General features: G+C 47.8%; 40 protein-coding genes (2 of these 40 cut by a window edge). 36 read left to right on the forward strand and 4 right to left on the reverse strand.

All coding sequences use genetic code 11. The features are described from left to right. Positions 1-252 carry the 3' end of a sialidase family protein gene (locus OB236_RS19525; RefSeq protein WP_262685498.1) on the forward strand. It extends 765 nt beyond the left edge of the window, so 252 of the gene's 1,017 nt are visible here — the last part of the coding sequence; the start codon falls outside the window, past its left edge; it ends in the stop codon at positions 250-252. A gap of 115 nt (positions 253-367) precedes the next feature. Here the strand turns inward: OB236_RS19525 and OB236_RS19530 are convergent, their stop codons facing one another. Then, on the reverse strand, positions 368-2,050 hold the full coding sequence (locus tag OB236_RS19530; RefSeq protein ID WP_262685499.1) for a PhoX family protein: 1,683 nt from the start codon (positions 2,048-2,050) through the stop codon (positions 368-370). A gap of 328 nt (positions 2,051-2,378) precedes the next feature. Here OB236_RS19530 and OB236_RS19535 point away from each other — a divergent pair, with 328 nt between their 5' ends. From OB236_RS19535 to OB236_RS19555, 5 genes are all read left to right on the forward strand, one after another. Next, positions 2,379-2,846, forward strand: a complete 468-nt coding sequence (locus OB236_RS19535; protein ID WP_262685500.1) for a GNAT family N-acetyltransferase — start codon at positions 2,379-2,381, stop codon at positions 2,844-2,846. Between the two features lie 52 nt (positions 2,847-2,898). Then, positions 2,899-3,402 carry a phage tail protein gene (locus tag OB236_RS19540; RefSeq protein ID WP_262685501.1) on the forward strand — a complete coding sequence of 168 codons (504 nt, stop codon included), beginning with the start codon at positions 2,899-2,901 and terminating at the stop codon, positions 3,400-3,402. A 36-nt stretch (positions 3,403-3,438) separates the two neighbouring features. Beyond that, the gene (locus OB236_RS19545) at positions 3,439-3,936 is read left to right on the forward strand and encodes a phage tail protein (protein WP_262685502.1); all 498 of its coding nucleotides are present in this window, start codon (positions 3,439-3,441) and stop codon (positions 3,934-3,936) included. A gap of 15 nt (positions 3,937-3,951) precedes the next feature. Beyond that, the gene (locus tag OB236_RS19550) at positions 3,952-4,491 is read left to right on the forward strand and encodes a phage tail protein (protein WP_262685503.1); all 540 of its coding nucleotides are present in this window, start codon (positions 3,952-3,954) and stop codon (positions 4,489-4,491) included. 62 nt (positions 4,492-4,553) lie between these two features. Continuing rightward, positions 4,554-7,700, forward strand: coding sequence for a cadherin-like beta sandwich domain-containing protein (locus tag OB236_RS19555; protein WP_262685504.1), 3,147 nt, complete (start codon positions 4,554-4,556; stop codon positions 7,698-7,700). Positions 7,701-7,799: 99 nt separating this feature from the next. Here the strand turns inward: OB236_RS19555 and OB236_RS19560 are convergent, their stop codons facing one another. Then, positions 7,800-8,858 (reverse strand): bifunctional 3-deoxy-7-phosphoheptulonate synthase/chorismate mutase, encoded by a 1,059-nt coding sequence (locus OB236_RS19560; protein WP_262685505.1) that lies wholly within the window; start codon positions 8,856-8,858, stop codon positions 7,800-7,802. Between the two features lie 685 nt (positions 8,859-9,543). On the opposite strand from OB236_RS19560, the gene OB236_RS19565 reads away from it, so the two are divergent. The 20 genes from OB236_RS19565 (at position 9,544) to OB236_RS19660 (ending at position 40,046) form a co-directional block, all read left to right on the forward strand. Next, entirely contained in the window at positions 9,544-10,920 is a 1,377-nt protein-coding gene (locus OB236_RS19565; protein ID WP_262685506.1) for an LLM class flavin-dependent oxidoreductase, read from the forward strand. Positions 10,921-10,972: 52 nt separating this feature from the next. Further along, positions 10,973-12,331: an LLM class flavin-dependent oxidoreductase gene (locus OB236_RS19570; protein ID WP_262685507.1), complete on the forward strand. Its 1,359-nt coding sequence runs from the start codon at positions 10,973-10,975 to the stop codon at positions 12,329-12,331. A 120-nt stretch (positions 12,332-12,451) separates the two neighbouring features. After that, positions 12,452-13,783 carry an ABC transporter substrate-binding protein gene (locus tag OB236_RS19575; protein WP_262685508.1) on the forward strand — a complete coding sequence of 444 codons (1,332 nt, stop codon included), beginning with the start codon at positions 12,452-12,454 and terminating at the stop codon, positions 13,781-13,783. 28 nt (positions 13,784-13,811) lie between these two features. Then, a complete protein-coding gene (locus OB236_RS19580; RefSeq protein WP_262685509.1) occupies positions 13,812-15,143 on the forward strand; it encodes an LLM class flavin-dependent oxidoreductase in 1,332 nt (443 codons plus the stop codon). A gap of 105 nt (positions 15,144-15,248) precedes the next feature. After that, positions 15,249-16,316 (forward strand): isocitrate/isopropylmalate dehydrogenase family protein, encoded by a 1,068-nt coding sequence (locus OB236_RS19585; RefSeq protein ID WP_262685510.1) that lies wholly within the window; start codon positions 15,249-15,251, stop codon positions 16,314-16,316. Positions 16,317-16,552: 236 nt separating this feature from the next. Beyond that, positions 16,553-17,875, forward strand: coding sequence for an LLM class flavin-dependent oxidoreductase (locus tag OB236_RS19590; RefSeq protein WP_262685511.1), 1,323 nt, complete (start codon positions 16,553-16,555; stop codon positions 17,873-17,875). Between the two features lie 179 nt (positions 17,876-18,054). Beyond that, a complete protein-coding gene (locus OB236_RS19595) occupies positions 18,055-19,257 on the forward strand; it encodes an LLM class flavin-dependent oxidoreductase (protein WP_262685512.1) in 1,203 nt (400 codons plus the stop codon). Between the two features lie 51 nt (positions 19,258-19,308). Beyond that, positions 19,309-20,334 (forward strand): aldo/keto reductase, encoded by a 1,026-nt coding sequence (locus tag OB236_RS19600; RefSeq protein ID WP_262685513.1) that lies wholly within the window; start codon positions 19,309-19,311, stop codon positions 20,332-20,334. Between the two features lie 325 nt (positions 20,335-20,659). Next, on the forward strand, positions 20,660-21,766 hold the full coding sequence (locus OB236_RS19605; protein WP_262685514.1) for an ABC transporter ATP-binding protein: 1,107 nt from the start codon (positions 20,660-20,662) through the stop codon (positions 21,764-21,766). Positions 21,767-21,799: 33 nt separating this feature from the next. Then, positions 21,800-24,805, forward strand: coding sequence for an extracellular solute-binding protein (locus OB236_RS19610; protein WP_262685515.1), 3,006 nt, complete (start codon positions 21,800-21,802; stop codon positions 24,803-24,805). Further along, positions 24,795-25,784 carry a carbohydrate ABC transporter permease gene (locus OB236_RS19615; RefSeq protein ID WP_262685516.1) on the forward strand — a complete coding sequence of 330 codons (990 nt, stop codon included), beginning with the start codon at positions 24,795-24,797 and terminating at the stop codon, positions 25,782-25,784. The genes OB236_RS19610 and OB236_RS19615 overlap by 11 nt, the downstream gene beginning before the upstream one ends. A 305-nt stretch (positions 25,785-26,089) precedes the next feature. Beyond that, positions 26,090-26,992 (forward strand): carbohydrate ABC transporter permease, encoded by a 903-nt coding sequence (locus OB236_RS19620; protein WP_262685517.1) that lies wholly within the window; start codon positions 26,090-26,092, stop codon positions 26,990-26,992. Positions 26,993-27,039: 47 nt separating this feature from the next. Continuing rightward, entirely contained in the window at positions 27,040-29,151 is a 2,112-nt protein-coding gene (locus tag OB236_RS19625) for an SMP-30/gluconolactonase/LRE family protein (RefSeq protein ID WP_408638503.1), read from the forward strand. Then, on the forward strand, positions 29,148-31,553 hold the full coding sequence (locus OB236_RS19630) for a DUF5696 domain-containing protein (protein WP_262685519.1): 2,406 nt from the start codon (positions 29,148-29,150) through the stop codon (positions 31,551-31,553). Before OB236_RS19625 ends, OB236_RS19630 begins: the two co-directional genes overlap by 4 nt. Further along, positions 31,550-32,416, forward strand: coding sequence for a carbohydrate ABC transporter permease (locus OB236_RS19635; RefSeq protein WP_262685520.1), 867 nt, complete (start codon positions 31,550-31,552; stop codon positions 32,414-32,416). The genes OB236_RS19630 and OB236_RS19635 overlap by 4 nt, the downstream gene beginning before the upstream one ends. A 71-nt stretch (positions 32,417-32,487) precedes the next feature. Then, positions 32,488-33,456 (forward strand): carbohydrate ABC transporter permease, encoded by a 969-nt coding sequence (locus OB236_RS19640; RefSeq protein ID WP_262685521.1) that lies wholly within the window; start codon positions 32,488-32,490, stop codon positions 33,454-33,456. After that, complete coding sequence (locus OB236_RS19645; RefSeq protein ID WP_262685522.1) at positions 33,453-35,207, forward strand: ABC transporter ATP-binding protein; 1,755 nt, start codon at positions 33,453-33,455, stop codon at positions 35,205-35,207. Before OB236_RS19640 ends, OB236_RS19645 begins: the two co-directional genes overlap by 4 nt. After that, entirely contained in the window at positions 35,191-37,014 is a 1,824-nt protein-coding gene (locus tag OB236_RS19650) for an ABC transporter ATP-binding protein (RefSeq protein WP_262685523.1), read from the forward strand. The genes OB236_RS19645 and OB236_RS19650 overlap by 17 nt, the downstream gene beginning before the upstream one ends. Positions 37,015-37,296: 282 nt before the next feature. Next, positions 37,297-38,646, forward strand: coding sequence for an ABC transporter substrate-binding protein (locus OB236_RS19655; RefSeq protein ID WP_262685524.1), 1,350 nt, complete (start codon positions 37,297-37,299; stop codon positions 38,644-38,646). Between the two features lie 80 nt (positions 38,647-38,726). Next, positions 38,727-40,046 (forward strand): LLM class flavin-dependent oxidoreductase, encoded by a 1,320-nt coding sequence (locus tag OB236_RS19660; RefSeq protein ID WP_262685525.1) that lies wholly within the window; start codon positions 38,727-38,729, stop codon positions 40,044-40,046. A 93-nt stretch (positions 40,047-40,139) separates the two neighbouring features. Here the strand turns inward: OB236_RS19660 and OB236_RS19665 are convergent, their stop codons facing one another. Next, the gene (locus tag OB236_RS19665) at positions 40,140-41,273 is read right to left on the reverse strand and encodes an NAD(P)-binding domain-containing protein (RefSeq protein ID WP_262685526.1); all 1,134 of its coding nucleotides are present in this window, start codon (positions 41,271-41,273) and stop codon (positions 40,140-40,142) included. 99 nt (positions 41,274-41,372) lie between these two features. Beyond that, complete coding sequence (gene nfsA / locus OB236_RS19670; RefSeq protein WP_262685527.1) at positions 41,373-42,110, reverse strand: oxygen-insensitive NADPH nitroreductase; 738 nt, start codon at positions 42,108-42,110, stop codon at positions 41,373-41,375. Positions 42,111-42,464: 354 nt separating this feature from the next. On the opposite strand from nfsA, the gene OB236_RS19675 reads away from it, so the two are divergent. The 10 genes from OB236_RS19675 to OB236_RS19720 all read left to right on the forward strand — a co-directional run. Further along, on the forward strand, positions 42,465-43,601 hold the full coding sequence (locus OB236_RS19675; protein WP_262685528.1) for an ROK family protein: 1,137 nt from the start codon (positions 42,465-42,467) through the stop codon (positions 43,599-43,601). An 86-nt stretch (positions 43,602-43,687) separates the two neighbouring features. Continuing rightward, on the forward strand, positions 43,688-44,680 hold the full coding sequence (locus OB236_RS19680; protein WP_262685529.1) for an aldose 1-epimerase family protein: 993 nt from the start codon (positions 43,688-43,690) through the stop codon (positions 44,678-44,680). Positions 44,681-44,757: 77 nt separating this feature from the next. Further along, on the forward strand, positions 44,758-46,785 hold the full coding sequence (locus OB236_RS19685) for a hypothetical protein (protein WP_262685530.1): 2,028 nt from the start codon (positions 44,758-44,760) through the stop codon (positions 46,783-46,785). Between the two features lie 81 nt (positions 46,786-46,866). Continuing rightward, positions 46,867-47,673, forward strand: coding sequence for an HAD family hydrolase (locus tag OB236_RS19690; protein WP_262685531.1), 807 nt, complete (start codon positions 46,867-46,869; stop codon positions 47,671-47,673). Between the two features lie 102 nt (positions 47,674-47,775). Beyond that, on the forward strand, positions 47,776-51,117 hold the full coding sequence (locus tag OB236_RS19695; protein WP_262685532.1) for an alpha-mannosidase: 3,342 nt from the start codon (positions 47,776-47,778) through the stop codon (positions 51,115-51,117). Continuing rightward, positions 51,107-52,174 carry a bifunctional heptose 7-phosphate kinase/heptose 1-phosphate adenyltransferase gene (locus OB236_RS19700; protein WP_262685533.1) on the forward strand — a complete coding sequence of 356 codons (1,068 nt, stop codon included), beginning with the start codon at positions 51,107-51,109 and terminating at the stop codon, positions 52,172-52,174. The genes OB236_RS19695 and OB236_RS19700 overlap by 11 nt, the downstream gene beginning before the upstream one ends. Positions 52,175-52,302: 128 nt before the next feature. Then, positions 52,303-54,639, forward strand: coding sequence for a helix-turn-helix domain-containing protein (locus OB236_RS19705; protein WP_262685534.1), 2,337 nt, complete (start codon positions 52,303-52,305; stop codon positions 54,637-54,639). A gap of 159 nt (positions 54,640-54,798) precedes the next feature. Then, entirely contained in the window at positions 54,799-56,397 is a 1,599-nt protein-coding gene (locus tag OB236_RS19710) for an extracellular solute-binding protein (protein WP_262685535.1), read from the forward strand. Positions 56,398-56,475: 78 nt separating this feature from the next. Next, positions 56,476-57,441 carry an ABC transporter permease gene (locus OB236_RS19715; protein ID WP_076233669.1) on the forward strand — a complete coding sequence of 322 codons (966 nt, stop codon included), beginning with the start codon at positions 56,476-56,478 and terminating at the stop codon, positions 57,439-57,441. 27 nt (positions 57,442-57,468) lie between these two features. Then, positions 57,469-57,671, forward strand: the start of a protein-coding gene (locus OB236_RS19720; RefSeq protein ID WP_262685536.1) for a carbohydrate ABC transporter permease. Its footprint extends 670 nt past the window's final position; 203 of the gene's 873 nt are visible here — the first part of the coding sequence; it begins with the start codon at positions 57,469-57,471; the stop codon falls past the right edge of the window.

Here is a 57,671-nt window from a genome sequence, read left to right on the forward strand (position 1 = left end):
ATTGACGTAGCGAGAATGGACAACGGCGTGTTGATCCTGGCATTTAATCCGGTTGGGGTCAATTGGGGGCCACGTACGCCTCTGGTGCTAAGAGCGTCCTATGATAATGGACATACTTGGGACGATGAATTCGTTCTGGAGGATCAGGAGGGAGAATACTCTTACCCTGCCATTATTGCCGACGGAAAACGTATATTCGTCACTTATACCTGGAAAAGAGAAAATATCGCATTCTGGCAAGTTACCTTATAAAAGAGGATTTTTTACCATTTTATGTAAATCAAAAAGGCCCATGAGAACGGAGAAAGATTTGCTCTCTAATCTCATGGGTCTTTGGGTTCATCCGATTTACGCTTGGCAGATGCATCTAGAATGCGGAACCGCTAATGGCGACCAATGCCGATCTCGGTATATTGTCACCGAAGCGGTGCGGCCATGTACTGGTCAGTTTAACCCGCTCCTCAGTGGTCTCTCCGGGATGCTTAACTGTCACAAATAAGGTCTGCTCATCAGGGGTAAAGCTTACTCCGTCAAACTCGGCATCGAATGGAGCGGATGCAAATTGCCGCGTCTCTTTGGTTGAGCCGGAAGCAGGTATCACGTACAATCCGTTATTTTTAAATTCAGCCCATGCGCCACTATTCAAGTGACTCGAAGCAATATTCGTCGCAACCCAGATATTGCCTTTGGTATCGAACGCAAGGCTGCCTGGTGAGCTGAACCCGCTTTGAGGTCCGCCAACTGCAAAAATCTCATAGGAAAATTCAGTGGCTCCAAGATTGTTGTTTTTCTCAAAGAAACGAATAATTTGTCCATGCAGGTTTCCGCGTCGACCGTTGTTCGTATAAGCAATATACAAAGTATGATCCTGCGGATTTATAGTAACGGTTGCAGGACGGTCGGATAGCGTAGCGCCTACAATAATTGCAGCTTCCCGCGCATATACAAATACGTCTGCCTGCTCCTTAAATATCTCAACCAGTGATTCCCGGGTTTGATTCAATATACTCGGTATTGTATAGCGAGGATTCTTAATGGATTGAATCACAGCCTCTATCGTTAATTCAACCCATTGTCCAGTTGCTTTATTCGCCGCATACAGCTTTCCGTCGTTTAAAAGCTCGGAGTTGGCCTTGCCTCGCGCCGGATCAAATTTGTTCGAGCTGATAAACTTATAGACGCAAGCGTCCTCGGCATCCTCGCCCATGTAGACGATAACCTTGCCGTCGGTGCTTAACCCCATCGTTACGTTACCGTGATTAAATCGTCCCAATGCTGTGTGCTTCCTCAGCGTGGCGTTAGCATCGTAAGGATCAGCCTCTACGACCCATCCATAATGTATCGGGTCAAGGCCTGTGCTCCTGCATGTAGACTCGAATTGATTCTCGCAGGTAAGCACGGTACCCCATAAGGTTGTACCGCCACCGCGGTTGGCTAATGTACCTTGGACCCGGGTTGCATGGTGTACCGCCTTGGTTCCACGCACCGGCCCCGTCAGCTCAACAGCATCAAGTCCTGTGATACGTCGGGCATATTCAGACTTGGTATCCATTTTCCAAAGGCCCTTTTCATTACGAAACACCTTCAAGATGGAAGCCCCTTGATTATATAACAAGGACCGCTGCTGAGCAGAAGTCAAATGTCGCTGCTGATTGCCGTCCTCAAGAAACAATTCGTTCGTAGATTCGTGACCTACCCAGAGCAGTCCTTCAACATGGGAACCGTCCTGAGGAAAAAAAACGGTATAGCTGTTGTTATCCCCGAACGTGTCACCCTTCGTATTAATAGTGTCTCCATAAGCTGCGATGACCTCGTATTTAAAACCGGATGACAGTACCAAATCATCACTCGCTACTGCTGTATCCCGGGTTGGGTTAAAGGAATCCGAAACCTTGATCGTTGAAAAATCGAATAGGGACCTGCTCGCTTCCGATGCATTCGCTCGTTTACCGAAGGAACCAAGACCCATAGAGGATACTGCAAGATATGCTGTGCTGGTTCCCAGATAACCGAGAAATTTCCGGCGAGATAATTGCTTATTGTCGTCCATACCTAACCTCCAAAAATGAAATATATATGTAAGTCTAGCATTATCATCATTACAGACTCTTTTAAGATAACATAAAATGAGAGAAAAACGGCAAAAAAACAAATAATTTATAATCAATTTGCGATAATTATTTACGATAATTTACGAAATTTAACCTTGATGTCATGTATAGAAGTAGAAGCGAAAAAAGCAATCAATATCGACCTGAAAAAAGGAGTTTTTAAGTGGTTATAGAATATATAATTAATAGCGTTAAGTTGATGATATCATGTTATTGGATAAAGAGGAATGTCCATATTGTGAGTATTTCTTACATAGAAAGGGAATTATGCTGAATACGATTCAGGTTACTTCTGATGATGAATCCTTTTTATATGATCTGTATGCAAGCACTCGAGAAGCTGAAATAGTGGCGTGGGGCTGGGATGCTGCAGCAACGAATGCTTTTCTCCATATGCAATGGACTGCGCAAAGACGTTCTTATGAGGCTCAATTTCCTGATGCGAACCACTATATCCTTTTATATAATGATCTTCGTGTGGGTCGTGTGATGTACGGTATTACAGCAAAAGAAATCCAACTTATCGATATTGCATTATTACCGGAATTTCGCAATCAAGGAATAGGTACGTTAATGATTCGTTCCTTACAATCTGGAGAAGGACTGCCAACGACAAAATCGATTCGTCTCAGCGTTCTGCAGCACAATCCTGCAAAACGGTTATACGAGCGACTTGGGTTTACAAGTGTCGGAAGCAATGGATTATATGAAAATATGATATGGTTCAACGAATAAGAAGAGCTTTACTGGCGTGTTCTTACCAATAATATAATGAGGTGAAAGATAGATGACTACTCCCTATGTAGGTGAAATTCGTATGTTTGCAGGAAACTACGCTCCTGAGGGGTGGGCGTTGTGTAATGGCCAAGTGATGAGTATATCTCAGAACGAGGTTCTGTACACTTTGATTGGAACGACGTTTGGAGGCGATGGGGTAAGCACTTTTGCGCTGCCTGATCTTCAAGGGAGAATCCCCATCCATTCAACTACTGCCTACCCTTTAGGGGCTAAGGGTGGTACCGAGACCGTTACACTTATTGCCAATGAGCTTCCTCAACATACCCATGTGCCTCAAGCTTCTACCCAAACGGGAATTCAAGCCTCTCCAAGCAATGCCATTTGGGCGACCAACGTAGCTAAAACGTATACTGAGGCGAATGGCAATCCTGTCACGATGAACCAGCAAACCGTCTCACTGGAAGGTGGGAATCAGCCGCACGACAACATGATGCCCTCACTGACAATTACCTTTATTATTGCACTGGTAGGAATTTACCCTTCTTTTGACTAGCCGTTTTATTTACTAAATCTAATTGGAGGTGCTTAGATGTCAGACCCTTTTTTAGCTGAAATTCGGTTATTTCCCTATGCTCGTGCCCCTAGAGGATGGGCATTGTGTAATGGTCAAACCCTGTCGATTTCCACCAATTCAGCACTTTACTCGCTGCTTGGAACCACATATGGAGGAAATGGTACAACGACGTTTGCCTTACCTGACTTGCGAGGACGTGTTCCTGTTCATGTGGGTACAAACCTTACGCTTGGGCAACAAGGGGGAGAAGCAGGTCATACTTTAAATATAAATGAAATGCCAACTCATTCACACTTGGCCCAGGGTTCATCAGATCCTTCAACAAGCGTTTCCCCTCAAAACCAAGTATGGGGAATGCAAAATAACCTATATGGCCCTGCAACTGCTCTTACACCAATGAATGGAACAGCAATTGCCAATACTGGCGGTAGCCAGCCGCATTCCAATATGCAGCCTTATTTGGCGTTGAATTATTGTATTGCAACGCAAGGGATCTTTCCAGCAAGGAGTTAAAGGGAGGCTAATCATATGGCAGAGGCTTATATTGGAGAAATACGCATATTCTCAGGTAATTTCGCGCCCATTGGATGGGCCTTATGTAATGGACAGCTACTATCAATCTCTCAGAATACGGCACTTTTTTCCATTTTGGGTGTTCAGTATGGCGGGAATGGCACCTCAACTTTTGCTTTACCCAATCTGAATGGAGCTGCTCCGATGCATCAAGGTCAGGGGGCAGGCTTAACGCCTCGCACTGTAGGTGAACAAGTCGGTGTCAATTCGTTAGCGCTTAGCGCATCTGAAATGCCAAGACACACTCATGCGGCACAGGCTTATGAGATACCGGGCTCTTCAACCGAGCCTGCCAATCGTTATTGGGCAGAGGCACCCGCTCAGGGCAGACCTCATCCGCAGCAAGCTCCGATATACAGCGCAAATGCCAATGTAACGATGCATCCAAATTCACTTTCTGCAGCTGGAGGGGGTCAACCGCACAACAACATGCAGCCTTTTCTTGTGATGAACTTTATCATTTGTCTGAGCGGAATTTTTCCAATTCGGTCATAGTATGAAAAATCAATATTGTTAAGGATGCAGCATCAGGTAAGTGATGACAGGGGGATCTAATGATGATCAGAATACGAATAGCTAAGCAGCTTCGGCAATCACCCAAATTGTTGCTAACCATATTAGCGATTTCCTTGCTTAGCGTATTCTATGGCTTTCACAATATGGTTATGGCTTCAGGTATTTGGACAAGCCAAACCTCCAACGCTACGATCACAGGGCAGCTTCAAAATGTTGCTTTTGGCGGAGGAAAATGGCTCGCTGTTGATCCTGTAAGCAGTGAGATTGTTTCATCAGCAGATGGGATTACGTGGGTTAAACAGGCTGTTCCGTTTATTCCTAATGATGCTGTGTATACAGGGACTCAATGGGTTGCGGTTGGCTCCAATGCTGCCAATATTATGACTTCTCCTACCGGTAATAGCGGGACCTGGATTCAACAAGCTTCGGGGACGGTTAACGACCTATATGCTGTTGCTTATAGTGGGTCCCGCATAGTAGCCGTTGGGAAAGGTGGGGTAATAACCACCTCCACAGATGGGATAAGCTGGAGTTCACAAACTAAGGGATCACAGGATCTCAATAGAGTCCTATACGGTGGGGGAAAGTTTATCGCGGCAGGATCTGCGGGTACTATCTATAGCTCATCTGACGGAATTACATGGACACTGCAAACCTCAGGCACAACTAATGATCTGTGGGGAGGAGCTTATGGCAGCAGTTTGTTTATAGCAGTGGGGTCATCGGGAACCCTGCTCACATCACCAGATGGTGCCACTTGGACATCGCGGGCTGTTCCGAACGGTTCAGCAGGAATAAACGGTGCCGCTTATGGAACTGGAAAATTTGTCGCCGCAGGTGATAACGGGAAAATTATTTCCTCATCTGACGGCGTTACCTGGACGAATGAAACCTCGAATACTACAAAATTTTTCAATGCTGTTGCTTATGGTCAAAGCCAGTTTGTTGCTGTAGGCCAAGAAGGCTGGATGGAATCGCAAGCATTAAGTACGAATGCCAACCTGAGTAATTTGACGCTTAGCCAAGGCTCACTATCGCCTCCGTTCGCAGCGGGAACAATAAGCTATACTTCTGCAGTGGCTCATGCAGTGAGTAGTATAGAGGTAACCGCTATTATAGCAGACAGTAATGCAACGGTTAAGCTCAATGGAAGCGCCGCTGCAAGTGGTAGTGCCGTAACAATCCCATTGAATATAGGGTCTAACACCATCACGATATTGGTTACAGCCCAGGACGGCACGACACAAAAGACTTATACAGTTACCGTCAATCGTGCTGCCAGCAGCAATGCCGACTTGAGTAATTTGATTGTTGACCAAGGAACACTAACACCTGTGTTTGAATCAGGAACCATCAGCTACACGAATGATGTAGCTCACCCTGTAAGCAGCTTGAATGTGACTCCGATTATAGCGGACAGTACGGCAACGCTCAAAGTGAACGGAACTGCAGCAACAAGCGGTAGTCCGGTAAACTTGCCTATCACAGTAGGCTCCAATACAATTACGATCGTAGTTACAGCTCAAGATGGCACGACACAAAAGATCTATACGGTACTCGTCAACCGTGCTGCCAGCAGTAATGCCGACTTAAGTAATTTGATTGTGGATCAAGGAACACTAACACCTGCGTTTGCATCAGGAATCATCAGCTACACAAATGATGTAGGTTACCTTGTAAGTAGCCTGAATGTAACTCCGACAATAGCGGATAACACGGCAGCGCTTAAGGTGAATGGGAACACGGTAACCAGCGGCAGTGGGGTAACCATCCCATTGAATGTAGGAGCTAATACCATCACGGTAGAAGTGACAGCACAGGATAATTCGACGAAGACTTATACAGTAACAGTTAACCGAGCGGCCCCGAGTAATAATGCCGATTTGAGCAATCTGATACTGGATCAAGGCTCGCTATCACCAGTATTTGCATCAGGAATCATCAGCTACACAAATGATGTAGGTTACCTTGTAAGCAGCTTGAATGTAACTCCGACAATAGCGGATAACAAGGCGACACTTAAGGTAAATGGGAACGCAGCAACCAGTGGCAATGCGGTAACCGTTCCATTGAATGTAGGAGCTAATACCGTCATCGTAGTGGTGACAGCACAGGATAATTCGACGAGGACTTATACAGTAACAGTTAACCGAGCAGCCCCGAGTAATAATGCTGATTTGAGCAATCTGATGCTGGATCAAGGCTCGCTATCACCAGTATTTGCATCAGGAATCATCAGCTACACAAATGATGTAGGTTACCTTGTAAGCAGCTTGAATGTAACTCCGACAATAGCGGATAACAAGGCGACACTTAAGGTAAATGGGAACGCAGCAACCAGTGGCAATGCGGTAACCGTTCCATTGAATGTAGGAGCTAATACCGTCACAGTAGTGGTGACGGCACAGGATAACTCAACGAAGACTTATACGGTAACGGTCAGCCGAGCAGCGAGCAATAACGCGGATTTAAGTAGTTTATCGCTGAGTACAGGCACGTTGAATCCAGCGTTTTCCTCAGGTACGACGAGCTACGCAGCAAGTGTAATGAATAGTGTTTACAGTGTTCAGGTATTTGCTGTTCCTGTTGATTCTCAAGCCAGATATGAAATTATAGCTGACGGCACAACGGTAACTGGCGCTGTATATCTGAATCATATCGGGTCTAACACCGTTTCTGTCAAAGTGACAGCACCTGATCATGTATCCAGCAAGACTTACACCATAGATGTGAATAAGCAAGGTTTGGGCGTAGCTGATATCAGTACGATCACTTATATGAACAAGATTTTGCAGCGTACCTCCAACAGTTATCATCTGGATGTAGGGTATGAGATCAAATCAGTGGACCTGAGTGTAGTTCTTTCCGATCCCAATGCTTCATTCAGCGTAACCGGGGCCACGTACACGGCGAACTCCATCCTGGTATCGAATTTAGCAACGGGGACCCGCTCTTTAACAATCGTTGTAACTACGCATGACGGCCAGCAAAAATCCTTTGAAGTGACGATCAACCGTTCGGCCCAGCCTTCCTTGGGTTACGTTGATTTGAATGGTGATGGTAAAATAACCGTAGAAGACGTGTCACACTTCTCTACTCATATGTTCGATATCAATCAAGATGGAAAGATTGATAGTGATGATATGCGCTTTATGCTGCTACAGATTTTACCTATAATAATCAAATAGATTCATTGCGAATCGGCTTATCCTTCGGGATTTGCCGATTTTTTTGAGTCTATTTGTACGTGATTATGCTTATACATGGTGATAGCGAATGCGAATAAACTATATTTGGAGCTCCGTGTGGAAACGATGGAACTCTTCGATATTGAGCTGCTGGGCTGCATCGGACAAGGCAGTGGCGGGGTCGGGATGTACCTCCACCATGATGCCATCTGCACCCGCGGCCAATGCGGCTTTGGCGCAAGGAGCGAATATATCTTTGCGGCCAGTTGAATGGGTGACATCCACCAGAACCGGCAGATGGCTCTCCTGCTTCAGAATCGGAACTGCCGATATATCCAGAGTATTGCGTGTTGCCTTCTCATACGTCCGAATTCCGCGTTCGATCAACATCACTTGCGTGTTGCCACCAGCTAAGATATATTCTGCTGCATGAAGAAATTCCTCAATAGTAGCGGCAAGGCCACGCTTCAACAGGATGGGTGTGCGTACTTGGCCTGCGGCCTTTAGAAGCTCGAAGTTCTGCATGTTACGCGCACCAATTTGAATGACGTCAATATATTCGCTTGCCAATTCGATATGGGCAGGATCGACGATTTCGCTAATGGTCTTAAGCCCGAATTCGCTTGCTACCTCCTTCAAAATTTTCAACCCCTCTATCCCTAACCCTTGAAAATCATACGGGGACGTTCTTGGTTTGAATGCGCCGCCGCGCATGACGGTAACCCCCGCTTGCTTCAATGCGGCAGCTACTTGACGCACCTGCTCATAGCTTTCGACAGAACAAGGGCCGGCGATCAGAACCGGCTTTCCGCCTCCAACGGTTATATCTCCAAGGGTCACAATAGTATCTGCCTTCTGGTTTTTTCGGCTGACCAGTAATGGTTTTTTATGACCCGTTCGTTGAGATTCCATAGTGGCCTGGAAAATTTGCTTGAACAGCTGGCTAATGGTTTCGTGATCCAAAGGCCCGGTGTTACGGGCGACGAGCTCCTCCAGCATTTGCTTCTCCCTTACAGGATCGAACCCAGGAATGCCGTGCTTCTCTTTCAGATGCCCAATCTCCTGAGCAATCTGTGCCCGTTCCGACAACAAATCCAGCAGTTGTTGATTGATTCCTGTTAATTTTCCCCTTAATTGCTCTAAATAAATTTGATCCATTCTCATTCGCTCCCTTTAAATATGATTTTTGACAAACAAAAAGACTCCTCATCGCAAGGGACGAGAAGCCGTGGTACCACCCTAATTAGAACGACAGTTCCTGTACTAACAGGAATGTTATTCTCACTTTAGTCCCTTAACGTAGGGAGTTACGGGTATCCTTAAGAGATGCCAGTATGCAGGCAGCCGTTCAGGAACCAGCTCGGGAGTGAACTTCGACGGGTCGTTCGATCGGGTGCTTTCAGTCGGTGGCACTCCGTCCCTGTAATGAATCGATTACCGTGTACTCTTTCCGTCATCGCTTGTTTTGCAATGAAGTTGTACTTGATTATTATGCATTCTAAATCATTTTTGGAATATTGCAAGCATGTGGTTTAACGCTGATTCGCGTTATCGTTGTGACGTGTACAAGGGGCTGCATGTAAGCCTACAGACCGATTTGTATATTTCTTAGCGGAACACATCTTGACAAAATTGTAATTTCGATGGTAAGTTTATAACCAAGTATTCGCATACGAATTTTATAAATTGATAGGAAAACCGGACCACCGGAAACCAGCCTCGGCTTGTTTCTGGTTTTTTTGCATTCTGGGAAAATGTGTACTAGAAGTAGAAGTAGGAATGAAGGTTATTGGACAGCGTGTTGGTGCGGTGACTTTAATTTGCAGAGCGGAGTGTGAGAGATATGAGTGAAACGGAACGAAAGATACGTCTTAATGTGTTTGTTCGCATTGCAGGGCACCATGCGGGGGGATGGAAACATCCTGATGCGGAGCCTGAGCGGGATTTGGACATTGACAAGTATGTGGAGCTGGCTCAATTGGCAGAACGAGGGCTAATCGATTCACTATTCATGGCGGACAATTATTCGGGGACGGGCAGAAGGCTGGAGCCATTCACGCTGCTCTCGGCGCTGGCGGCAGTAACGACCCATATTGGTTTGATCGGAACGGTAAGCACGACCTATAATGATCCGTTTCATGTTGCGAGAAAGTTGGCATCGTTAGATCACTTGAGTAAAGGGCGTGCTGCCTGGAATATCGTAACAGGGCATTCACCAGAGGACGGCAACAATATTACGAGATGGGGAGGTTACCCAGAGCCCAGCAAACGCTATGAAATTGGCGATGAGTTCGTTGAGGTCACCAAGCAGCTGTGGGATAGCTGGGATGAAGATGATGTAACGAGCAGCAGCGCGCGGAATCTGCAGGTCAATCATACTAATATTCATGAGATTGATTTTAAAGGCACTTATTTTAATGTAAAGGGACCGCTGAATATACCTCGACCTCCGCAAGGCTATCCGGTTCTGGTGCAGGCAGGTTCCTCGGAAGCTGGCAAGGAATTGGCGGCCAAGCATGCCGAGGTGATCTTTACTGCACAGCAGACGCTCGGAGCCGCGCAAGAGTTTTATACCGATGTCAAATCCAGATTGGCGAAGTATGGAAGAAATCCGGATCAATTGCTCATTATGCCTGGACTGGGATCGATTGTTGGCGAGACCGAAGCAGAGGCCAAGGATCTGGAGGATGATTTATTTTCTTTGTTGAATCTGGAAAGCTCCTTAAAGCAGGCCTCACGTTTTTTCTCGGTCGATCTGTCCGAGTATGCGTTGGATGACCGGGTACCACTCGACAAGGTTAAGCCTGAGGATGGCAGCCGGAACGGAGGCATTACAAGCCGGCGTGAGGTTGTGCTCGACGCCGTGCGCAGAGATAATTTGACGATCCGACAATTTTTAAATCGCAGTGCTGGTGGCCATGGTCACGTTACTTATCGGGGGTCCTATTTGCAGGTAGCCGATTTTATTGAAACGTGGCTGCGGGAGCGTGGAGCTGACGGTTTCAATTTATTGCCGCAGGTTGTGCCGCACAGTCTGGAAACCTTCATCAATAAGGTAATACCCGAGCTGCAAAATCGCGGTATTTTTCGGACTGCATATGAGGGTGCCACATTACGTGAAAATTTTGGACTGACGCGCCCTGTGAACAAAAATCGGGAAATATGGACAGCCAGACACCACCCAGCAGTGAAGGATACCGCTTACGAGCCAGCTCAATAGGTTGGAGAGAAATCTGCTTTACGCACGACTATGATGATATGAGGTGAATGAATTGACTGATTCTTCCAGAAAGGCCCATTTTAATGTATTTATCCGTGGTACCGGACATCATGCGGCTTCTTCCAAGCACCCGTTAGTCAATCCGAACGCTGGCCTTGATCTGGCGCATTTTGCCAATCAGGCGCGAACTGCCGAACGGGGACTGCTGGATTCTCTGTTTGTCGCGGACGGTTATGCCGGTTTATCCCGAGGGTTCGAGCCGTTCACGCTGTTCTCTGCGCTTGCCGCGCTTACGAAGCATATTGGTTTCATTGCTACCGTCGGAACGACCTATAACGACCCTTATCATGTTGCCCGTCAGTTTGCCTCGTTGGACCACATCAGCAAAGGACGTGCTGCCTGGAATATTGTAACAGGAGCTCAATCTGCCGCACACAATTTTGGTCGGGATGAGCACCCGGATGTGGAACAGCGCTATAAGGTGGGTGAGGAATTTGTAGATGTCGTCAAGCAGTTGTGGGATAGCTGGGAAGAAGATGCGCTCGTGTATAACAAAGAAAAGGATATTCGCCTTGATTCGAGTAAGGTCTATAACATCAACTTTCAGGGAGAATATTACAAAGTAAAAGGTCCGCTCAATATTCCGCGTCCGCCGCAGGGATATCCTGTGCTTGTTCAGGCTGGATCTTCGGAAGGCGGCAAGGAGCTGGCGGCAAGGACGGCAGAAGCGATCTTCACCGCTCAGCAAACGCTTGGCGCTGCGCAGGAGTTTTATAAAGATGTGAAGGGTAGGCTGGGCAAATTCGGAAGAAAGACGGATCAATTGCTGATTTTACCCGGGCTTTGCCCGATTATTGGCGATACGGAAGCGGAGGCCAGGGACCTCGAAGAGGAGCTGTTCACGCTGCTGGACACACAGAACGCGCTGCGTAACCTGTCACGCTTCTTTACGGTGGATTTATCTGAATATCCATTGGATGCACCCGTGCCGATAGACAAGCTGAGGCCAGCAGAGGAGTTCAGAGTAGGGATCACTTCAAGGCGTGACGTGATTATCGATGCTGCGATTAGAGATAAATTTACAATCAAACAATTCATTAGTCGGAGTGCCGGAGGCCATGGGCATATTACCCACACAGGTTCTGTTCTGCAAATAGCTGACTTTATTGAGAAGTGGTTCCGCGAAGGCGGAGCTGACGGCTTTAATATTTTGCCGCCAATTTTCCCGACCGGTCTGGATGCCTTCGTGGACAAGGTAATACCGGAGCTGCAAAATCGCGGAATTTTTCGCACGGCCTATGAAGGCAGGACGCTGCGGGAGAATCTTGGTTTGGCAAGACCGGATAACCAGCACAATAAAATCTGGGCAGCCAACAACCAAACAATCGAAGCACAAGAGGCAGCGAGATAGCTGTTGTAATAGGATCATGAATCATACACTTCCAGACAACTGGGGACATGCTTAATACCATGTTTCCGGTTATTTTTCATGTCAATGAACAAACGACTGAACCAAAGGAGCCTGTTGAGGATGAATACAACCAAATCGGCACTTGCTATTATTGTAGCTTTATCTGTTCTAATCACGGCCTGCTCCAAAGATGGGAAGAGGACTGACGAGCAGAATCAGCAGTCGTTATCAGACAAGCCTGTGGAAATTACCGAGCCGGTTAATCTGATTTTTTATGTGAGTGGGGCGACCTTTACGGCTACTGAATTCAAAAACCAGATCAAGGACCCGGTTGAAAAGAAATTTAAACATATAACGATTGACCGGCTGGAGCCACCTTCTACGGTGACGGTCCCGGAATTATTTTCATCAGGTACCGTTCCAGATCTTGTTTTTGGAGACAATTATCATACGTTAAAAAAGCTTAAGGTAGTCGAGGATTTGCGTCCGTGGTTTAAAAAATATAATTTTGACGAAAGTCGGATCAAGCCCTATTTGACTGGCTATATTCATTCGTTCGGCGACAACGGCGAGATTTATGGCGTTCCTTACAATTCCAATCAGCACATTTTGTATTACAATAAGGACGTTTTTGATAAATTCGGTGTTCCGTATCCGTCAGACGAGCAGATGACCTGGGAGCAGGCTCTGGACCTGGCCCGCCAGCTGACACGGACAGAAAATGGGGTACAGTATATCGGTCTGGACGCCGAAGGCCTCACCTATTATTCACGAAGCTTGGCGCTGGCGACGATTGATCCGATAACGGGCAAATCCTTGCTTGGCAGCCCGGAATGGCTGCGGGTATTCAATATCACGAAGGCTAACTTTGAAATTCCCGGCTTCCTCCCTAAGGACAACACCAAATATTTGTGGGGCAGGGATGTCTTTATGAAGGATCGGACGATGGCGATGCGGCCGGCCTGGTTAGCTAATATGGTTGGGCCGATGGAGGAGCTGCGACAGCAGGGAATTGATGTGAACTGGGATATTGCGCCGATTCCTACCTTTGCCGATCAGCTCGGCAAAACACGGGAGACCCAGGTTCATTCCATCACAATGACCAGTCTCAGTAAGAAAAAAGACGCCGCCTTCCAGGTTATTCAATACCTGCTGTCAGATGAAGCGCAGCGAATTATTTCGCGCAACGGCAGGGTGCCTGCGATTATTAACCCTGAGCTGGAGAAGGAATATGGGGCAGAGGTAGGCACTTTGAAGGGGAAGAAAATTCAAAATATTTTTGTGGGGACGCCACTGCAAACACATAAATCCAATCCATTCGAAACGGATATTGCCAAATATATGACCGAAGCGAATCTGGATTTGGCCCATGGTCTCGATGTCAATTCGACGATTCGCAAAGCGTCTGAAAACATCGATAAAGAGGTTGAAAGGCTGCAAAAAAATCAATAATAATGATCCAAAAGGAGAGGTGGATTAGATGAGTACATCCGAACGTAAGCTGCATTTGAACGCTTTTATCCGTGGAGCCGGGCATCATGAGGCGGCATGGAGGCACCCGGACACACATCCGGAGCTATCGCTTGATATTCAACATTTCATTCAACTGGCTCAGACCGCAGAGCGCGGCCTGCTCGACTCGCTCTTTCTGGCTGATGGTTATGTGGGCAAGACGAACAAGCTGGAGCCGTTCACGTTTTTGTCTGCGCTTGCAGCCGTTACCCGGCATATCGGACTGATTGCCACAGTCAATACGACGTACAATGAGCCCTTCCATATTGCGCGCAAATTCGCTTCCCTCGATCATATCAGCCATGGACGTGCTGGCTGGAACATCGTAACCGGATCAGGCTCCGCAGAGGCGAATTTCGGCAGGGACGAACACCCGGAGCACTCTCTTCGCTATGAAACCGCAGAAGAATTCGTTGAGGTGACAAAGCAGTTGTGGGATAGCTGGGAGGACGATGCGCTGGTTTATGATAAACAGTCAGGTACCCAGTTTGCCCATGGTAAAGTCCACGAAATCAACTTCAAGGGAAAGTATTATTCTGTAAAGGGTCCCCTGAACATACCGCGTCCACCTCAAGGCTATCCAGTGCTTGTGCAAGCAGGCTCCTCTGAAAGCGGAAAGGAATTGGCGGCCAGGACAGCCGAGGTTATATTCACAGCGCAGCAGACGTTTGCGGACGGCAAAGCCTTTTATACAGATGTTAAATCGCGGTTAGCCAAGTATGGACGAACACCGGAGCAGCTGCATATATTACCGGGAATCAGTCCGATTCTGGCGGATACGGAAGCCGAAGCGAGAGAGATTGAGCGGGAGCTGGACAATCTGATAGATACAACGGATGCTGTGAAAAGGTTATCCTCTCGCTTTGGTGTTGATTTATCGGAGTATCCGATAGATGGCCCGGTTCCCCTGCATGAAGCGAAGGAGCTTGAAGAGGTCAATGGCAATAAAAGTCGTCATCAGCTTGTAATCGATCTGGTCCGCAATGAGAATTTGACGATCCGTCAACTGGTACAGCGTCTTGCTGGTGCAAGGGGTCATCTTACCTTTACAGGGACTCCCTTGCAAATGGCTGATGTGATGGAGCATTGGTTCAAAAATGGGGCTGCTGATGGTTTTAACGTGATGCCGCAGCTATATCCGAGCGGATTGGATGTATTTGTGGAACAAGTTATCCCTGAACTGCAAAACCGCGGCTTATTCCGAACCGCCTATGAGGGTCAAACACTGCGTGAAAATCTGGGTCTGGTTCGACCGGCAAATTTGCACCAAATTCCTAATCTTGCCGTGAAGCAGAGCTGATACGATAGCATAAGAGCTCGTCTATTTATTGCCAACCCTCTGGTAGAAATGGCTGCGGGGTGTTATGATTGGCAGCATTCATGTCAATGACAAGGAGGAGTTCCAATGACTGCGTATACAATTGGCGTTTTGCCGGGGGATGGGATTGGACCGGAAATCGTTCAGGCTACGGTCGAAGTGTTGACGGCTGCATCGAAAGTCGTGCCGAATGTTGAGCTTAACTGGCTGGAGCTACCAATGGGCTGGTCTGCGATCAGGGAGTACGGCGATGCACTGCCTCTTCTCACGAAGGAGGCACTCGGAAGCTGCGATGGCTGGATAATTGGACCTCACGATTCCTCATCCTACCCACCGGAGCATCAGGAAAAGCGCAATCCAAGCGGCGAGCTGCGTCACCATTTTGATTTGTATGCCAATATCCGTCCGAACAAAACGATTCCGGGAATCGAGAGTGTAGTGGGTGTTGCGGACCTGGTTATTTACCGTGAAAACACGGAGGGCTTTTATCCGGATCGTAATCTGTATGCAGGCACAGGAGAGTGGCTGGTTACCCCTGATGTAGCTATATCGGTGGGTGTATTTACGCGGAAGGCTGCCGAACGTATCGCCCATGCTGCTTTCCAGATGGCGATGAAGCGGAGCAAGCACGTGACCATTGTCCACAAGGCTAATGTGATCAAACTCGGTTATGGTTTGTTCTTAAGCACCTGCCGTGAGGTGGGGGCTCAATACCCGGAAGTCAGGGTGGACGACTATCATATTGATGCGATGGCTGCACATCTGGTGCGGCGTGCAAAGGATTTTGACGTCATTTTGACAACAAATATGTTTGGCGATATTCTCTCCGACTTGGCAGGTGAGCTGGTGGGGAGCCTTGGACTAGCCCCTTCGATTAATGCAAGCGATGATAGAGCGATGGCGCAGGCGGCCCACGGATCGGCACCGGACATTGCAGGACGCAATATCGCTAATCCGATCGGAGAGCTGCTCTCCGCTGTGATGCTGCTGGACTGGCTTAGCAATCGGCATAACGATCCTGCGCTTTATCAATTGGGACGACTTATTGAACAGGCAATATTAAGTGCGATTGCGGACGGTGTACGGACACAGGATCTGGGCGGCTCGGCTTCAACGATTGCATTTACACAAGCAGTTATCAGAAAGCTGGTTTGACGTTAACTGGGATTGGTTCTTATAAATTATTCCAAATAAATGTTGCGAAACCTTATTGACACAGAACATAAGGGGTGCTATATTTCAAACTACAGTAACAGCATAGGAATAATAAACATTGTATGACCAACTACCGGACAACCGGAGATCTGGCTTTTATAAGCTATGTCTTCGGTTTTTTCATGTGGACCTATGATGGACAGAGATCAATAACATGAAAGAAAGGGGCGGGGATGATGAGTACAACCAAACGTCAAGTACACCTGAATGTTTTTTTGCGGGGAGCCGGTCATCACGCAGCGGCATGGCGGCACCCAGACACTCACCCGGAACTGGGATTTGATTTTCGCTATTATTTAAAGCTGGCACAGATCGCAGAGCGGGGTTTGCTGGATTCATTATTTATGGCAGACGGCTATGTAGGAACCGGCAGAAGGCTGGAACCTTTCACGCTGCTCTCGGCATTGGCTTCTGTGACCGAGCATATCGGATTGATCGGCACTGTGGGGACAACGTACAACGAGCCCTATCATGTGGCGCGTAAATTTGCATCGCTCGATCATATCAGCGGGGGGCGGGCCGGATGGAATATTGTTACCGGACATACGGATGCGACTGCATACAACTTCGGCCGTGAGGAGCATCTGGAGCATTCCAAGCGTTATGAGGCTGCTGAGGAATTTGTCGAAATAACGAAGCAGCTCTGGGATAGCTGGGAGGAGGAGGCGCTTGTCTTTGATAAGCAGTCCGGCGTTCAGTTTGATGAAACCCGCCTGCATGAAATCAATTTCAAAGGCAAGGTCTACAAGGTCAAAGGACCGCTTAATATTCCACGTCCTCCGCAAGGCTATCCCGTACTGGTTCAGGCGGGTTCCTCGGAGAGCGGGAAAGAACTGGCTGCGAAGACGGCTGAAGCTATTTTTACAGCACAGCCTACATATGGGGAAGGTAAGGCATTTTATACAGATGTCAAAGCCAGATTGGCTAAATATGGCCGCACCCCGGAGCAGCTCGTGATTTTGCCGGGACTAAGTCCGATTATAGGCGATACCGCAGCTGAAGCCCAGGATCTGGAGGATGAATTGAACGCATTTAATAATGTCGAGGATGCCGTAGACAAGCTGTCTGAGCGGTTCGGCGTTAATTTGTCGGGTTACCCCATTGATGGTCCATTTCCTGTGTCTGCATTTGACAGCGCCAAAGGGATAGATTCGGTCAATGGCAGCAAAAGCCGTCATCAGCTTATTCTGGATTTGATCCGCAAGGAGAACCTGACGATTCGTCAGCTTGTGAATCGTCTTGCCAGCGGTCGTGGGCACTTAACCTTCACAGGTACGCCTATTCAGCTCGCTGATGTGATTGAACATTGGGTTACCCACGGTGCCTCCGATGGATTTAACTTAATGCCGCCGCTTTATCCGAACGGATTGGAGGCTTTCGTTGACAAAGTAATCCCCGAGCTGCAGAACCGAGGTCTATTCCGTACGAGCTATGAAGGGAAAACTTTGCGTGAAAATCTGGGGCTTGTACGTCCGGCCAACAGCTTGCTTCATGCATAGGCATTAAATAGTTAAAAAATATCATTGCCATATTGGCAGTGCTATGGTAAAGTGATCAAATTCATACTAAAACTATAGGAATAATAAATTGCGATGACCAGACCACTGGAAGAGCACAACACTTTGTTGTGCTCTTTTTGTTTAAAATCGCAGACTGGATTCAAAGGAGTGAGGAGAAGATGGTTCAGCATCAAGCCATTGAGCCGGAATTCGGGTGGTATATGCCAACAAGAGGAGATGGCCCATTTATTGGCGTCAAGCCTGATCGTGTCGTGGATACCGCCTACATGATACGTGTTGCACAAGCTGTGGAGGAGGCTGGCTACACCTTTGCTTTGATCCCAACAGGCGGGCATTGCACGGATGCCTGGATTATGGGAGCGACACTGGCCGCACATACGAAGGTGTTCAAGCCGCTGGTAGCTATGCGTCCAGGCTTAATCGCTCCTGCGCTAGCTGCAAGGATGGGAGCAACGCTCGATGAAGTGACAGGAGGCAGGGCGCTGATCAATATCGTGACAGGCAGCTCTGCTGAGGATATGAAGGCTATGGGGGATTCGCTGGCCTTTGACAAGGATGCCAGATACGCACGTACGTTGGAATATATCAAGATCGTCCGCCAGCTGTGGATTAATTCTCAGCAGGTTGAAGGGAATCAAATACTGGCTTCCCGTGGCAAGAGTCAGGAAGTGGAGCCATTTGACTTCAACGGCCAGTATTTTCAAATTGAGGGTGGAGTCAGCTATCCACCACCTGTGCAAAAGCCGCATCCACCGTTTTATTTTGGCGGCAGCTCTCCTGCAGCGAAGCGAACCGCAGCCGAGATTGCCGATGTATATCTGATGTGGGCGGAGCCGCTTGAATGGATCAAGGAGCAGATCGATGAAGTGGAATATCACCGCGATGTGCTGCACAGGACGCAGGGGATTGATCGCAACATCCGCTATGGCATCAGAGCGCAGGTAGTTATTCGCGAGACGGAGGAAGAGGCTTGGGCAGCAGCCAAGCTGATTGTAAGCAAAGTCGATCCTGCGACGCTGCAGGAAACAGAGGCAAGGTTTTCACAGGCCGAGTCGGCTGGACAGCAGAGGCAAAATCAGGTGCGGAGGCAGTCGGCCAAACATGATTATGTTATTGCCCCCAACTTCTGGGCAGGGCTATCTGTCGTACGCGGAGGTGGTGCAATGGCCTTTGTTGGCACACCGGATCAGGTTGCGGATCGTTTGATTGAATACATCGATATCGGCGTCTCCTCCTTTATTCTCTCAGGCTATCCGAATCTGGAGGAAGCATCGATTTCCGGCAAAGCATTGATCCCTGCTGTAAAGAAAAAGCTGCAGGAGCGTGCTGCTGTCACCAACAAAGATAGTTTCGTATCATAACGCATTCATAAATATAAATAACCCATACCTATCTATAAGGAGTGTTTAATCATGAGTATCAATCTTAGAAAATTTGGCAGAACCGGTTTAAAGGTATCCGAGGTCAGTCTCGGCACCATGGCATTTGGACGCTGGATCAGCGAGCAGCAATCGGCCACGGCACTGGACGCTGGTATTAACCTGATTGATACCGCAGATGTGTACGGCACGGGTTCGGATCGCAACAATCCGCTGGAGGGCGGCCAATCGGAAACGATTCTTGGCAACCTGCTCGGAGAACGCAGACACCGTATCATTTTGGCAACGAAGGTTCACGGTCGAGTAGGACTGGAGCCCAATGACGCAGGACAGAGCCGTTATCACATTCTTCGCGCGGTTGAAAACAGTCTTAAACGCCTGAAAACGGATTACATTGATTTGTACCAGGTACACCGCTTTGACGAACAAACGCCACTTGAGGAATCCTTGAGAGCTTTGGACGATCTGGTCCGTCAAGGAAAGGTTAGATACATCGGTGCTTCCAATTACGCTGCATGGCAAATTGCCAAGGCTCATGGTATCTCGGCCCGCTTAAACCTTCACCGATACGAAAGCGTACAACCGGAATACAGCATTATTGCCCGCGATATTGAAAAAGAGCTGCTGCCTTTTGCCGCTTCCGAAGAAGTTGGTGTCATTGTGTACAGTCCGCTTGGACGTGGTTTGCTGACCGGCAAATACAACTTTGAGCAAGCTCCGCCGGAAGGAACTCGTGGAGCAGCTGGCGAGAAACGTCTGCAAGTGCTGCTTGATGAAGAGCGCAACTTCCGAATTGTTGAGCAGTTGAAAGGGATTGCCGAGCGCAAGGGCTGGTCATTGGCTCAGTTGGCACTAACATGGGTTGTGAGTAGACCGCATATTACGTCCGCTATTCTGGGTGCTTCCAGTGCGTTGCAAGTCACAGAATCGGTGCAACATGTAGGTGAGAAGCTCTCGGCTGAGGAGCTTGCCGAGATCGATGTTATTACGAGCGAAGCGGCAGGTTCCGGCCAAGGTGTATTGGCGATTAAAGAACCCGCAAGTACAGCAAAAGGTTGATCAGGAAGCATCGGATGATCAGAAGTTCGGTGAATAAAGAGCGGAGTGGGCGGAATCGTTCTGGAGAAGCGAAGTGTTCGCCTACACGCTTTCTGTAAGAAAGCGACTTCGGAAGCCTACGCTGTCTTTGGATTTCTACAGCTAAATGTCTTGTATAATCAAGAAATCTGAAGACAACAGCTGAGAGTTTGCCTAAGCAAACTGGCTTCGGAAGCATAACCTCGGAGGAATGATCCGCCCGCGCAGCGGAGACTTATTCACCGTACTTCGAGAAGAGTGGTGACAAGCTGCAGAGCGACAGGTCCGACAAGAGGGAGTGGTGATAATGGCGGAAATTGTGATTAATCATTTATACAAGCGGTATGGCAAGGATAAGCATCCGGTCGTTCACGATTTCCATCTGGACATCAAAGACAAGGAATTCCTTGTCTTTGTAGGTCCATCCGGCTGCGGCAAATCAACGACATTGCGGATGATTGCCGGGCTTGAGGACGTCACGGAAGGCGAAATTTATATTGGCGACACGCTGGTGAACAACCTGCCTCCCAAGGATCGGGACATCGCAATGGTTTTTCAAAACTATGCCTTGTACCCGAATCTGAGTGTCTACGAGAATATTGCCTTCGGTCTCAGGCTGCGCAAGCTGCCCAAGCATGAAATCGATCTGGCGGTGAAAAAGGCGGCGCGTGTGCTGGAGATTGAGCAATATCTGGACCGCAAGCCCAAAAATTTATCAGGAGGTCAGCGTCAGCGTGTTGCGTTAGGTCGTGCGATTGTGCGTAATCCCAAAGTGTTCCTTATGGATGAGCCCCTCTCCAATCTGGACGCGAAGCTGCGGGTGCAGATGCGTACGGAAATTATCAAGCTTCACAAAACGCTGGGTGTCACCTTCATCTATGTAACACACGATCAGATCGAAGCGATGACGATGGGTGATCGGATTGTGGTGATGAAGGACGGCGTCATCCAGCAGGTGGATACTCCGGAAACGATCTATAGATACCCGAGCAATACCTTCGTTGCCAGCTTCATCGGTTCACCTCAAATGAATTTTATCGATGGGCGCATTGTGGAAAATGTTCCGGGCAAGCTGGAGTTTTCCACATCTCGCTTTACATTGGAAATTCCTAATGATTTGGTACCGATCCTGGTTAAACACAATCAGATTAATCGGACGTTAACGCTTGGAATCCGGCCGGAAAATATTAATTTGGAAGGTCTTTACTCCGATGCGATTTTAACCGGTGTGTATAAGCTCAGTGAATTGATGGGTGCGGATCGATTCCTTCATCTGGATATCGGTCAGGATAAGCTGCTGGTCGTTCGGGTCAATCCGGGATTCCAGGCCAAAGAAGACGAGAAGGTTCGGCTTTCTCCAGATATGACGAAGGCCTTATTTTTCCATAGAGATACCGGAACCAGGTTTGTTTAAATCACATTTGTCATCGGGAAGGGAGTGTACGCTTTGTTGTCCATTCATTTTACTAAACACGCTCGGAAGCGAATCCTGCCCGTTGTGTTAGCTTACGTCTTGGGAGCGATAAGCCTCCTGCCTGCGGAAGGGACAGCTCCGGTGGCAAATGCGACAGCTATTAAGCAGGAGCAGCAGCCCCCGACTGCTGTCACACCACAAGCTGCCAAAGCAACGGATGCCAAAACCATAAATAGCCCTGACTTCGAGCTTTATTATGCAGATGTTCTGCAAACGTGGAAGCAGCAGGGAGCTCAGGATGCAGCTAACTCCGTTACCATTAAAGCTGCAGCACCTGCGGCACGCTCTGAGGGTTCAATCTTTTCTACAGGCAGCTTGGAGGGAAAAACGGACGTTTTGCTATGGAAGGCAGCTTCTACAAGCTGGGTGGAATACCAGTTTAACGTATCCGCAAAGGGCTTATACGAATTTCAGGCTTCTTATCGTCCGCTTCCGGGTAACGGGGTCGGCAATCCAATCGCATGGGACGTAACACTTGATGGGAAGCATCCCTTTCGGGAGGCTTCATCGATTACATTTTACAGGGAATGGAAGGACGCGCGTCCGATCCTGAAAAATGACGATGGAGACGAAGTCAGACCCCGTTCGATTGAAGCGCCGGCTTGGCGTATACAACCGTTTATTGACTCGGAAGGCGCGTATGCGAATCCGTTAAAGTGGTATCTCACCGAGGGCGTTCATACGATCAGACTCAGTGGAAACGAGCCAGTCGCTATAGAGGAGCTGCGAATCGTACCTCCCGAAAAGCTCAAGCCTTACGCAGGAGTGGCTGCTGCTTATCCACAATCCAAGCCTGTTGAAGCACAAGCCTTGACTCTACAGGCCGAGGATATGGCTTTGAAGAATGATACTTCGATCAAGCTGTTTTCCGATACCGACCCGCGGACCGTTCCTGTTGCCAAGGGTAGAATCACCTACAATACGGTAGGAGCCAAAAGATGGATGTATCAGAATCAGGAAATTACGTGGAATTTCGAGGTGCCGGAGACAGGTAAATACAAGCTCGCACTGCGATCCCTGCAAAATCAAATTTCGCAAAAGTCCTCCTTCCGCAGAATCAAGATTGATGACAAGGTTCCATTTGAAGAGTTCCTTATGTATCGTTTTCCCTACAATTCGAGCTGGAAGGGAACTGTCCTTGAACAGCCTGACGGCAAGCCCTACGAGCTGTTTCTGGAAAAAGGCAAGCATACATTGTCGATAGCTGTGACTGGAGCTCCAATCAAGCCGATTCTGATCGGAATTGATGAATTGTCGCAGCGGCTTCGGTCTATCGATCAGGATTTAAGAGCGCTCACGGGTGGTTTGATTGATAGAAACCGCACCTGGAAGGTGGATCAGGAGCTGCCTGATCTGGCAGGTCGTTTGGATGAAACTGCCAAGCTGATGGATAGCTTGTCCGGGCAGCTGCTGCTGGTGAACGGAAGTAAGGACAGCATTATCCAGGGCTTCAGCACGTCCGCGCAGGATATTCGCGAGCTGCTGAAGAAGCTGGATGATGTACCTTATTATGCCGATCAAATTACAAGTATTAATGAAAAGATTAGTAATTTCATTGAACAACTGCTGCAGCAGCCATTGCAGCTGGATGAAATCTACATAGCTCCATTGGAAAAACCGTTTCCAGAGATGGAGGCTTCCTGGATTTCGCAAATAGCGGGTTCAGTCACGAATTTTTTCTACTCCTTCCAATCGCGGGACAGCTTGAGTGATCTGGATGAACGTGTATTAAACGTCTGGGTGCAGCGCGGTCGTGACTATGTAGATCAACTGCAGCAGCTCACGGATGAGGTATTCACAGCGGATACGGGTATTAAGGTGAAGGTTAACCTGCTGCCTACGCCACAACTGCTCGTCATGTCCAATGCAGCAGGCATTCAGCCGGACGTGGCGCTTGGCTTAACGCAGGATTTGCCTGTGGATTATGCGATTCGCGGAAGTGTCACGGATTTATCAAAGTTCCCTGATTTTGCGAATATTTATAAGCAGTACAGCCCTGGGTCCTGGCTGCCGCTGCATTACAATAAGGGATATTATGCGATCCCGGAAACGCAGTCGTTTCAGGTACTCTTTTATAGAAAGGATATTTTAAAGCAATTGGGCCTGGAAATCCCGCAGACGTGGGATGATGTGTATGCACTGCTGCCGGTTTTACAGCAAAATTCTTTGAATTTTTATATGAATCCGAAGGATTATACACCGTTTTTTTATCAGAATCATTCGGAGTTTTATGAGCCTCCGGGCTTGCGAACGGCGCTGGATACGCCGCAGGGCTTTAAATCGTTCAAGCAGTGGACCGACCTGTATAATACGTACGCAGTGGAAAAAGAGGTCCCGAGCTTTTACCAGCATTTCCGCAGAGGAACGATGCCAATTGGTGTCTCGGATTACAATATGTATGTACAGCTGACCGCTGCAGCACCTGAGCTCAATAACCGCTGGGGAATTGCCGAAATTCCCGGGGTGAAGCAGCCGGACGGAACCGTTGAGCGGTGGGCCGGAGGCGGGCAGAGAACAGGTGTTATTTTTGAAAAGTCCAAGAAAAAGGATCAGGCCTGGAAATTCATGCAGTGGTGGGTTTCTCCAGAGACCCAGGCACGGTATGGCAACGATATCGAAGCGGTGAACGGCGTCGCTTTCCGCTGGAATACATCCAATGCTCAGGCGTTCACCAAGCTGCCATGGAAGCAGGAGGATGCCAACGTTATTCTCAAGCAGTGGAGCTGGTACAAGGATGTACCCAACCTGCCAGGCGGATATTTTCTGGAAAGAGAGATTACGAATGCCTGGCTGCGGGCTGTTGTGGATGGCACGAATTATCGAAGCTCACTGGAAACGGCTGTTCTGGACATCGACAGGGAGCTCAGGCGCAAGCAGCAGGAATTCGGTTATGTCGATCAGGATGGACGTGTAATCAAAACTTTGGATTTGCCGGTGATTAATAAGCCGTGGGAAGGGGTTAACGCCTATGTTAAATAAAATCTCAAATGTCGCGATCAGCACGCCCGTCAAGGCGTCTGCAAAGCCACAGGTGGAGCCGCAAGAGAGCAGACTTGGCAGCCTGCTCTCGGAAATATGGGCGTATCGTCTATCCTATCTCTTTATTGCACCGTTCATGCTGTGCTTCACCGCCTTTATTTTTATCCCTGTGCTTGCGGCGGTGGGCTTGAGCTTCACTTATTTTAATGCGATTGAACAGCCGAGATTTATCGGATGGCAAAATTTTCAGTATTTGATTTCCCAGGATCTGCTGTTCTTGAAATATGCACTGCCCAATACATTCAAATTTGCGCTTATCGTCGGGCCAGGGGGATATATTGCAGCTTTTTCACTTGCCTGGTTGATTACCCAGCTGCCCGATTCACTGCGCAGATGGTTCGCGCTTGCGATGTATACACCATCCCTGACAATTGGAATTGCGATGTCGATCGTCTGGCTGCCTATGCTGACGGGTGATAGAATCGGCTATTTGAACAGTATACTGCTGCAGCTTGGGTTCATTGATGTACCTAAGCTGTGGGTAACGAGTAAAGACTATTTAATGAATTCGATGATTGTGGTCACGCTCTGGTCCAGTATGGGCGTCGGCTTTCTGGCCATGCTGGCAGGTATTCTCAATGTGAACAAGGAACTGTATGAGGCAGGGCGTCTGGATGGCATATCCAGCAGAATACAGGAAATCTGGTTCATCACGATTCCGTCGATGAAGCCGCAGATGCTGTTCGGAGCGGTGATGGCTATTGTCGCGACGTTCAAAGCGGGAGCGATTGGTGTGGAGCTGTCCGGTGTGAATCCGACGCCTGAATACGCAGGTCATTTGATTATTAATCATATCGATGATTATGGGTTTATCCGTTTTGAAATGGGCTATGCAGCAGCGATTTCGGTATTTCTGTTGATCTTGATGTATGTGTCCAACAAATTGAGCTGGACGTTGTTCGGTTCAGCCGACGATTAATCGAAGTCCGGTGAATAAGTCCCGCTGCGCGTCCAAATATCCTTCCGAGAAGATGCTTACGAAGCTAGTTTGCTAACAAACTCTCAGCTGTTGTTTTCGTATTTTTATCATTTTATAAGAGATTTAGCGGTAAAAGTACGGAAACAAAGGCGAGCGCTAACGCTTCTCCAGGATCATTTGGCCGCTCCGCTCATTATTCCCCGGACTTCTATTAATGCTTACGAAGAAAGTTTTCTTAAAGGAAAACTCAATTGAATGCTTACGATGCAAGTTTTCCATACGGAAAACTCTAAGGAGGTTGAAAGATGACAACATTGCGCGTGCCCTGGAAGCTTTCCCGTGTATTCCGCAAAAGACCCCGGCTGCAAAGAATGGACACGTTTCAAAAAATATTGATCGTTCTGATGGTTCTCTTGTCCATCTTTATGCTGCTGCCTATCGTATATATTTTGAATCATGCTCTGAAGCCTTATCATGAATTGTTTGTGTATCCGCCTAATATTTTTGTCAGGGAGCCTACCCTGCAGAATTTTACGGAGCTGTTTCTGGTAGCTGCCAACTCCACGGTGCCGATTACCCGTTATTTGTTTAACAGCGTGCTCATATCGGTTGCAGCTGTGGTTGGTGTTACGCTGGTGAGTGCAATGTGCGCTTATCCAATTTCCAAGCATAAATTTCCGGGTCACCGCTTTGTGTTCAGCCTTATTCTGCTGACGCTGATGTTCGCTCCCGAGGTGATGCAAATTCCGCGATATCTGGTCGTCAGCCATCTCGGCATTATGAACACCTATTGGGGGCATATATTACCGCTGCTTGCAATGCCGGTAGGCGTTTTTTTACTTAAGCAGTTTATCGATCAGCTGCCGAACGAACTGCTGGAGGCGGCGAGAATTGATGGAGCAGGTGAAATTCGAGTGTTTTTGCGAATTGTTATTCCGGTGTGCATGCCGGCTGTAGCGACCGTAGCGATTTTGACGTTTCAAAATTCCTGGGGGAACGTGGAAACCTCTCAGCTGTTTATGCAAAATGATGAAATGAAAAACTTTCCGTTTTTTCTGAGCACATTAACGAACAATGCAGCCAATATTGTAGCCCGTCAAGGCGCTGCAGCAGCAGCGGCTTTAATTATGTTCGTGCCCAACCTGCTGATCTTCCTGTTCTTCCAGGGAAAGGTGATCTCTACGATGGCGCATTCCGGTATTAAATAAGAAAGGAGGACGACTTCTTGCGCTCGTATCTTATCAAACAGCTTCTACTGATCCTGCTTGCGGCTATTATCTCGACGGTATTCATTCGACCGGCGGAAATCCTTGCCTATACGCCATATAACACGAATTACAAGGATGGCTACGATCAATTGGTCTGGACCCAATCTGCCTACAATCCGGTTGCGGCTCTTGGGCGCGAGATTTATATTCCTGACCCGAAAAAGCCGGATCAGCTGATCTTTTCACCGCTTAAGCAAGCCCAGGATCTGTTTATAGATGACAAGGATCAGATTTATATTGCGGATACCGGGAACAACCGGATTGTCCATCTGGATGAAAAGGGGAATCTGGTTCGTATTTTGGACGTTAAGGAAAGTCCGCTGAATAAGCCGCAAGGACTGTTCATCGATCCCAAAGGAACGATTTATGTTGCCGATACGGGGAACAAGCGTGTGGTTAGCCTTGATAAAGATGGCAAGCTCATTCGTGAGTTTAAGCGTCCTGAATCCAAGTTTCTTCCAGCATCGTTCAAGTTTGATCCGGTGAAGCTGGTCGTCGACAAACGTGGATTTCTATATATAGCGGCACTTGGCGGCTATCAAGGGCTTGTCCAGCTGGACCCGACAGGCAATTTTCAAGGCTTCTTTGGTGCCAATACGACAAGTTTTTCCTTAATCGACATGTTCAAAAGGCTGGTATATACACGGGAGATGTACGTACGTGAAATCAGTAAGCTGCCCGGCTCGATAGCGAGCGTGACGGCCGATCAGGATGGCATGATTTATACGGTTTCCAAGGATGTGGAGTACGGACAAATCAAGAAGCTGAATATCGCAGGTCTGGACCAGCTGGAAAGCAAAGGCGATTTCGCCAAGAGCGATAAGAAAACGTCTTATGGGGAAATGGCCTTTTTTGACTTCCAGAATCGCGTGCCTTTATTGTCGGATTTAACGGTAGATCTTGATGGCAACATTACCGTGATTGATTCGAAGCTGAAGGTTGTGAACCAATATGACAGCTCCGGTAACTTGCTGTTCTTCTGGTGGGGCGACGACAATGCGGTAACGACCAAGCTGGGCTTGGTCAAGACACCTACGGCCATTACGACCAACTCTAAGAACGAATTGTTTATTCTCGACGGCGAAAACAATTTTGTTCAATCGTTCCGGCTTTCTGAATTTGGCGCCTTGGTGCACAAGGCCAACCATTTGACACAGGAAGGCAAATATGAGGAAAGTGAAGCGCTGTGGGCGGAGGTCAATCGGCTTAACGCCTATTATACGCCTGCGATTTTGGGGCTGGCGAAGGCCGCTTATAAAAAAGGCGACTATACCCGAGCCCAGCAGCTGTTTTATGAAGCGGGTCAGGCGCAAGGCTATTCGGATGCCTTTTGGCAAAACCGTCTGGTCTGGTTCCAAAAGAACTTCGGCGTGCTGATGAATGTCATTATAGCGGTTTTCATCGTGCTGTTTATTTTGGAAAAGTGGAGCAAGCGAAGCGGTTGGCGGCAAAAGTGGCGTCAGCGTAAGCGCAGTGAAAGTTTGCTTGTACAGCAGCTGGGGCAAGCCTTTTATATATTAAAGCATCCGATTGACGGGTTTGGAGGGCTTCGCTACGAAAACAAAGCAGGAGCCTGGAGCAGCCTGATTATATGGATATTGGCTATGGCATCCTACTGCATCATGCAGGCAGGTATCAGCTTTATTTTTAATCCGGCTGTTATTCTTGAAGTTAACTTGCTGACGATAGCCGTTCAATTTCTGGCGATATGGCTCGCATGGGTCATTTCCAACTATTTGATTTCTTCGATTTTACGTGGAGAAGGTCGATTCCGTGATGTTGTTTATGGAAGCACCTACGCCTTATTTCCATTGGTGCTGGTCGGATTGCCGTTAACGATCCTCTCCAATGTGATGACATTAAATGAAAGCTCGATTTATTATTTTCTGTACTTTGGTTTATTTGTCTGGATTGGCCTGCTGCTGTTCTGGAAGGTGCAGAGCTTGCAAAATTACAGTATAGGAGAAACGTCAGTGAGCGTCGTGCTATCGTTGATTACGATGACGGTGCTTGGCGTATTGATTTTTATTACGGTTGGATTAACGAAAGAATTGACGGATTTCGGTTATTCGGTCTTCCAGGAGGTAACGATTCGATGAGGCGTAAGCAGGTTTGGTATCGATCAGCAGCTGCGCTGATAATAGCTATGATAGTGGCCATTGCGCTGTTTCAACAGCCGGGAATTAATTGGTTGTATGCCGCCGATCAGAAGGAGAACAGTAAAACGGTACTTGGATCGGCGGCCCCGCAGCCTTCGAGTGGAAATGGCACGGTTGTGGCGTCATCCGCACCCGCAGCTTCGGTCCAAAATCCGACAGCGGCTGCTCCACCAGCAGCCCCTCCAGCATCGCAGCCAGCAGCGACCTCTGCTCCCGCCCCGCAGTCGGCTGGAGCGGCGAAGTCAGGGCTACCGGAAGAAGCGGGCTTTCGTGCCATAGCCGAATCGTCCGTGCTAAAGTTGTGGGTCCATGACGCGACAGCCCACTTCAAGGTGGAAAATAAGCAAACCGGACAAGTATGGCGTTCCTATCCGAATCCGGAGCAGTGGGCCAAGGAAACGATAACTGGAACGTGGCGAAATAACTTGTTATCACCGATTATGCTGGAATACATCGATGCGTCCAATTCCAAATCTCAGGCCAAAACAATTAGCTGGACGGAGGATAAAGGGGTTCTGGAAGGCTTCCAAACGACGCCGAACGGGTTCAAGGTCGTGTTCAATTTTACAGGCACGCAGTTTAAAATTCCGGTTGAGGTCAGATTGCAGGATGATTACGTAGATGCGGTTATTGTGGATCCGGATATTAAAGAAGGCAAGCTTAGTCTGCTGAATCTGAAGCTGTATCCGTTATTGGGAGCGGAGGCTTACAATGATAAGCAGGAGGGCTACCTGTTTGTACCGGACGGTTCAGGGGCGCTGATACGCTTCAAGCCGAATCAGGCCAATGATAAATCATTTTACCGTGCAAACGTATATGGTCCAGATAGTGGCTTCTTTAATGAAACGACAGCACGCAATCCGCTTAGAATCCCTGTATTCGGTTTGAAATCGGGAGCTCAGGGTCTGGTCGGAGTGATGGTTTCGGGTGAGGAATACGGCAAGGTATTCGCATCTCCGAATGGTGCCTTCGGACAATATAACTGGGTAACGACAGAATGGCAGTACCGTATCAAATTTTTCCAAAATACGAGCAAAAAAGCGCAAACCGGATTTTTCACCTACAGTAAGGATCGTTTTACAGTTCCGGAGCGCAAGACTCGCTATTATTTCCTTGCACCGGACAAAAGCGATTACGTCGGAATGGCAGAGACATACAGGACCTATCTGGTTAAAGACAAAAGTTTGAAGCCTGTTCAGCCCAAAAGCGGTGAGGTTCCCGTATATATCGACATCATTGGCGCTGATATCAAAAAGGGACTGCTGTGGGACAAATATTTGAAGGGGACGTCGACGGCTGAGGCTATTGATATGATCAAGAACCTGACCGCACGGGGGCTGAAAAATTTGACGGTTCAATATGCAGGATGGCAGCAGGATGGCTACAGCTCGCATGGCGGTCTGTTCCCCGTGGATTCACGAATAGGGGGCAATGAGGGGATGCAGCAATTTATCCAGTACGCTCATTCCCAGCAAATTCCGGTATACCTGACAGCCAACTATACATTGAATAATAATGGAAGAGACCGATTTTGGCCGATGTTTGACGGGCTTCGTGACTTGGCGGGCAAGGTAATCGAATTTGAAAATTATGCTAATCACGAAATGACAACGCTTGTGAGTCCGATCTTTACCGCTAGTGTGGCCCAAAAGGATTTGGGCAGCTACAAAGCGCTCGGTGCCGACGGTATATATTTCAATGAGGGTATCGGGCAATATTTGAATAGCGATTACAATAACAGCTATCAGGCAAGCCGCAGTGAGGTGTTGAAGAGTCAGCAGGCTATTCTTAAGCAGACGAAGGACACGCTTGGCAGCGTCCATGCGGAGAATGCTAATTTCTATACTTTGAATGAGGTTAACCATATTCACCGATTAGCTGATACTTACTCGTATGATATTTTTGTGGATGAATCGGTACCTTTTACGCAAATTGTGCTGCACGGCTTGATCACGTACACATCGGAATGGTCCAATTTACGTGAACAATATCGTACGGATTTCCTGCGCAGTATCGAATTGGGCGCTTATCCAGCTTATGTATTTACGAGTGCTCCATCCGGTACGATGAAAGGCGCCTATTCTGTCTGGTATTACAGTATGAATTATCGGGATTGGGAGGCGGCGGCTGCCGAGGAATATAAACGGTTTAATGAAGCGCTTGGTGATGTTCAGGATAAGCTGATCATCGGGCACAGGACGCTAGCTCCCAATGTCAAAGAAACCACCTACGAAGGTGGCAAAACCATCATCGTGAACTACAACGAGCAGGAATTCACGAATGGCAGTATTCGCGTTCCGGCCCAGGATTTTATTGTCGGTAAGAGGGGGGCGCAGCGATGAGCAAACTGAAACTTCAAGGAGCCACGCTCCGCAAATTGGAGGGGACGCTTTTTATTACTCCATGGGTAGTCGGTTTTCTGGCTTTTGTAGCCTTTCCTTTGGTGTTCTCCTTATACATGAGCTTTCATCGTGTAAAGGTGACGGTCAATGGGATTGAGACGATACCCAATGGCGTGGAATATTATCGTGAAATTTTATTTGCTGATGGCGGGCTGCTCTATGACGATTTGATTCCCTTTCTGCGTGAAGCGGCCGTAATGATCCCGATTATTCTTATATTCTCGCTGCTGATTGCGATTTTATTGAACCAGCAGTTTTGGGGAAGAACCTTTTTTCGAGTCGTTTTTTTCCTACCCGTTATTTTTTCATCAGGTCAAATTATACTGGAATTTATTAAACAGGGTGAAGGTACATTATCCTTTGTGGAATCTTTACGAATCGATTCGTATATTATTGAATATGTCCCCAAAACCTGGGTCGAACCGATCAATCATGTTATTAGTTCGTTTGTGCTTGTACTATGGTACTCCGGGGTGCAAATTTTGATCTTTCTGGCGGGGAGGCAGACGATTTCCTCCTCGGTGTATGAGGCTGCCCGTATTGATGGTGCAGATCCCTGGAATACATTTTGGAAAATTACGCTGCCGGGACTCATCCCATTTATATTTTTGAATTTGATCTTTACGGTTGTGGATTTGTTTACGTTCCCGACCAATCCGATTATTAGCAAGGTGACGACAGCCAATTATGGGTTGTCCAGCGCTCTGGCGTGGATTTATTTTATGATCGTGCTCGTATTCATCGGCATTGTCATGCTGCTCTACAGCCGGGTCGATAAAGCATTCAGCGGCAAACGCAGCTAGCAGAAGCTTAGGAAATGCTTACGAAGTCAGTTTTTGCATACGCAAAAACTCTTAGGAAAGAGGGGACCACCATGGAACGCGTGCTCCAATTATTCAAAAAACGTCAATTGGCCGATGTATCCATCAGGGACCGATTGATCTCCACGAAATATTTTTTTATCGGCAAGGAGGCGGATAAAGGGTTTCTATTCCGCTTGTTTCTGTATCTGATCTTGATCGATACCGCTTTTATTTATTTGAAGCCGATTTTGTATATGATGATTACGATGCTCAAGGATGCTAATAATATGCTGGATTCGTCCGTGATCTGGGTACCCCGGTCGCTGTATACCGGACATCTTCAGGCGGCATTCGAGATGCTCAAATTTAAAACGGCGTTTTTTTACAGCCTGACGATTTCGTTGTCCGTTTCCATTTTGCAAATTATATCCTGCTCGATCGCGGGTTATGCGTTTGCCAGGCTGGAATTCCCATTAAAAAAGCTGTTATTTGCCGCCTTGATATTTACGTTTATTATGCCGCCGCAACTGACGATATTGCCGTCGATTCTGATGTTCAAGGAAATTGGCTGGGCGAATACGTACTTACCGATGATTGTACCGGCTATATTCGGACATGGACTAAAGGGGGCATTGTTCGTCATCATTTTCCGACAATTTTTCTCAACACTGCCCAAGGAGCTTGAAGAGGCAGCAAGAATAGACGGTGCCAATGCCTTCCGGTTTTTCTTTAAGGTCATGCTGCCGATTTCCAAGTCTGCGATCATCGTCGTTTTTTTATTTTCGTTTGTATGGAATTGGAATGATTTCTACCTACCGTCGATGTATATGTCCGGTTCCAAGGAAGTCCCGCTGTCGATCAGCTTGGCCAAGCTGGCTGCATCCTTGTCGGCCGATGAGGCGCAGGGAGGAACCAGTATTTTCTCGGAGCCGATCAAAATGGCCGCGTCCTTTCTCATTATTGTACCCGTGTTGATCGTATATGGAATTGCGCAGCGGTGGTTTGTTGAAGGAATTGAGCGCACGGGGCTGGTCGAGTGAAGGCGACACGTTTATTGACGGATTATGTGCTGTCCAAATGGCCGATTTATATCGTGGCTGCCCTATCTATTTCTTGTGGAAATATTATTCAATCGTATTATCCGAAGCTGCTGGGCTTGTTTACCGATCAGCTGCAGCAGGGGGAACTGACCAAAACGTTAATTATCGATTACAGCCTGGAACTGCTCGGTATTGGCGTTTCCTTCGGGCTGTTGACGGCGGTCGGGCAGTATTTGATCATGAGGATGGGCCGGCGGTTTGAGTACGTTGCCAGAAAACGATTATTCGATCATTTCACGACGCTAAGCGCTGAATTTTATTCGAAGCATGGGGTAGGCAAGCTGCTCAGCTATGTGATGAATGATGTGACCGCGATCCGCGAATCGATTTCAATGGGATTTAATCACATTATCAACTCGACGATTTTGATCCTGTCGGTTGTTGTCACGATGCTATTCAGCTCCATCCCGTTTTATTTGATCATCTGCTGTGTATTCCCGCTGCTGTTCATTCCGTATCTCGTTGTCCGCTTTCGTCCGGTTATCAAGAAGCGTTCCTTGCTCGTACAGGAGTCTTTGGGCAAAATGACGGAGTCTGCGGAGGAGCAATTCGGCGGTATTCGCGTGGCGAAGACATTTGCCGTTGAGCCGATCATGATCGCACGGTTCGGGGAGACTGTAGACCGCATCCGGGATCATCAGCTGCGTCTGGTTCGTTTATCCTCGTTGTTTGAAGCGATGATTCCGTTTTTGGGTGCGTTTTCGCTCATTGTTACGATAGCATTCGGGGGATATTTAACGATTCATCAGCAAATTTCTTTGGGGAATTTCGTAGCGCTGACGTTATATATCCGCATGATGGTCAATCCGCTTCAACAAATTGGTCGTGTTATTAACACGATGCAGCGCTCAAGAGCATCGCTTGAGCGTATTAACCATTTACTGGATATGAAGTCGGATATCGTGGAAATCGAGCAGGCCGTTTCGTCCGATTTTAACTCTTCGGGGATTCAGGTAAGAGGGCTATCCTTTGCTTATCCGGGAGAAGAGGATGAAGTGCTGCATAATATCAGCTTCAGTCTGCAGGCAGGTAAATCATTGGGCATTGTCGGCAAAACAGGCAGCGGCAAATCTACCTTGGTTAAGCTATTGCTCCGTATTTATGATCCTCCGGCAGGCACGGTGTGGATAGGGGATACGGATATTCGCGAGCTTACGCTGGAAAGTCTGAGAACCCAAATTGCCTATGTGCCTCAGGAGGGATTTTTATTCAGCACGACGATTCGCGACAATATCGCATTTTTTCGGAGAAGCTCATCCTTGGATCTGGTCGAAAAAGCTGCCAGGCAGGCGCAAATATCATCCAGCATCGCTTTATTCCCCGATAAGTTCGAGACCAAGCTGGGAGAGCGGGGAGTTACGCTATCAGGCGGACAACGGCAGCGCACCAGTCTGGCCCGGGGCCTGATCAAGGAATCGCCAATTATGATTCTGGACGACAGCGTCAGTGCTGTGGACTCCGTAACCGAAAAAAGCATCATTGATACGATGCGCAGGGTACGCGCCCAGAAGACGACGATCTGGATTGCCCATCGTATTAGCGCCATCAAGCATGTAGACGAAATTATCGTGTTGGATCAGGGTCGTATTGTTGAGCGCGGCTCCCACAGAGAGCTGGTACAGCAAAAGGGCTTGTACGCCAAGCTGCTTGCCATACAAGAGGAGGGAAGCAGCATTGCCGAACCTACGTAAGGAAAAGCCTAACAGTAAACAGGAGACCACGCCGCCGCAAGCGAATCAAGCCTATAAGTCCGCATTTCGTGAGCTATCGGTATATGCCAGGCCGCACAGGCTTACTTTTATCATCGTATTTTTCTGTACCGTGCTGTCGATAGCCGCAGATCTGCTACAGCCCTATCTGGTCAAGATCGCTATTGATGATAACTTAATGGTAGGCAAAAATGATTACAGGACCCTCCTGATCATATGCGCGGTCTATCTGGGATTATCGGTCAGCAGCTTGTTTTTTACTTACTTGCAAAATAATTTGCTGCAGCTGGCGGGCCAAAGCATCGTTGCTCGCATCCGTAAGGATTTGTTTCGCCATATTTTCAAATTGTCGATGTCCTACTATGACCGTACCTCCAGCGGCAGCTTAATTACGCATGTGTCCAGCGATACGGAAACGCTCAATCAGTTTTTTACACAGGTGCTGTTAAGTCTGGTTCGTGATGGGATGACGCTGATTTTTATTATTGTGATTATGTTTCAATTGGATGTTCAGTTGACCTGGTACTGCATGGTGATGATGCCGATTATTGTACTGATTGCCTCGGGATTTCGTTCCTATATGCGCAAAACCTACCAGATCTCCAGAGCGCAGCTGTCTCAGCTGGTATCGTATGTAGCGGAAAATTTGTCCGGTATGCATCTGATTCAAGCCTTTCATCAGGAGAAGGAGCAGCAATCGCGGTTTTTGGATCACAATGTCAGTTATTACAAGGCAAATTTGCGTGAGATCAGAACGAATGTGATGTTTAACCGCTCCTTTGATATATTGGGCAATTTGTCGGTTGCTTTTGTGACATGGCTTGGAGGTATTGCCGTATTTGATAAGGCGATTGAATTTGGGGTATTGTACGCCTTCATTACGTACATCAGGCAGTTTTTCCAGCCGATCAATACGATTACCCAGCAATGGAATACGCTTCAATCGACCACGGTTTCGTTGAACCGGATCTGGAATGTATTTTCGATTAAGCCGGAAATTACGGATGCAGTGGAAACGCGGTCTCTGGATTTGGCTGCCATCAGCGGGAAAATCGATTTTGATAACGTAAGCTTTGCTTATCAGGAGGAAACGAAGGTCATTCATGATCTCGATCTGCACATTGCACCGGGTGAAATGATCGGGGTCGTAGGCTCCACAGGTGCCGGGAAAAGCTCGCTGATCAGTTTGCTTTGCCGATTTTATGATGTGCAGCAGGGCAGTATTCGGATTGATGATGTAGATATTCGGGAGATCCCACAAGCCCAGCTGCACCGATTGGTTGGACTTGTGCAGCAGGAGCCGTATTTATACTCGGGCAGCATTATGGATAATGTCAGATTGTTTGATGAGACGATTTTACAGGAACAGGTCATTCAGGCCTGTAAGCTGGTTGGGGCTGATTCGCTCATTACTCGTTTGAAGGATGGCTATGATACGCGTGTATCGGAGCGTGGAAGCGGATTGTCTGCTGGAGAGCGGCAGCTGATTTCCTTTGCCAGAATTATCGTATTTCAACCCAAAATATTGATTCTGGACGAGGCTACCGCTAATCTGGACTCCCATACGGAGCAAATGATTCAGGGTGCGTTAAGTGTTGTTGCCCAGGGGAGAACGTCGATCGTAATCGCCCACCGACTGTCCACGGTTATGCAAGCCGATCGCATTATCGTTATGAGCCAGGGAGGTATTGTGGAAGAGGGAAACCATGGGGAGCTGCTGGAGCTGCATGGCTACTATGAACAGCTTTATCTGCATTCCCAAGGGACGATTACGCAAGAAACGGGGTAAGGCAAGCGGGACAACCGGACTCTTTTATGTTATACGGCATGTGAAAATAGCTTGAAAATAGGATTGACACCGTTCTAGTTTGGTGTTATATTTCATTTCATAGTAAGTCTATAGGAATAATACAAATCTACCGGAACACCGGAGACAACCAACAATTGTTGTGGGGTCTCCGGTGTTTTTGTATGGAGAATAAAGTACCCAGAGAGGAGTGGGGAGTTCGGAGAGTGGCATGCAGGTTGATCACACAGCTATAACTAAACATAATCAAGGGGTGCAGACCAAATGAAGTTCAAACATTCAATAACCGTAGCTCTTATTTTTATTCTAATTATACTTTCAGCCTGCTCGAAAGAGGCTCCAACCGCAGCAGCGACGGACCCTGCCAAGCCTGGAGCCTCATCGGCACCAAAGGATGCAGCAGCCAGCACCGAGCCTATCACCTTGAAATTTTACAACAGCAGCGGTACGTTTACGAATACCGAATTTAAAACATTTATTGCCGATCCTGTTAATAAAAAGTTTCCGAATATCAAGGTGGAACGGATCGAGCCGCCTACAGGCACAACACCGGAGGATTTCTTTTCCTCCGGGCAAATACCCGATATCATTTATTCCAGCTCCAGCTCACACCGTAAAGTTATTAGCTTGGGCGTACTGCTGGATTTGAACGAGTATGTAAAAAAGTATAATTTTGATCTTACCCGAATTAAGCCGGAGATGTTGAGCTATGCCAAGGAATTATCCAATAAAGGTGAGCTGCTGGAGCTTCCGTTTAACTCCAATCAACATATTCTTTACTACAATAAAGATATTTTTGATAAGTTCGGCGTTCCTTACCCGTCCGATACCCAGATGACCTGGGAGCAGGCGTTGGAGCTGGGACGTCAGCTGACTCGTACGGAGAATGGTGTGAACTATATCGGTATTGATGCCGAAGGCCCAATCGGGATTGCCAAAAATCTGGCACTGCCTGTTATCGATCCGAAGACAGGTAAATCGTTATTAAGCACACCGGATTGGGTTCGTGTATTCAACATTGCCAAGCAAAATTATGAAATTCCCGGTTATATCGGCAAAGCTGATAAATACGTGTACGGACGCGATGAGTTTATGAAGGACCGCAATCTGGCGATGAGGCCTACATGGCTGGCCAATATGGTAGGGCCGCTTGAAGAGCTTCGCCAACAGGGACTTGAAGTGAATTGGGATATCGCACCTGTGCCTACATTCAGCGATCAGCTGGGCAAGTCGCGTGAGGCGCAAAACCATACACTGTCCGTATTTACCAAGAGCACACATAAGGACGAGGCGTTCCAGGCGATCGCACATATTTTGTCCGATGACACGCAAAGGATCTTGTCTCGTAACGGCAGAGTACCTGCGATCATTAACCCGGAATTGGAAAAAGAATACGGAGCCGACCTTCCGGTGCTCAAAGGCAAAAAGGTGCAAAATGTATTTGCTGTCAAGCCAATTCAGGAGCATACCTCGCACCAGTTTGAGCTTGATATTAATAAATTTGTAACGGAAGCGGCGGCAGGTATTGCCAAGGGTACCGACGTCAATACAGCCATCCGTAAAGCATCGGAGAGCATTGATAAAGAAGTCGAGCGATTGCAAAAAAATCAATAGTTCTGCTGGAGGGAGTACAGTGCCATGATGGCTTGAGCTGTGCTCTCTCGAATTCATCTTAAAAAACGAGGTGTTTATTCATGAGTGAGACAGATCGGAAGCTGCATATTAACTTATTTCTTTTTATGGCAGGACACCATGAGGCAGCCTGGAGACATCCGCTTGCCCAGCCGGAGCGCACACTGGATGTGAACTTTTACAAGCACTTGGCCCAAACGGCCGAGCGCGGTCTGCTGGATTCCCTATTTATTTCCGATAATTATTCGGGAACCTGGAGACGCTTTGAGCCGTTCACTTTGCTCTCAGGCTTGGCTACGGTAACCAAGCATATCGGCCTGATTGCAACGGTCAACACGACCTACAATGAGCCCTTCCATGTAGCACGTAAATTCGTATCCCTGGATCATCTGAGCGGTGGAAGAGCTGCCTGGAATATTGTAACCGGCGGTGGCTCGGATGCACATAACTTCGGACTGGACGAACACCCTGAGCATGCCAAGCGCTATGAAAATGCAGAGGAGTTCGTGGAGGTTGTCAAGCAGCTATGGGATAGCTGGGAGGATGATGCTCTCGTATATGACAAACAGGCGGGTATCCAGATCGATAGCAGTAAAGTCCATGAAATCGACTTTAAAGGAAGCAGCTATTCGGTCAAGGGGCCGCTCAATATTCCACGTGGACCACAGGGGCATCCTGTACTGGTGCAGGCTGGCTCCTCAGACAGCGGCAAAGAGCTTGCAGCCAAAACGGCGGAAGTGATCTTCACGGCACAGCAATCGTTAGCAGGTGCACAGGATTTCTATCGCGATGTCAAATCAAGATTAGCCAAATATGGACGTACCCCGGAGCAGCTGCAAATTTTGCCGGGACTTAGCCCGATTCTTGCCGATACGGTTGCAGAAGCGAAGGATATTGAAAATGAGCTGTTTGAGCTGACCGATTGGAAGGGAGCGATTCAGCGGCTTTCCGAAAGGCTCGGAATCGACTTCAGCGGATATTCGCCCGACAGCCGGATTCCTTCTCTAGAAGGTGCACGCAGTGTTGAAACGATTCAAGGCATGAAAAGTCGGCACCAGCTGCTGATCGACCAGATCCATACAGAACAACCTACGTTTCGTGAGCTTATTACGCATCTGGCTGGTGCCCGGGGACATCTTACCTTTACTGGAACGCCTCTTCAGCTTGCGGATGTGATCGAGCATTGGTTTAAAGAGCGGGGCGCAGATGGCTTTAACCTGATGCCGCCGATATTCCCGAGCGGACTTGAGATATTTGTCGATAAGGTGATCCCGGAGCTGCAAAATCGTGGATTGTTCCGCACAGCTTATGAAGGCACAACCCTTCGTGAGAACCTGGGACTGGCCCGTCCTGTTAATCTGCGTCATGCAGTTACGAACTAGGCATTCTACTACAGCTGGGAAGCATATCGTACATCGTACAAATAAAAAGACCCCACCAAAACCACGATTTCGTGGAATTGGTGGGGTCTTTGTTTACACGACAGTCTGTACTCGACTAATCTCTGGAATAATCGATTTGCAGGCCTTGTTTAACCCGGCGATAAATCGGAATGCGGGGCCATGTGTGTGGGAGGAGAGTGGGCCTGCAAAATAAAGTCCTGGAAGGCTGCTTTGGAAATGGGCGTCTAGCAGAGGGTATTGATCATATCCAGCTTCTTCACGCTTAATTTGCTGCAGCAAATGCTGATCGATGAATGGGACACGGTCCAATTGAATTTGGAATCCGGTAGCGGCCAGCACATGATCGACGATACGATGCTCACCATTGGTTAGCTTAAAAAACAGCTTGCCGTCAGCGGTCGTAACTGCCTGCTCAACTGATACATGAGCCGTCTCTCGTATTTTGCCCTCGACATAAGGACGCAGGAAATTGGCAATGCTGCCGGCTGGTTTTGCCCATCGTGCTTGCTTTTGCTCCAGCGGCAAATCGTAAAAGGTATTGGCCAGCTCAATTAATTCGATACCAGTAGCAGCTTTGACACTATAGTTCGGAGTTTCACGCCGATAAAGCAATTCGCATTCGCTGTCCGCGAGATGCAGCAGGGCTGCTGCTTCCCACGCGCTTTGTCCGCTTCCGATTACAGCAACCTTTTTCCCAGTAAATGAGCTGAAGCTGCTGTAGCCAAATGTATGGGATACGAGGTCAGAGGAAATACCTGCGAATACCTCCGGAATATAAGCGTAGTGCTGCAGACCTGTTGCCACGATAACGTTATGAGCAGAGTATATTTGACCGGATTCGGTGATGACCGAATATCCGTCTTTAATGGCTTCAATCCGCTGCAGATGAGATACATACTCAGGCGTAAATACGACATTCGTTTTATCAGCAAACCACATGGCATAATGAACAAAAACAGGGCGGGGCAGCGGAGTCGTAATCTCGACCCCAGTTTCTTCTGAAAAACGGTCCAGCGTATACAAGTTCTGTGGATCGGAAAGTCCTATGGAAATCGGATTGGTACGGATAAACATCTCCTGCGGCATTTGGTTTTGCCAAAAATGCATGGGATATCCCAGCAATTTGTAAGTCAAACCGTGAGCGGAAGCATGAGCTGCCAAGGAAATCCCATAGGGACCCGCACCAATAATAATCAAATCAAGCATGGAGGCCCTCCTTAAAGTTTTGCGAATGCAAAACTGACATCGTAAGCATTAACTAAGTTTTGCGAATGCAAAACTGGCATCGTAAGCATTAACTGAGTTTTAATTTAGTTCAAATCCCTGATCGTGGAGGAATTCCGTGACATCATCGCGTTTTCGGGATTTCAGACGTTTAGCCATTTCCTTGGACCAGTTCGTGTCTCGATTGCCACCTACGCGAGTTGCCATAAAAGCCTGCAATGACTGATTATAATGTTCAATGCCTTCGTCGTAATGGTCGGTGGAGTAATGCTCCCGATGAAGGATCGTTTCTACAGGTAGACGGGGACGGGAGGTCGGCTCTTGATCCGGGTAACCGACACACATGCCAAAAACCGGATAAACCAGCTTAGGCAATCGTAAAAGCTCGGACACCTTGCGAATATTGTCGCGAATCCCTCCGATATAGACGGCCCCGAGTCCAAGTGATTCGGCTGCCAGTGTAGCATTTTGGGCTGCCAGTGCGGCATCAACCGTTGCGATAATAAAAATTTCAGTTGTGGTCGGTATTTGAATGTCTTCTACTGATGCGGTGGCATATTGAAGGCGGTACAAATCGGCGCACCAGACCAGGAATACAGGACATTCCTCAATATACGACTGATTGGCAGCCAATTTAGCAAGCTCACTCTTGATTTCGGGGTTCGTTACAGCAATGACACTATACGCCTGCATGTTGCTGGAGGTGGGAGCACTTTGTGCGGACTGGATAATGGCTTGGAGCTGTTCATCGGTCAATAAATCTGGTTTATACTTACGGATGGAGCGGTGCTGCTGTAATTGGCTTATTGTGGTATTCATCGCGGTTTCCCCTTTTCAACTTGAAGAAGTATGACTGCTGGACAACAAAAAAACCGAAGACTTCAGCCATTAGGCCAGTCTCCGGTGATCCGGTAGCAAATATAAACATATTATTCACAGTGTAATACTCGAAATTAAATATAGCATCGTTTTTTGGTGATGTCAACGTTCTTCGAGATGGATAGCTTAAGGTGACTTTCACTGCTGCATGCGGTATGATGCTTATAATTGGGGATTTACAAAATGCGGGTACCACATGTATAATGTGAATTAACTAAATCATTAAGAAAATTAAAGGAATGAGCGAGTATCTCTAACAAAATGATTTATTTACAGCAGGTTAAACAAAAAAATATGTCAGAGATCCTTGAACGGATTTGGGAATATCGTCAAATTTCGCGTGTGGAATTGGTCGAGCTAACGGGGCTGACTTCAGGTACAATCACCAATCTTACACATGATCTGATACAATTGGGCATTTTGCGGGAAAATGAAGCCATTTCGGGGAATGTCGGGCGCAGACGGGTTATGCTCGGTTTTGACCCGCGCTTTTACCGCATTATCGGGTTGGATATCGGACGCACCAGCTTTGAAATCATAGTGATGGATCTGAATGGAACCATCCTACAATCTATTGAACGAGAGATGAATGGCGTTCAAGGGCCGGAAGCCTATTTTCAGGTCATCACGCCGACTCTAACGACAGTAAAGCAGGAGATTGAAGCTGCTGGCGAAAAAATCCTTGGATTGGGAGTAGGTATTCCGGGCCCGATCCACTATGAGAGTGGGTCGCTCCTTGCACCTCCCAACTTTCCCGGCTGGAAAGGCTATCCGCTGAAGCAGATGCTGGAGCAGCAATTTGACCTTGTCACACTGATTGAGGATGATGCCAGAACCTCGGCAATGGCTGAACGCTGGTATGGTCTTGGAAAAAGTGTGCAAAATCTCGTTTCCATTACAATGGGAACCGGGATTGGTGGCGGTGTTGTTACCAATGGTAAAATCGTTCGCGGAACGAATGGACTATGCGGTCAGGTCGGCCATATGACGATTGTGCTGGATGGTAAAATGTGTGATTGCGGCAACCGCGGTTGTTGGGAAACAGTCGGTTCCATCCCGGGCATTCTGAGCCGTTGGTCACAGGGCAGCACGCTTATGGAGCTGCAGACAGCGATACGGCAGGGGGAGCCTGAAGCCCTTCGGTGTATCGACGAGACGCTTGCTTATTTGGAGGCAGCCTTGGTCAATGTTCAGAATCTGTACGATCCCGAGCTCATTTTACTCGGAGGCAGATTGTTTCCGTTGCTGGCAGAGCATTTGGACCAATTGAAGCCGCGTTTGCAGTCGAGGCTGTATGCTTTTGCCAAAGACCGCTTGAGAATAGAGCCAGCTACCTTTGGGACGTCTCAAAGTGCGGTTGGTGCTGCTGCCTTAATGCTGGGCTTCCTGTTATCTGAGCCTGTTCGCTTGTTGTCGCTACAAGATAGCTAATCCCTGTCCGTTCTGGACAGGGGGCGGACCAAATTTTTTTTGAATAATTAACTTAATAATTAAGTAAATATAAAAAGAGGTGCAAAATGGCCGATTTACTGTATCGATCGCTGCGTAATGAAGGCTGTCGGATTGTTGATGACATTCAATACAAAGGCTACCGTTCACTGCTGCTGGAAAATGACAAGCTGCTTATACATTTGCTGTTGGATAAAGGAGCGGAGCCTATTCGTTGGCTGCATAAACCTACAGATACCGATTTCATCTGGATATCAGGGCAGGGCTTGGTTCGCGCTAACGCATTGTATTCGGATTATCAAAGCAGCTATATGGGCGGGTGGCAGGAAATGCTGCCGGAGGTGAGCTATACCTCGCAATATCGGGGAGCAACCGTGCACCGTGGAGAGTCGGCCGTGACGCCATGGGACTACCGCATAATAAAGGACGAACCTGACGAAATTCAGGTTGTGCTGACCAACTCTATTCGTTCTCTGCCTTTACGTGTGGAAAAGCGGATAACACTCACCACGGGAAGTGGGACGGTGAGAATCGAGGAGACACTGTACAACTTGTCACCAGCAACGTCGGTAGAGGCGAACTGGGGGCATCATTTGGCTTACGGCGCTCCGTTTGTTGGAAGGGAAGCGGTAATTTCCCTAGGAGAAGGCGCACAAATATGCGACCCGATCAGCGGTGAAAGCTGGGAATGGCCATATATGATAAAAGATGGTACTGCTGTAGATTTATCGATCATGCCTGCTCCAGGTACCGAAAGGGATCTGCTGTTCATTAAATTGGCAGCTTATCAATATCGTGTGACCCATCCACTAAAAGAGGTAGCGCTTGAGGTTCGCTGGGATGGCGAGGTATGGCCGTATTTGTGGTATTGGCAAAATTTCATGGCTGACCGCGATGCTCCCTTTTTTGGCCGGGATTATAATATAGGGCTGGAAATGTTCAATATTCCACCGAAATTGACATTGAGTGAAGCGGCTGAGCAAGGATACGCGCTGGAGATCCCTGCCGGGGGGAGCATTTCTTCCTGGTTGGAGATTGAGGCAATTTCTGTAACGAAGTGAGTTTTGCATGCGCAAAACTCTAAGGTCAATGCTTACGAAGTTAGTTTTGCTAACGCAAAACTCTAAGGAGGAACCAAGTGGCACATACACAACGATTATCTTTTGAAGGTATTAAGACAAATTCCGTCTATTCACGGACGAATCTGGTCACGATCACCAACATGGCCCGTCCCTATGAAGATCAAGCTGAAGCTTTAACGGCCACAGAGGCTCCTGAGTTTCAGCAGCTGATCGAGCATATTCTTGAAAAACGTCTGGCTGGCAAACCAGTGATCTGGTCGATGGGCGCGCATGTCATTAAAAACGGTTTGTCCCGATATATCATCGAATTGGTCAGGCACGGATTTGTGACGCATGTTTCCGGCAATGGGGCTACCAGCATTCATGATTTTGAGCTGGCCTTTCTAGGTGAAACCTCCGAGGATGTAGCCCGCTCCATTGAGGACGGCTCTTTTGGGATGTGGGAGGAAACCGGTCGCTATATGAATGAAGCGATCCAACAGGGAGCAGAGCAAGGCTTGGGCTACGGTGCCAGTCTATACAAGTATTTGTCAGCGAATCCTGATAAGTTCCCGTATTACGATGACTGCGTGTTCGTGCAGTGCCAGAAGTATGGCGTCCCCTATACATGCCATATCTCCATTGGAACCGATATTATTCACCAGCATCCCATCGTAGATTTTGCGGCTTTGGGAAAGGCTTCCGGTGTGGATTTTGACCGCATGTGCAAGTCCGTTGCGGAGATGAGTGACGGAGGTGTATTTCTTAATTTTGGATCAGCTATATCAGGACCGGAAATTTTTCTTAAAGGATTATCGCTTGCCCGTAACCATGGTCTGCCCATGCACGATATGATCGCGGCCAACTTCGATATTGTACCCGTGTCCGCAGATGATAAGCCGGAACCCACTGACCCTGATTACCACTATCGTCCGCGCCGTGTGTTTATCGATAGGTTCAGTGAGCTTGGCGGGAAAGGTTATTTATTTCACGGGCTGCATCAGCAGACGATCCCGGCGTTGTTTCACAGTCTTTTGAGGAGAAAGCAGGAGCTTGGGATTGAATTCCCACCAACGGCCGACAAGAGTGAGGTCAATCAAGGCATCGAACCGGCATCAACCGATGGAAATAAAACCGTCCTTTATCCAATCGGTACAAGAGTCAGCAAGCTGCATGTGAAGAATTTGGTCGATCCATCAGCAAGCGCAGCTGGCGAAACGAGCTCGAAGCATGCTGCTTCGCAGCAACCGTGGCAATCTCCGCATTTAGACGAATTCATGCAGCGGCTGCTGCTAGCCAGAGCGCACAGCAACCGAATTCTCGTCTCCATTGGAGGCAATATGATAGGCAGCGGCGTTAACCGTTTGCTGATTGATCTGATCCGACGAGGTTTCATTAGCCATCTGGCTGTGAATGGAGCCTCCTGCTTTCAGGATGTAGAGCTTGCAATAAGCGGGCAGGCAGAAGAGCGGGAGGATGGTTATTTACGCGAAGGAAAGCTGGGCATGTGGCAGGAGGCAGGAGATTTGATCCATCAGGCACTTGAGGATGGCCATGTGTCCAAACGTGGTTATGGTGAAAGCTTGATCGATTATAGTCGTAAGCATTCGCACAAGCTGCCCTACCTTGAAGAGAGCTTGCTTGGGGCATGCGCCAAATACGATATTCCTTATACATGTCATATTACGATAGGTACCGATGATATCCAATTGCACCCGAAATCGAATTTAAGCATTCAGGCTGGTGCCAGCGGCTATGATTTTCAATCGTATTGTCACACAGTTGCGCATCTGGAGGGCGGGGTGTTCATGAACTTTGGCTCATCGGTTACGGGGCCTGAGGTATTTCTGAAGGCACTGTCGATCGCCAGAAATTTGCAATATCCTGTGAATCAGATTACGACCGCTAACTTTGATATTATCCGGCTTGGTGATTATTCGCTTAAAGTCGGTTATGCCGATTGGGAGTATTACTACCGTCCGCGCAAAAATATCGTACATCGTCCTACCAGTCTTGGGGGGAAAGGTTTTCATTTTGAAGGCTTGCATCAGGAGACCATTCCGGCAATCTGGAAAGCGATTGAAGCAGCTGAAACCAATAGTTGATCCTTTGAAAAATTAGCTACTCGATGTTTCATAGAAAGCAATATCATCCATCATCATCCAGATAAAAGGAGACGGGCTCGAATGACAAGTGAAAAGCAGGCAGTTCGGATTAAAGCGGTGCTGTTCGATTTTGACGGTACACTATCTACACTTAGGGCAGGTTGGGAGGAGGTCATGATTCCTCTTTTTACGGAAATGATTACAGGCGATCACCAACTGACAGCTGAGGAAGCAGAGAAGCTGAATGAGGAAATTATTGATTACATTGATCAATCCACAGGGATTCAAACTATTTTCCAGATGCGCTGGCTGGCCGAAAAGGTAAAGGAAAAGGGCTGGAATGCGGAAATACTCGGAGAATGGGAGTATAAAGCGGAATACAACAGGCGTCTGCTGCTCCAGGTGAATGAGCGGATCAGGGGCTTAGAAACGGGGCTGTATCAACCTTCGGATTTTTTGATAAAGGGTTCGGAACATATACTTGAGCTGCTGCAGCAGTGTGGAATCCCGATGTACATCGCGAGTGGGACCGACCATCCCGATGTCGTTCATGAGGCTGAGGTGCTCGGCGTCAGAACGTATTTCAAAGAAATTGCCGGCGCTCCGGTTGGACGTGCGGACTGCTCCAAGGAGAAGGTCATCAGGGATCTGCTGGGGCATGAGCAGTTCGATAGTGAAGGGCTTGCGGTCATTGGAGATGGCAAGGTAGAGATCAGGTTGGCTAAGGAAAATGGTGCGTTGGCGTTTGGGCTGGCTAGTGACGAAGACAAGCGTGAGGGACTGAATCCCATCAAGCTGGAAAGATTGCATGCTGCAGGAGCGGACTGGATAGCGGGGGATTTCACGGACATGACGAAATGGAAGCAATGGTTGGGATTGAATAGCTAAAAGGGTACATAGGTGCCGGACTGACGAAGCAAGTTTTCTTGCGAAACAAAGTAGAAGCTTACGAAGTAAGTTTTCTTACGAAAACTTTAAGGGGGATTATACATGTTTTTAACATTGGATAAATTAGGGAAGCGTATTGAGGAGTTGAAGGAGCACCGTTATATCGATCATCGTGAGCTGCCCTCCTACTTGTTTTGGATCGATAAGGAGGCAGAAATTGCCGTGAAGCCGCCTGAGGATGCAGCCTGGGACCGTATCGCTATCGGCGACAGATGGAAAGGCTGGGATTTGACCGCTTGGTTGAAAACCGAAGCAACCATCCCCGCGGAATGGACGGACAGACAAATTGTTGGCTTGTTCGATTTTGGCAAAACCGGATCCGGTCATAACTGGGGCTTCGAATCACTGCTCTATGTGAATGGAGAGCCTTATCAGGGTGTGGGCAGCAATCATACGGAGGTATGGTTCCCCGAATCGTATAGAGGGCAAAAGGTGGAGCTGTTATTTAAAGTGTGGAGCGGATTAAGCGGAGCCGATGGTACGAAAACCGTGCAGGAGCATCAGCTCCGGACGTCCGCATTTGCCGTGCTCGAAACGGAAACGGACGACTTGTATCATACCGCGTTTGCTGTGTATCATACGATTCAGGTATTGGAGGAGAACCGCTGGGAACGACAGGCGTTGGTGAAAGCGCTTGACCGTGCTTTTCTTCTGCTGAATTGGAGGGTTCCTGGAGATGAGGTATTCTACGCAAGCGTTAAGGAGGCTAATCAAAAGCTGAAGGATGAGCTGGCGAAGCTGCCCGCCTACCAGCCTCTAACCGTTCGCTGCATCGGTCATACACATATCGATGTGGCCTGGCTGTGGCGATTGAAGCATACGCGGGAGAAAGCAGTTCGTTCTTTCTCGACGGTGCTGCGTTTGATGGAGCAGTTCCCGGAATATGTGTTTTTACAAACGCAGCCGCAGCTGTATGAATACATCCAGCAGGATTACCCTGAGGTTTTTGCCAAAATTAAAGAGCGTGTTCAGGAAGGACGCTGGGAGGCTGGAGGCGCTATGTGGCTGGAGTCGGACTGCAACATCCCTTCCGGGGAGTCGCTTGTCCGCCAGCTTCTGTATGGCATACGCTACTTCGAGCACACCTTCGGTGTGAAATGCGAATATTTATGGCTGCCCGATGTGTTCGGGTACAGCTGGGCACTGCCGCAAATTTTACAAAAGAGCGGACTGCGCCATTTTATGACGTCCAAAATCAGCTGGAATGTATATAACCGCTTTCCGCACGATACCTTTTATTGGCGCGGAATTGATGGGACAGAGGTGCTGACGCATTATATTACGACGCCAGACCCTGATATTCCGGAGAGCACATTCACCCGCTTCTATACCTACAACGGTCAGGTGCTGCCTGCTACATTAAGCGGGATCTGGAACAATTACCGTGATAAGGAAGTCAACGATTCCGAGCTGCTATTATCCTACGGTTGGGGAGACGGTGGCGGTGGACCGACACGTACGATGCTGGAAATGCGCAGAAGACTGGAAAATATGCCGGGCTTGCCGAAGGCGACAACAGGTCGGGCCGACGAATTTTTCAACAAGCTGGAGCAAACGGTAGAGCAAACAGACCGCTACGTTCACCATTGGGACGGGGAGTTGTATTTGGAGCTGCATCGCGGTACCTACACCTCACAGGCCTATGTGAAAAAGATGAATCGCCACATGGAATTTTTGCTGCGTGATGCCGAGATTGTGTCGATCTTTAACAGTCCGCTCACCGGTTATTCCAGCTATCCGCAAAAGCAGCTGTATGACAGCTGGAAAATTGTGCTGCGCAACCAGTTCCATGATATTTTGCCGGGCTCTTCAATTACAGAGGTTTACGAGGATTGCCGTATTGAGTATGCGGAGTCGGAGCGGCTGGCACAGGGAGCACTTACGGATGGGTTGAGTCTGTTAACCTCATGTGTATCCTTGGAAGGCGAGGGCTGGATGATATTCAACTCCTTGCCATGGACGCGCAGTGAGCTGGTAGACTTATCCTGGAAGGAAGACTATGAAGGACAGCAGTGGGTGGATGCTGAAGGCCGTGTCCTTGCCGCTGAACGGATTCGTGGATTTGATGCTGATGGAGCAGGAGATCGGCTGCTGCTGCTGGTCAACGACATTCCGGCGATGGGCTACACGACGATTCGTATGGAGTCAAGTGAAGAACTAGATGCAGCAGCTTCGACAGATACAACCGGAACAATCGATCTGGCTGCGGCAAAGCTGCAGAAATTACCAGCTTCGATGACTTCAGAAGCACTAGAGGTTACTCAATCTTCACCGTTCTCCTTCACAGAGAATGGAGTGTCGACTCCATTTTATGATATGGAATGGAATGAGTTTGGCCAGCTTAGCCGTTTGTTCGATAAACGCTCGAAGCGAGAAGTGCTTGCCGCGGGAGAGACGGGCAACCGCTTTGATGTGCACGAGGATAAACCAGCGTATCATGACAATTGGGAAATCGATATTTTTTATGTGGAAAAGGTCCGTCATGTTACAGAATTGCAATCGGTTGTCTGGCTGGAGAAAGGTCCGCTGCGCGCCGTTGCCCAATTTGAATGGTCATATGGTAAGACGGTCATCCGTCAGGAGCTGATTGTGCATGCACATCATCCGCGGATTGATTTCTCCACATGGGTCGATTGGCACGAGCGTGAGACGCTGCTGAAGGTGGCTTTCCCGGTATGCGTTCGTGCAGCAGCTGCGACTTATGAAATTCAATTTGGACACGTACAACGTCCGACTCATTGGAATACCAGCTGGGATTATGCGCGGTTTGAGACGTGCGCACATAAATGGGTGGATCTTTCCGAACGTGGATTCGGCGTCAGTCTATTAAACGATTGCAAATACGGCCACGACATAAAGGATCATGTGATGAGGCTTACGTTGATTAAATCGTCCAATAAGCCAGATCCTGAATGCGATAAGGGTGAGCATACCTTCACGTACTCCTTGCTTCCACATGATGGCGATTGGTTCGCAGCGGGTACTGTAGAGCAGGCCTATCGGTTGAATGTGCCTGTCGTGGTTTCGGAAATAACAGCTCAGGCAAGCCGTCCACAATCGCAGTCTCTGCCTGCGCAGTTAAGCTTTATTGGAGTGAGCGGTGATCATGTTATGATTGATACCGTTAAGAAAGCCGAGGATTCAGACAGCTGGATCGTACGGTGCTATGAATACGCAGGTAAACGCGGTGAAGTCACCTTTACTACGCATTTCAAAGTCGACCAGGCCGAAGAGGTCAATCTGGTTGAACAAGAGGGTATTCCTGTTGAGCATGGCGAGCATGGGTTCGGAGCTTTCTTCAATCCATTTGAACTGAAAACGTTCCGCATCGTCCTGGCTGCCCAGTCGGAGGACCAGGAAGGGAGACAGTCTCATGCTCAGTGACGAATCGATGAACCTGGCTTCGATCCGGCAATTTGATGGATTGCCTCGGGAGCAGGTAACCGATATTTTGCAGCGCATATCCCGCTTAAAGGTGGGTGTGATCGGGGATGGCTGCCTCGATATGTATTGGCATGCCGATATGACGGCCAGTGAATTGTCCAGAGAGACGCCGCACTATAATGTACCGGTTGTTGGGGAGCGCTTCGCTCCCGGAGCGGCCGGCAATGCAGCAGTTAATTTCAAAGCGCTTGGCTGTGAAGAGGTCAGCTTCTGCTCGATTGCAGGCGACGACTGGCGCGGACATCTGCTGAAGGAAGCTTTACGCTCACGCGGTATCGATGATGCGTTTGTGCAGGTAGAAGCGGGGCGAGTCACTCCCGCCTACTGCAAGGTTATGCTGCACGGCTTGCAGGAGGTACGACAGGAGGCGCCGCGGATAGATTTTATCAATCAGGAAGGTTTGTCCGACGCTGCCGGGCACAGGGTTGTCCAGCAGTTGGACCGCATGGCGGAAAAAGTCGATGTTATCAGCGTAACCGACCAGCTGGAGTATGGTGTGGTCGGTTCTATCGTCCGCGAGCGGCTGAGTTACTGGGCAAGTCAGGGAAAAAAAATCGTTGTAGACAGCCGAGATCGGATCGGTACATTCAAGAATGTCGTGCTAAAGCCGAACGAGCTGGAGGCATTGCGCTGGTATAATGGAAGCTCGAAGCATCAACAAGCCACAGAAAGTGGTATATTGAAAGCAGGATTGCAGCTGAGTAAACAGGCCGGTGCTCCTTGCTGCATCACCTTGGGGGAAAAGGGAGCCGTATGGTTCGAAAATAATGAGATGATACTGGTGCCGACACGGCCAGTTCCGCCTCCTATTGATATCGTGGGCGCAGGCGATTCATTCACGGCCGCTTTTTTATCCGCTTGGGGGACCGGGTGCACAGGGCCAGAAGCAGCAGCATTCGCACATCTGGCGGCAGCGGTTACGGTGAGGAAATGTGGTGAGACCGGGACGGCATCTCCGCAAGAAATATTGGACCGCTGGGATCACAGCGAAGTTTAGAAGTACGGTGAATAACGAACGCAGAGGGACTTATTCACCGTACTTCTAAACAGGTAGCATAAATGGGATTCGGGCATAAGGAATCATACTCATGCCCGACCCATGTATTTAACAAGGGGGATACAGAGATGAAAGGTCATCCATTGAAGCAGCTATTCCCGGCGAACAAATTATTTGCCAAAATTTTGATGTACTTTCTTTCCTTATTGATTCCCATCATGATCATAGGTTTGATCGTGTATTTCAATGTTGATCAAGTTGTAAAAAAGGATGTTTCGCAGAAGCTGACGGATAATTTGAAGTTTTCTTCACAAACGGTTGATATTTATTTGCGCAGTGCGCAATTGACCAACAATAATTTATTTTCAAACCCGATTATCGAACAAAATTTAAAGCCTTATATGCAGATGAACAATGAAGAAAAATTGAGTATGCAATTAATTGTAAGAGCGATTGCGGGAAATCGGAATACGATCAGCTCTTTCATTGATCATATTTTTATGTACACGGACACGGTAAAGGTTTACACGAGCCAGGAGATGGCTGACTTTGATATGTTCTTCGACAAGTTTTACCGGATGGAAGGCTACGATAAAGAGTTTTGGAAGAAAAAGCTGCAAGCAAGCAGTTTTTTTGAGCTGCTGCCGCCAACGGATGTACATAACTACATCGATAACGATATTACCCGAAAGGTAATTCCAAGCGTATCAACCCAATATGTTAATGGCAGATTGGTCACGATGGTAACAAGCCTGTCACTGCAGGCGATTTCCGCTTCCCTTAAAAATAATGCGATGTATTCATCGACTACATATCTCATATTGGATAAAAAGCGTCAAGTGATTTTGAACGAAAGCGGCTACAGTGCTGAAATGATTGAACAAATCAGCAAGCATTTAGATAAAACGGATTCCACGGAGTTCATGGAGGTTGCTGACGAGCAAGCCTTGGTCGTCCATATGCCTTCAGAAGCTTTTGGCTGGGACTATTATTCCATTACGCCGGTTCAAGCCTTTGGCAAGGAGCCAGCGAGCATCCTGAGCCTCGTATTTTGGATATGCATCACCTTGATGATTATTGGCGTTTGCTTTTCCTTTATATTCAGTATGAATCTGTACAATCCCATCAAAAACATCCGCAATATTCTCGTTCAGAGTGAAAAGGAAATCGAATTTACGAATGAACTGAGAAGCAGCGATGAGTTAAGTGTCATTGGCAGCCGGATTGATCAGTTGATCCAGCAAAATCGGGACGCGGTGCAGAAGGTGAGTCAATATTCCAACGGGCTGCTGGATCATTTTTTTGCCAGTTTATTTCGCGGTCAGCCCTGGACGCAGCAGGAGACGCTGGATCAGGTTCTGGACGATATCGGTTTTCGTGGCGACAGCTATTTGTGCTGCTGCTTTATGTTTCATTACAAGGAACGGTTTTACCGGGACATTGAGGAAGCAGACCGATTGTTGATTCAGGAAAAAATGAAAAAGGTTTTATGGGGGATCATGCAGCAGCAGGTGAACTGCTATTTGATGGAGTATGAGCACAATTTTTATGTATGCATGGTCAATTTGAAGCAGGAAGCCGACAATGAGCGGCTGATGCTGGCGCTGGATTCCATCAAAAAAACCTTTGAGTACGATATGATTTACTGCGAGCTGATTATCGGACTGGGCAAGACGTATGACAAGGTAAGCGATATTACCAAATCCTACAGTGATGCCATTACAGCGATGGATCAGTGGAAGGATCATTCAGATATAGCCATTGCGGATGCAGTCGGACTGACTATCGAGCAAAGCTATTACTACTCATTTCTGGATGAGAAAAAAATCGTCAATGGCTTGAAGGCCGGTAATGTAGAGGTACTGGCAACCGAGGTGGAGGGTCTGATCCAAGCCAATAAAAGCCGCGGCGTATCCTATACGCATCTTGGAGCCCTGCTCGTTGAATTGTGGAATACAGGGATTCGCTATGCGAATGAGCGGCAGCTGGACATATACCTTCTCCTTACGGAAGAGGAGTATGCGGTGCTTGCCAATAAAAATATAACACCCAATGAGTTTACGGATCGCGTAGAGAGGCTGATTAACTTCTACGATCGGATCGTTGCTGAAACAGGGACCAAGGGAGAGCGTCGGACGGGTACAGTGATCTCTTTTATTACTGCCTATATCGAAAGCAACTATGCCAAGGATATTTATCTTGAAAACATTGCGAATGAAATCGGATTGTCGGCCAAGTATGTCTCCCGGATGTTTAAAGAAACGACGGGAACGAGTATTACGGATTATATCAGCTTGATCCGGATGGCCAAGGCCAAGGAGCTGCTGACGGAGACGGATTTGAAAGTGAATGAAATTGCAGATCGGATCGGGATGAACAGCAGAACGACCTTCCTCCGAATGTTTAAGAAGCATGAAGGCATCTCGCCTATCGACTACCGCCATATCAAAGCCAGAAAAGAGTGAAAATCGTCCTTTTGTAACAGGGTGGAATAACGTATCATCGCTGTCCGAAGTGGAATAACGTATCATCGTGCGTCGTATCGGATGTATTCAAGGTTGCAGAATACCGCTTACACTATGGGTGTGAAAGCAACATTACATGTTTCAAGGAGGAGAACGACGATGAACAAAAAGGGGTATCTGGCCGCAGGCTGCTCGGTCGCTTTATTAGGAACTATAGTAGCAGGCTGCAGCACAGCTGGAACAAAACCAGAGGCAGGAACGAAGGCAGCAGACGATGCGAAGAACGCAAAGCCGGTAACTGTAACATGGATGAGGTATGAGCATCCGAGCCAACCGCTGATTGCCAACTCGATGGTCGTACAGGAAAGTCTGAAAAGAAAGAACATCAAGCTTGAAATTCAAAGCACTCCGCAAAGCAATTACGATGATAAAAAGAAGACGTTGATTGCTACGAATACACTGCCTGATGTGCTGCTAGTCAAGCAGGATGATATTTCCAACTTTGCAGATACGGGTGTGTTTCTGGATCTGACTCCTTATTTGGATAAGATGCCGAACTTCAAAAAAGTAATCGCAGACAACCCGGAAATTAACAAAAATAAAATTGATGGCAAGTTGTACGGCTTTCCGCTTGCGCAAAAGTTAGGTGCTTCACAATCAGGTCAGGTACCTGTTATTCGGGTCGATCTATTGAAAAAGCTGAATATTCCAACCCCAACTACCTATGAAGAATTGTATCAGGCTTTTAAAAAGCTAAAAGAAGCTTATCCGGATACGTTCCCGTTCACGAGCCGCGCGGCAAATGGGTTAACGGGCACTGAAAACCTGATCAACCCGATCGCTTTTGGAATGGGCAGCGGTTATACGAATGTAAGTGGAGCCAAGATTTATTATGATCCGGCGTTGAAGCAATATAAATTTGGACCAGCAATGCCGCAATTTAAAGATGCTGTTACTTACTTGAACAAGCTGTATCGCGAGAAATTGCTCGATCCGGATTATACGACTTCAACCTCGCAAATTTGGCAGGAGAAGCTGAGCTCGGGCAAATCGTTGTATTATATGGATAATACTGGATTTGGCGTTAATTTCAATACGGCCCTGCAGAAGAAGGATCCCGATGCGCAATTTGATATGCTGCCGATTCTTGCCAGCGACAAGGGCGTAAAGCGTGGTTTGCTGTATCAGCTTGACCATTTGTCCGAATCCTACGCGATTAGCGCCAGCGTGAAAAATCCCGATAAAATCATCGAATATATCGATTGGATTTACTCCGAAGAAGGTACGAAATTATTTTCCTGGGGAATTGAAAATGAGCATTACACGATGGTTGACGGAAAACCGGTTAGAAAAGAAGAATTTGCTAACAAGTTCAAGGATAAAACCGATCCGTTTGCAGCTATCAAATCGGAGCTTGGAACCAGCTACCTAGGTTTTGCTCTATATGCTGATGATACTGTTGATATTCCAGGACAAGCGAAGCTCATGACGGAATGGACCAATAAAAACCTTGCCTACATCAAAGATGGCTCAGCGTTTAGAATGGCGTATGATCCTGCATTTACCAAAGAAGAGCGTGAGAAATTGAAGCAGTTGCGGACGCAGTTGGATGCTTACCTGACGCAAACGATGGATAAATTCATTATGACCGATGGTGCAATAGACAAGGAATGGGCTGCTTTTATTCAGCAATGTAAGGATAAAGGCTCGGAGGAAATTGAAAAAATCTATAATACGGCACTAGCCCGAGTTAAATAAAGGATGGAAGAGAGGGACCTGATCTTAGTCCATGGACGGGGACGGTCCCTTCATTTTCACCCAAAGGAGCGGATTATTATGTCGACCATCACTGGCAGTACGTCCTTGTCATCCAACCCTTCGGTTAACAAGAAAACCAAATGGCAGCAAGTAAGAAGAAAGCTGCGGAAAAGCCAATATTTGTATGCCATGTTCGTGCTTCCGTTTATTTATTTTCTTATTTTTCACTATGCTCCGATGATCGGCAATATTATGGCTTTTCAAGATTATTCGATCATAAAAGGCGTTTTTCACAGTCCGTGGGCGGGATTAAAATATTTCAAGCAATTTTTGTATGAGCCTTACTTCTGGAAGGTGCTTCGTAATACGTTAATGCTCAATTTCTATGCACTGATTTTTTATTTCCCGGCTCCAATTATTTTTGCGATTTTGCTAAATGAGCTGCGAAGCAGTCTGTTCAAGCGATTTATTCAAACGGTGACCTATGTTCCGCATTTCTTGTCGACCGTCGTTATTGCCGGGATGATCGTTAATTTTGTCTCGATTTCCGGTTTGTTCAATCAATTGATCGTTCATTTCGGTGGAGAAGCACAAACGTTTCTGGCCTTGCCGGAGTGGTTCCGTACCATCTATATCAGCTCCGAGATCTGGCAGGGTATGGGCTGGAATTCGATTATTTATTTGGCCGCCTTGGCCTCGATTGACCCTGGATTGTATGAAGCGGCAACTATTGATGGTGCCAACAGATGGCACAAGATTCGCCATATCACACTACCTGGTTTGGCTACAGTGGCGACTATATTATTACTGTTAACGATTGGACATATGCTATCTGTAGGCTTCGAAAAAATTATTTTGCTGTACAGCGGCCCGACCTATGAAACCGCAGATGTGCTGCAAACTTATGTGTACCGGCGCGGACTTATTGACGCTGATTTCAGCTTTGCTGCGGCCGTGGGCATATTTCAATCCGTCATCTCGCTTGTATTGATTGTCGTGGCCAATCAGGCTGCCAAAAAGATACAGGGTGCCAGTTTATTTTAATTTATCCTTGAGGAGGACAACTACGGGATGAGACTTAACAAAATAAGTCCCTTTGACATTGTGAATGTGCTGCTCATGCTGGTTTTAATCATTGTTACGATCTATCCCCTCTATTATATGGCAATTGTGTCCGTAAGCTCGGGTATTGCGGTGCAGAGGGGCGATGTATTTTTGTACCCGATTGAGTTTTCATTGAAAGCTTACGGGATTGTTATGGATGATCCGGCCAT

It is taken from the genome of Paenibacillus baimaensis, assembly GCF_025567575.1.

What these genes read in the sequence shown, in the direction of transcription:
- OB236_RS19530 (WP_262685499.1), bottom strand. Translation starts at nt 2,050, where the DNA reads ATGGACGACAATAAGCAATTATCTCGCCGGAAATTTCTCGGTTATCTG.
- OB236_RS19535 (WP_262685500.1), top strand. Translation starts at nt 2,379, where the DNA reads ATGCTGAATACGATTCAGGTTACTTCTGATGATGAATCCTTTTTATAT.
- OB236_RS19540 (WP_262685501.1), top strand. Translation starts at nt 2,899, where the DNA reads ATGACTACTCCCTATGTAGGTGAAATTCGTATGTTTGCAGGAAACTAC.
- OB236_RS19545 (WP_262685502.1), top strand. Translation starts at nt 3,439, where the DNA reads ATGTCAGACCCTTTTTTAGCTGAAATTCGGTTATTTCCCTATGCTCGT.
- OB236_RS19550 (WP_262685503.1), top strand. Translation starts at nt 3,952, where the DNA reads ATGGCAGAGGCTTATATTGGAGAAATACGCATATTCTCAGGTAATTTC.
- OB236_RS19555 (WP_262685504.1), top strand. Translation starts at nt 4,554, where the DNA reads ATGATCAGAATACGAATAGCTAAGCAGCTTCGGCAATCACCCAAATTG.
- OB236_RS19560 (WP_262685505.1), bottom strand. Translation starts at nt 8,858, where the DNA reads ATGGATCAAATTTATTTAGAGCAATTAAGGGGAAAATTAACAGGAATC.
- OB236_RS19565 (WP_262685506.1), top strand. Translation starts at nt 9,544, where the DNA reads ATGAGTGAAACGGAACGAAAGATACGTCTTAATGTGTTTGTTCGCATT.
- OB236_RS19575 (WP_262685508.1), top strand. Translation starts at nt 12,452, where the DNA reads ATGAATACAACCAAATCGGCACTTGCTATTATTGTAGCTTTATCTGTT.
- OB236_RS19580 (WP_262685509.1), top strand. Translation starts at nt 13,812, where the DNA reads ATGAGTACATCCGAACGTAAGCTGCATTTGAACGCTTTTATCCGTGGA.
- OB236_RS19585 (WP_262685510.1), top strand. Translation starts at nt 15,249, where the DNA reads ATGACTGCGTATACAATTGGCGTTTTGCCGGGGGATGGGATTGGACCG.
- OB236_RS19590 (WP_262685511.1), top strand. Translation starts at nt 16,553, where the DNA reads ATGAGTACAACCAAACGTCAAGTACACCTGAATGTTTTTTTGCGGGGA.
- OB236_RS19595 (WP_262685512.1), top strand. Translation starts at nt 18,055, where the DNA reads ATGGTTCAGCATCAAGCCATTGAGCCGGAATTCGGGTGGTATATGCCA.
- OB236_RS19600 (WP_262685513.1), top strand. Translation starts at nt 19,309, where the DNA reads ATGAGTATCAATCTTAGAAAATTTGGCAGAACCGGTTTAAAGGTATCC.
- OB236_RS19605 (WP_262685514.1), top strand. Translation starts at nt 20,660, where the DNA reads ATGGCGGAAATTGTGATTAATCATTTATACAAGCGGTATGGCAAGGAT.
- OB236_RS19615 (WP_262685516.1), top strand. Translation starts at nt 24,795, where the DNA reads ATGTTAAATAAAATCTCAAATGTCGCGATCAGCACGCCCGTCAAGGCG.
- OB236_RS19620 (WP_262685517.1), top strand. Translation starts at nt 26,090, where the DNA reads ATGACAACATTGCGCGTGCCCTGGAAGCTTTCCCGTGTATTCCGCAAA.
- OB236_RS19630 (WP_262685519.1), top strand. Translation starts at nt 29,148, where the DNA reads ATGAGGCGTAAGCAGGTTTGGTATCGATCAGCAGCTGCGCTGATAATA.
- OB236_RS19635 (WP_262685520.1), top strand. Translation starts at nt 31,550, where the DNA reads ATGAGCAAACTGAAACTTCAAGGAGCCACGCTCCGCAAATTGGAGGGG.
- OB236_RS19640 (WP_262685521.1), top strand. Translation starts at nt 32,488, where the DNA reads ATGGAACGCGTGCTCCAATTATTCAAAAAACGTCAATTGGCCGATGTA.
- OB236_RS19655 (WP_262685524.1), top strand. Translation starts at nt 37,297, where the DNA reads ATGAAGTTCAAACATTCAATAACCGTAGCTCTTATTTTTATTCTAATT.
- OB236_RS19660 (WP_262685525.1), top strand. Translation starts at nt 38,727, where the DNA reads ATGAGTGAGACAGATCGGAAGCTGCATATTAACTTATTTCTTTTTATG.
- OB236_RS19665 (WP_262685526.1), bottom strand. Translation starts at nt 41,273, where the DNA reads ATGCTTGATTTGATTATTATTGGTGCGGGTCCCTATGGGATTTCCTTG.
- nfsA (WP_262685527.1), bottom strand. Translation starts at nt 42,110, where the DNA reads ATGAATACCACAATAAGCCAATTACAGCAGCACCGCTCCATCCGTAAG.
- OB236_RS19675 (WP_262685528.1), top strand. Translation starts at nt 42,465, where the DNA reads ATGTCAGAGATCCTTGAACGGATTTGGGAATATCGTCAAATTTCGCGT.
- OB236_RS19680 (WP_262685529.1), top strand. Translation starts at nt 43,688, where the DNA reads ATGGCCGATTTACTGTATCGATCGCTGCGTAATGAAGGCTGTCGGATT.
- OB236_RS19690 (WP_262685531.1), top strand. Translation starts at nt 46,867, where the DNA reads ATGACAAGTGAAAAGCAGGCAGTTCGGATTAAAGCGGTGCTGTTCGAT.
- OB236_RS19695 (WP_262685532.1), top strand. Translation starts at nt 47,776, where the DNA reads ATGTTTTTAACATTGGATAAATTAGGGAAGCGTATTGAGGAGTTGAAG.
- OB236_RS19700 (WP_262685533.1), top strand. Translation starts at nt 51,107, where the DNA reads ATGCTCAGTGACGAATCGATGAACCTGGCTTCGATCCGGCAATTTGAT.
- OB236_RS19705 (WP_262685534.1), top strand. Translation starts at nt 52,303, where the DNA reads ATGAAAGGTCATCCATTGAAGCAGCTATTCCCGGCGAACAAATTATTT.
- OB236_RS19710 (WP_262685535.1), top strand. Translation starts at nt 54,799, where the DNA reads ATGAACAAAAAGGGGTATCTGGCCGCAGGCTGCTCGGTCGCTTTATTA.
- OB236_RS19715 (WP_076233669.1), top strand. Translation starts at nt 56,476, where the DNA reads ATGTCGACCATCACTGGCAGTACGTCCTTGTCATCCAACCCTTCGGTT.